We start from the raw sequence: 56506 nt of genomic DNA on the forward strand, positions 1-56506 counted from the left end.
CCCGCCGCCGCTCGTTATCGTCCTTCTCATGCTGCGCGATTCCGGGAGGCGTCTCCCAGGTCCCCGACGAGCCCGCCTGCCGCTGCTGGCGGGCTTCGTCGCGTTCATGGCCGCGCTGCCCCTGGCGGCCGCCTCCGCGGGCCCTTCCGGCTCCGCGGCGCCACTGATCGCGCGCACCTCCGACGGTGTCGTACGCGCCCTGGGCGCCGGTCCCGCGGACCGTGCGCCCGGCGCCCGCCGAGCGGCCGGCTCCCCGGACTCGGCGGGCGCGGCGGGCGCCGCGGGCGGGCGGGACTCGGCGAAAGCCGGATCCGCGGGCCTTGACGGTGCCGGGAGGAGCGCGGGACCGGCCGGGTCGGCGGGCGGGGCGGGACCGAGGAGCGGGGCGGACGCAGCCGGGGCCGCGGGAGCGTCGAGGGGCGCGGGAGCGTCGAGGGGCGCGGGAGCGGCCGGGTCGGGCTCCGCCGACGGCGCGTCGTCCGCGTCGCGGGGCCGGGACTCCTCGGGCGCTCCGGGATTCGTCCCGGGGCTCGCCGTCACGGCGGTGTGCGGCCCCGAGCTGACCGCGCCCGAGGGCGTCGAGGCCCAGACCTGTGTGCTGACGCGCGGGCGCGACACCTGGGCGCGCACGTACTACCGGAACGCGACCGGTGCTCCCCTCACGTCCGTGCTGACCCTCATGGGACCGGCCGACCGCACGGTCCTGATGCACTGCTCCACGGGTGCCGACGACGAGCCGGGGATGTGCGAGACATCGAGGGAGCGCACGGCCGGGGACGCGCGGGCGTACACGGCGGTCGCGGAGTTCGCGGAAGGCGCCGACGGGCCGCTGCTGCTTCGCTCAGGGAGCAACTCACCTGTGCGGTAAGGGCGTTGAGGCCGACTGCGCCGGCGGTCCCGGATTCGGGAATGAGAAGACCCGGTTGCTGGCGACGGGGGATGCACCAGCAACCGGGCTACTCGAACGGTAACAAGAGATCGGCGGTTCGCAAATTCGATCTCGGCTATTCAGACACCGACTCTGCTCTTCCGACCGGGAGTTGTGACAGGAGTCACCTGGTCCGGCGGCCTGTCGTCCTGCTGACCGGTCGGTCAGCAGGAGGCGGCGGACCGGCGGACGTCAGCTGAGAGTGACCTGGCGGTTGGTGAGACCGCCGCGCGCCCGGCGCTCGTCCGGCGTGAGCGGGGTGTCCGCGGCCAGCGCGTCCGCGAGGCGCTCGGCGAACTCGGCGGCCGGCTTCTCCACGTCCTCGGCGGTGACGCCGGTCGGCAGGTCCCAGACGGGCACGGTGAGGCCGTGGGCGCGGAACGAGCCGACCAGGCGGGTGCCCTCCCCGAGGCTCGACCGGCCCGCCGCGTGCAGCCGCGCGAGGGCGTCCAGAAGCTGCTCCTCCCCGTGGGGCATGACCCAGCGCAGGTGGTTCTTGTCCGGCGTCTCGCACCAGTAGGCCGCGTCGACACCGGAGAGCTTCACGGTCGGGATGGCGGCGGCGTTGGCCCGCTCCAGGGAGGCGGTCACCTCGGTGTTCGCGTTCTGCGCGTCCGGGACCCAGAACTCGAAGCCTTCGTGCACAACTGGCTCGAACGGGCCTTCGGGCGTGAGCAGGTCCTGGAGCCGCGGCCCGTCGGCCGGGGCGCGGCGGCCCTGGACCGGGTTGCCGGGCTCCGAGGTGAGCGCGCGCTGCAGGGTGTCCGCCAGGTCGCGGCTGATGTCGCCGGACGCCGTGTCGTTCTGCAGGCCGATCAGGACCGAGCCGTCCTCGCGGCGCAGCGCGGGCCACGCCATGGGCAGCACGGTCGCGAGGGTGACCGACGGGACGCCCTCCGGGAGCCCCTCCTTCAGGTGCAGCTCGACGGTGGCCGCGGGCACCAGCTCGCGCAGCGCGACCCAGTCGCACTCGCCGGCCAGTCCCTCGAAGGGGCGGTGGACCAGCTCGGTCACCGCGTGCGCGGCGGCGCGGCCGTGGCAGGCCTTGTAGCGGCGGCCGCTGCCGCACGGGCAGGGCTCACGTGCCCCGACGACCGGGATTTCTCCATCCTTCAGCTGCGGCTGCTTGGCCTTCGTCTGGGGTCGCTTCTTGGCCATCGTGGATGTCTCCCGGTTACGGCTCGACTCGTACAGGGCGCGAGCCTATCCGCTTGTACGGGGACCGACGGGACCCTGTGGACAACGTGCCGCGTCGCGGCGGGAGCGGAGCCGCGGGTTCGTCCCGCAAGCGGGTCGTGCGTGCCGGTGCGTCCCGTTGTGCGCGGAGCCTCCGCCGCCGAGCCGACGGGGTGGCCGGGAGTGCCCCGCATCCCTGCCGTCCCGTGCGGTCGCGGACGTCCGTCCCGAGCCGGTCCTGGTGGCTCGGGACGTCCGCGACCGTGCCCGTCGGGGTCGCCGGGGCGTCCACGGGTGGGCGGGCGCGTCCGGATGAAGAGGGCTTTCCGCCGCGCCGCCGGGGGCCGGGGCGTCCACCGGCGGGCGGGCCGTGCTCGTCGCGGTCAGCGGGGCGTCCACCGGCGGGTCTGTTCGGTCAACGCGGGCGGTCCGTCGTGCCCCGTCAGGTGACCGGGGCGTCCACCGGCGGGTCTGTTCGGGTGAGACGGGCGGTCCGCCGTGCCCCGTCAGGTGACCGGGGCACCGTGGCGCCCGCGGCGCTCCTCAGTCCAGGCCGTCGAAGGCGTCCCCGAAGTCCAGGTCGGGCATCGCGGACACCGACTGGGCCGGTACGCGGGGCGCGAAGTCCTCGCGGCGCGGCCCGGCGGCGTCCTTGTGCACCACGACCCACACCGTGACCTCGCCCAGGGTGTCGTCCCGGACGCCCCATTCGACGGCGAGCGCCGTGATGATGTTCAGCCCCCGACCGCCGCGCGCGGTGACCGAGGGCGTGGCCGGAACCGGTCGGGTCGGACCACCCCCGTCCGTGACCTCGACGGTGAGCCCGCCGGTCGGGTCGACGTGCCACGCGGCCCGGACGTCGCCGTCCCCGGCCAGGGCGTCACCCAGTGGCCTGCCGTGCCGGCAGGCGTTGCTCAGCAGTTCGGAAAGGATCAGCACGGCATCGTCGATGACCGATTCCGCCACACCGCCGGTGCGCAGCTGAGCCCGCATCCGGTGTCTTGCTTCCCCCACGCCCGCAGGGCCATGGGGTACGGCCATGCTCGACGACGTGGGCACCTCCTGTGCCACCACCAACGCCACCCCCGAGACCTCCTTCGCCCCACGCCACGGTGTGGATGCCCCTCCGGGCTGGACCGGAAACCGGCCAATGCACGTGCAGTGACGCACTCGTAACGATCGAATACGGAGCGAACGCGCCGGAGCACTCCCTGTGACCGCCCGGCGGGAACGCGCCGTCGTGGCCGGACGGGCGCGGTCCGCGCCCGTCGTGCGGGGAGGAGACCGCAGGTCAGCGGCCCAGTCGGTGCAGTACCGCGGACGGGCGGTTGGTGATGATCGCGTCGACGCCCAGTTCGACGCAGAGGTCGATGTCGTCCGGTTCGTTCACCGTCCACACATGGACCCGGTGCCCCGCGCGCTTCAGGCGCGCGATGTACGCAGGGTGACCGCGGACGATCCGCATCGAGGGCCCGGCGATCCCCACGCCGGCCGGCAGCCGTCCGTCGCGCAGCCGAGGCGAGACGAACTGCAGCAGGTAGACCGTCGGCAGGGCCGGCGAGGCGAGATGGACGCGGTGCAGCGAGCGCGCGGAGAAGCTCATGACGCGTACGGGGGATTCGGCGGCCGAGGGCGGGGAGTCGAGGCCGAACCGCTTCAGCAGGGTCAGCAGGCGCTCCTCGACCTGCCCCGCCCAGCGCGTCGGGTGCTTCGTCTCGATGGCGAGTTCCACACGGCGGCCGGCGTCGGCGACGAGTTCCAGCAGCCGCTCCAGAGTGAGGACGGACTGCTCCTCCCAGGACGGGGGGCGCCGCTGCTCCCAGTCGGGGGCCTCGTCACGGTTCTTCCAGGAGCCGAAGTCGAGGGCGGCGAGATCGGCGAGCTCCAGGGCGGAGACCGCGCCGCGGCCGTTGGAGGTGCGGTTCACGCGGCGGTCGTGGACGCAGACGAGATGTCCGTCCGCGGTCAGTCTCACATCGCACTCCAGGGCGTCGGCCCCGTCCTCGATGGCCTTCCGGTAAGCCGCCAGTGTGTGCTCGGGGGCTTCCTCCGAGGCTCCGCGGTGGGCGACGACCTGGATCTGGTGCTGTCGTGCGTGGGTCACCGCGTCATGGTGTCACCGTGAATGGGTAGGCGTGAGGCGGTGACCCAGGACATGCAATCGTTTTGTCGTACGTGTCCGATATAAATAGAGATCCCGGAGTCACAGGGACCGCTTATGGCGCCCTGACGTCCCGTGGGAAAAGCTGACGGCATACAAAAGCACATGCGTAACTGCATCGTGCCGGTTCCTGATCGTTCGCGCAGGGGGCGTATGACCCCGCACGACTGAACGTGACCGGAAGTGACCTGACTGAACAGCCGTGGATCGAGAGGAAGAGCTGTGAGCACCGAGAACGAGGGCACTGCGGTACCCCCGGCCCCGTCTGCACCCCCCGTGCCGGTGGACACCTCCGCTGCTTCCGTGCCTCCGGAGCAGGCGCCCGGGCCGGGTTCCCACGGGGCGGCGCCGGCCGGCCACGACTGGCCCGCCCCGACGCACGAGGCGCACTCCCCGCAGGGCGCGCCGACCGCCACGCTGCCCCATGTGCCCCCGGGCGCTCCCGAGGGCGCGGGTCCGGCACCCGAGGGGGGCGCGTGGCCGCCTCCCCCGCCGCCCACCCCCTCGTACTCGGGCGGTGGAGGCTCAGGGGACGGCTGGGGCTCGTCCTACCAGCAGCCCGCGCCGAAGTCCGGCGGCGGTCGCGGCGGCCTCGTCGCCGCGGTGCTGGTCGCCGCGCTGATCGCCGGCGGTGTCGGCGGCGGCATCGGCTACTGGGCCGCGGACCGCAACGACGACTCCTCCGGCTCGACGACGGTCTCCGCCCCCAGCGGCGGCGGCGACCTCAAGCGCGACCCCGGCACGGTCGCGGGTGTGGCCGCCACGGCCCTGCCGAGCACCGTGACCATCGAGGCCGAGGGCAGCAACGGCGAGGGCGGCACGGGCACGGGCTTCGTCTTCGACACCCAGGGCCACATCCTCACCAACAACCACGTCGTGGCGGAGGCCGTCGAGAACGGCAAGCTCTCGGCGACCTTCTCGAACGGCAAGAAGTACGACGCCGAGGTGGTCGGCCACGCCCAGGGCTACGACGTGGCGGTCATCAAGCTCAAGAAGGCGCCGGCCGGACTCAAGCCGCTGCCCCTCGGCAACTCGGACAAGGTGGCGGTCGGCGACTCGACGATCGCGATCGGCGCCCCCTTCGGCCTGTCGAACACGGTGACCACGGGCATCATCAGCGCGAAGAACCGCCCGGTGGCCTCCAGCGACGGCAGCTCCGGCAGCAAGGCGTCCTACATGAGCGCCCTGCAGACCGACGCCTCGATCAACCCGGGCAACTCCGGAGGTCCCCTCCTGGACGCCAAGGGCTCGGTGATCGGCATCAACTCCGCGATCCAGTCCACCAGCGGCGGCCTCGGCGGCACCAGCCAGTCCGGTTCCATCGGCCTGGGCTTCGCGATCCCGGTCAACCAGGCGAAGAACGTCGCCCAGGAGCTGATCAGGACCGGCGAGCCCGTCTACCCGGTGATCGGCGCCTCGGTCTTCCTGGAGGAGGGCACGGGCGGCGCGAAGATCACGGAGCAGGGTGCGAGCGGCTCCGACGCGGTCACTCCCGGCGGCCCCGCCGACAAGGCGGGCCTGAAGCCGGGCGACGTCATCACCAAGCTCGACGACCGGGTGATCGACAGCGGTCCCACCCTCATCGGTGAGATCTGGACCCACAAGCCGGGCGACACCGTCGAACTGACCTACACCCGCGACGGGAAGCAGCAGACCGCCGAACTGACCCTGGGGCAGCGCAAGGGCGACAGCTGACCCGTTACTCTTGACCCCGCGCCGATCTCCGGACGGCGCGGGGTGGGTTGCCCGAGCGGCCTAAGGGAACGGTCTTGAAAACCGTCGTGGCAGCGATGTCACCGTGGGTTCAAATCCCACACCCACCGCAGGTGAACGGCCCCCGACCGGATGGATCGGTCGGGGGCCGTTCCCATGCCCGCCGCGGAGAGGACTCGCGGCTTCCTCCAGCAGCACCCCTCCAGGAGCCTCCGGCCGGCGGACGCCCATCTCAACCACCCGAGATGCCGCAGTCCTTGGCAGGTACGCGGGCGAGTTCACACGCGGCCGCGTCCTCCTGGCCCACGGAGGGGTGCTGCTGGAGATGCGCCGCCGTCGCGCCGGACGTGCCGTTGCGCCGCGCCGCCGGCTCCGGGGCCTCCCCGCAGGCGGAGCCGTCCGGCCCGGTACGCCGGACGGGGTGCCTCTCATGTGAGAGGCACCCCGTCCGTTCGCGCCCTGCCTTGTCCTGTGTCCTGGTCCGGCCGTCTCCGTCCGCGGTCAGTGCGTGCGGCCGACCCGCAGTCGGGTCCACGAGCCCCTCGTCATCCTTCTCCCGTGGCTCCACGCGCTTCGTCGGCGGTGAGGGGGACCGCGTCCTTCGACGAGCCCCTGCGGGCGGCCGACCGGGTCAGGGCCCACGCCACCAGGGCGGTGACCAGGCTCGCCGCCGCGGCGACCAGGCCGGTCGTCGCGCTGACCGATTCGATGGTGGCGGTCACGGGTACGGCCTCGCCCTCCCCGTCCGAACCGATGGGGTGCACACCCCACTCGTCGAAGAAACTGAGCAGTTGGCTCATGCCGAACATGGCGAGCGACACTGCGAACAACTGACCTGCGACGCCCCAGAGGCGGCTGCTCTTCATCCGCAGGACGGTACAAGAGAGCCGCCCCCGAGGGCGATGGGGGTCGTTGATTTTCTCGGTGGGTCCGCGGCTCCGCCCCTGTCGGCGCCTCAGCTCTCCTCCGGTACGGAGCCGGGGCCCGCGTCCGGGTGGCGTGGTGTCATGCGGGACGCCGAGACGATCGTCGAGCGGGCCTCGCGTTCGGTGAGGCCCGTGCGGACGGCAGCGGCGACGAGGGCCTCGGTGAGTTCCGGGCCGAGTCCGTTCTCGTACGCGCGGCAAGCGGCCCAGAACAGCCGGGTGTTGCGCTGCCCCTCGTGCGCGGCGAGGACGAACTGGACCAGTCCCTGCCCGTGCCGGTCCGCCGCGAGGAGCGCGGGCTGCCGGTTGCGGGGCGGTGGCATGAGCAGGGGCAGCAGCGAGGCCGGACAGCGGGCGGGCGCGAGATGGGCGGTGCCCGGCGCCGTGCCGTAGACGCCGTGCCCGGTGCGGGACCCCGGTCCGACCAGGTAGCCGCCCGCGCCGCGGATGTCGATGCCGGGGGCCAGCCGGCTCGCGGAGTTGGGGACGACGATGCCGGGCGGGCCGCTCAGCCAGACGTGGCGACCGCCGCTGGGGGTCAGGACGACGACCGTCTCGGGGATCGTGAACAGGTGGCGCAGGGCCAGTTCGCGCAGGGCCGCCGACGAGTCCGTACCGGATTTGGTGTCGAGGTCGATGCCGATGAGGCGGTGCGGCTCCAGGCCGCAGGCGATGCCGTAGCCGGTGGCCCAAGGGGCGGCGGCGAAGAGTTCGCGGATACGTCGTGGGTCGGTCGAGGCGTCGTACACCCCGTGCCCGAAGCGCCCGCACTCCCCGTGGCAGAGGGGCGCCGCCGGGTCGTCGCGGTGGGGTGAGCGCAGGGCGGGGAGCTTGGTGCGGGACAGCGGGATGACCGCCAGCCCGCGTTCGGCGGCGGACAGGGCGTGTGCGAGGGCCAGCGTCGTGGCCTGCCGGTCGATGGTGGCCATGGCTCTATTTTCGTACGAGTGTTCGAGAAAGGGAAGAGGTCCGGGGTCCTGAAGCGGGAGTGGGCCGAGTCGCGTCGGGGTGCGCGCGGATGGGGCTCGGGGTGCGCGCCGAGAGGGTGCGGAGAGGGCTGGGGCGCATGCCGGGAGGAGCGCGGAAACCGGCCTCGCGGGGACGGCCGGGGAAGCCACCGGAACGCTTCGCCCCCACCGCGGCGCACGGGATCGAGGCGTCCGCGCCGCCCTGAACCCGCACGGGATCGACGCGTCCACGTCGCGCTGAACCGCGAGTTCGTGCCGGTTGAGGGGTTTATCGACATGTCATCACGCTTGCGAGCGAATCGCGGCTTCCGGGGTGGTTCACCGGGGTTCCGTGGGCAACTCTGATCTCGCGACGTCGAGACGGACGCCGGGGCGGTCGGCCGACCACCCGGGAGCAGGTCCTGCCCGGCCGGCCGGTCCACGGCCGGTGCGTACCACCGCTTCTGGAGGAGCAGACATGGCACGCATCCGTACGGGCCGCGCTCGCGCCGCCCTCGACCTCGTCGAACTGCGGTGAGCCGGCGGCCGTCGGGGACTGGAGACCCCCGGCGGTCCTGACCTCCCTGGTGGGGGTGCTTCAAGGGTCGTAACGCGTCCGCGCGGCGGTACTCCGGTACCGCCGCGCGGACGTTTGCGCTGTCCGGCGACCCGGTCGCGGCCGGTGCGGACCCGATGCCCCCGGGGCTCACGACCTTGACAGGGAAAGGTATCTGACGGACAGTCAGAAATCATCCGTCGTACGAGGTCCGGGAGGGCCGTCGTCGTGCATCTCGCCCCCACCGAGCGCCAGCGGCGGCTGCGCGCCGAACTCCGCGCCTACTTCAGGGACCTGATGCCGGACGGGCCTCCGTCCGCCGGTTCGGAACGCCATCGGGCGCTGCTCCGCAGGATCGGTTCCGACGGATGGCTGGGCCTCGGCTGGCCCGTCGCGTACGGGGGCCAAGGGCGCGGCGCGGACGAGCAGTTCGTCTTCTTCGACGAGGCGTACCGGGCGGGCGCCCCGGTCTCGATGGTCACGCTGAACACGGTCGGACCGACGCTCATGCGGTACGGGACCGAGGCGCAGAAGGACTTCTTCCTGCCGAGGATCCTGCGCGGGGAGGCCGTGTTCGCCATCGGCTACAGCGAACCGTCGGCCGGTACGGACCTGGCGGCACTGCGCACGCGGGCCGTGCGCGTACGCGACGGGGGCGACGGCGGAGAGGACGGGGGCGGGGGCGGGGGCGGAGAGGACGGGGGCGGAGAGGACGGAGAGCGGCAGTGGCTCGTCGACGGGCAGAAGGTCTTCACCTCCAACGCCCAGCACGCCGACTGGATCTGGCTCGCCTGCCGTACGGACCCCTCGGCGCCGAAGCACCGGGGCATCTCGATCCTGCTCGTACCCACCGACGCCGCCGGGTTCTCCTGGACGCCGATCGAGACCGTGGGCGGCCAGACCACGACGGCCACGTACTACGACGGCGTCCGGGTCCCGGCGGACAGCCTCGTCGGTGAGGAGAACGGCGGCTGGGAGCTGATCACCGGACAGCTCAACCACGAGCGGGTCGCTCTCGCGGCGATCGGTATGCAGGCCGAGGACTTCTACGCGGCGGCGCTCACCGCCGCCCGTACGCCCGATCGGGTGAATGGCAGACCCAGGACCGACGAGCCGTGGGTGCGTTCCAGACTGGCCGAAGTGCATGCGCGACTGGCGGCTACGCGCCTGCTCAGCTGGCGTCTGGTGGGTGATGTGGAGGCGGGCGGTCCGGCGCCGGGCGAGGCGAGCGGCGTGAAGTTCGTGGGAACCGAATCGGCAGTCGCGGTGTACCGGATGTGTCAGGAAGTCGTCGGATCGGACGCGCTGGTCCGGGCCGGTTCGCCGGGTGCGTTCGGGGACGGCGAGCTGGAGCGGATGAACAGGGCGGCGCAGATCAACACGTTCGGGGGCGGGGTGAGCGAGGTGCAGCGGGAGATCGTCGCGACCATGCGGCTCGGGATGACCAGGGGGCGGCGGTGAGCCGGGCGCCGGGCACGGGGGGCGGGAGCGAAGGCGGCGGCGCCAGCGCGCGGGGGGACGACCGGGAAGCCGGCCGCGGTGAGGGGGACCGGGGCACGCCCGAGGAGCTGTACGCGCGGCTGAAGGCGTTCGAGGGGCGTGCGGGGACCGTCGGGGGCGTGGGCAAGGACCTGGTCAACGAGCCGATGATCCGGCACTGGTGCGAGGCGATGGGCGACACGAACCCGGCCTACGCGGGGAAGGACGCCGTGGCGCCGCCCACCATGCTGCAGGCGTGGACGATGGGGGGCCTGTCCGGGCACGAGGGGCGTTCGCACGCGTACGACGAGCTGCTGCGACTGCTCGACGGCGCGGGGTGCACGTCGGTGGTCGCCACCGACTGCGAGCAGGAGTACCTGCGGCCCCTGCGGCCCGGGGACGAGGTCACCTTCGACGTGGTGATCGAGTCGGTCTCGGAGCGCAAGACGACCGGGCTCGGCACCGGGTACTTCATCACGACCCGGATGGACGTGCGCGCGGCGGGCGAGCCCGCGGGGACCCATCGCTTCCGGATCCTCAAGTACGCGCCGGCGGGGCGGAGCGCGCGGCGGGGGGAAGCGGGACCGGCGGCCGGCGCGGGGACCACGGACCGCTCGGAGGTCGGTGGTTCGGGGGGCGGCGGTTCGGGGGGCGGCGGTTCGGAGGGGAGTCGTTCGGAGGGTGCCGAGGGCGGCAAGGGTGCCAGGGGTGACCGGGGTGCCAGGGGTGACAGGGGTCCGTCCCCGGTGAGGCGGCCCCGGCCCGTCGTCAACCGGGACAACGCGGGCTTCTGGGAGGGCGTGTCCCGGCACCGGCTGCTCATCCAGCGCTGCGACGGATGCGGGACGCTGCGCTTCCCCTGGCTGCCGGGGTGCAACGCGTGCGGCTGCCCGGACTGGAGCACGGTCGAGGCGTGCGGCGAGGGGACCGTCCACTCGTACGTCGTGATGCACCATCCGCCGTTCCCCGCTTTCGCCGAGCCCGATCGGGCCACCGGTCGGCCGGGCCCGTACGCGGTGGCGCTGGTCGAACTCGCCGAGGGCGTACGGATGATCAGCAACGTGGTGGACGTGCCGTACGACCGTGTGCGGATCGGGATGCCCGTGCGGCTCCTGTTCCGGCGCATGGACGAGGAGCTGGAGCTGCCGGTCTTCCGGGCGGCCGGGGAGCGGGGGCGCTGACATGGACTTCACGCCCACGCAGGAGCAGTCCGCGGCCCGCGGGCTCGCGGCCCGGATCTTCGGCGACCTCTCCACGCACGAGCGGCTGACCGCCGTCGGCACCGGCAGCGACGCCGAACTGTGGAAGGCGCTGTGCGAGGCGGGTCTCGTCGCCGCGGTCCAGGACACGGGGCTGCTCGGACTGGTGCTGCTGCTGGAGGAGCAGGGGCGGACGACGGCACAGGTGCCGTTCGCCGCGAGCTGTGTGTACGGGCTGCTCGCCGTCTCGTCCCACGGGTCCCCGGAGCAGCGGGAGCGGCTGCTGCCCGGCATCGGTGACGGGACGGCGGTCGTGGCGGGTGCCGTGTCCGGAGCCCGTGTTCGGGAGTCGGCGCCGGGGCGGCTGAGCGGTGCCGTCCCGGTGGTGCCGTGGCTGCGTGACGCCACGCACGTCCTGGTCGCGGACGAGGGACGCGCCCTGTGGCTGGTGCGGACGGCCGACGCGCGGTGCGACCGCGTGGAGCTGACGGCACCCTGGTCCGCGGGGCGCCTGACGCTCGACGCGACACCGGCGGAGCGCCTCGGCGGTCCCCTGCCCCGGAGTGCGGCGGGAACCTTGCCCGGTCCTCGGTCCGACGGCCCGACCAGGGGATCGGGCGGCGAGTCCTGCGGCGACGCGGCCCTCACCCATTCGGCGGGCGGCGCGGGCGCGTACGACGACGTGCTGGCGAGCGCGCGCATCGCCTTCGCGGGGCTGCAGGCCGGGGTGTGTGCCGGAGCCGTGGCCAGGGCGGTCGCGCACACCACGACCCGCGAGCAGTTCGGCAGACCTCTCGCGGCGAAGCAGGGGGTCCAACTCCGGGCAGCCGACGCGCACATGGACACCGAGGCGATACGGGTCACGGCGTACGAGGCGGCCTGGCGGCGGGACGAGGGGCTGGACTTCGCCGGGCACGCGCTGACGGCCGCCTGGTGGGCCTCGGAGGCGGGGCACCGGGTCGTCCACGCCGGGCAGCATCTGCACGGCGGCACCGGCGCCGACCTCGACCATCCCGTGCACCGGCACTTCCTGTGGGGCCGGCAGCTGGAGTCGTACCTCGGATGCGGGAGCGAAGTGCTGCAGGAACTCGGGGAGTTGATCGTGCGGGGAGAGGTGGACGGATGAGCGCCGAGGCCGGACGGACGGTGCGGGCCGGGGACGAGCTGCCACCGCTGGAGATCGAGATCACCCGCACGCTCGTCGTCGCCGGGGCCATCGCCTCGCGCGACTACCAGGACGTGCACCATGACGCGGAGCTCGCCCGGCAGCGGGGTGCGCCGGACATCTTCATGAACATCCTCACGACCAACGGACTCGTCGGGCGCTACATCACCGACCACTTCGGGCCCGCCGCCGTGCTGCGCGGGGTGTCCATCAGGCTGGGGGCACCCAACCATCCCGGGGACACCATGGTGCTGACCGGCACGGTGGAGGACGTCCGCGGCGACACCGCGAGGGTCCGGGTCGTCGGGGCGAACGGGATCGGCCGGCACGTCACGGGCACGGTGACCGTCACCCTGCCCGGCGCCGGGGCGGCGCAGGAGCCGGTGGCCGGGGCGGAGGCGGGTCGCGCATGAGCGTCCGGGGGCGGGACACGCTGGGCGGGCGGGCCGCGGTCGCCGGCATCGGAGCCACCGAGTTCTCCAAGGACTCGGGCCGCAGCGAGCTGCGGCTGGCGGTCGAGGCGGTGCGGGCGGCGCTCGACGACGCCGGTCTGACTCCGGGGGACGTGGACGGGCTGGTGACGTTCACCATGGACACCAGCCCGGAGATCACGGTCGCCCAGGCAGCCGGCATGGGAGAACTGTCCTTCTTCTCGCGCATCCACTACGGCGGCGGGGCGGCCTGCGCCACCGTCCAGCAGGCGGCCCTGGCCGTGGCGGCGGGAGTCGCCGACGTGGTGGTCTGCTACCGGGCGTTCAACGAACGCTCGGGGCGGAGGTTCGGCTCCGGCGTGCAGCACCGCGAGCCGTCGGCCGAGGGCGCCGCGCTCGGCTGGGCGCTGCCCTTCGGGCTGCTCACGCCCGCGTCCTGGGTGGCGATGACGGCCCAGCGCTACCTGCACGCGTACGGGCTGACACCTGAGGCGTTCGGCCGGGTCGCCGTGGCCGGGCGGCGGTACGCGGCGACCAATCCGGCGGCGTACTTCCACGGCAGGCCGATCACCCTGGCCGACCACGCCGCCTCCCGGTGGATCGTCGAGCCGTTGCGGTTGCTGGACTGCTGCCAGGAGACGGACGGGGGGCAGGCGGTGGTCGTCACCTCCGTGGAGCGGGCCCGCGACCTGCCGCATCCGCCGGCCGTCATCACGGCGGCGGCCCAGGGCGCGGGCCGTTCCCAGGAGCAGATGACCAGCTTCTACCGGGACGACCTCACGGGGCTGCCGGAGATGGGCGTGGTGGCCCGCCAGTTGTGGCGCACCTCGGGCCTCACACCGGCCGGAATCGACGTGGGGATCCTCTACGACCACTTCACGCCGTTCGTGCTGATGCAGTTGGAGGAGTTCGGATTCTGCGGGCCCGGCGAGGCCGCGGACTTCGTCGCCTCGGAGCGGCTGCCGCTGAACACGCACGGAGGGCAGCTGGGCGAGGCGTACCTGCACGGGATGAACGGTGTGGCCGAGGGGGTGCGCCAGATCCGCGGCACGTCGGTGAACCAGATACCGGGCGCCCGCCGGGTGCTGGTCACGGCGGGGACGGGAGTGCCCACGTCGGGGCTGATCCTGGGTTCGGACGATCAGGGCTGACCCTCCGTTCGACGGCCGGGCCTGATGGCGGCGGGCTCGGGGGCTCGGGCGCCGGGGCCGACAGCCGGGGTCCGGGGTCCGAGAGCTGGGGCCAGGGGTCCGGGTTCCGACGATCGGGGCTGATTCCGGGACGGACGGATGAACGCGGCGCGTGTTGGGGACGGGACGCGCGGGCGGGCCCTTTCACTCGCCGTATGCGTTGGATGCGTCGTCACAGTGTGATCGTCGGACTCGGATTCGTACTGCTCCTGCTGGGGCAGACCGCGGCACCACCGGCGCAGGCCGGCCCTCGGGTGCCATCGGCCGCCGCCGACGGGGACGCCCGTGCGCCGGGCCTGAGCGCGGTCCCCGCGCCCCTCGTCTTCAAGGGCCGCGCATTCGACACCTGCCGGGCGCCGTCCGCGGACACGATGGGGCGGTGGCGGGCGTCGCGGTACCGGGCCGTGGGCGTCTACTTCGGCGGCCGCGGCAGGGCCTGCCGGAGCCAGCCGAATCTCAGCCACCGCTGGATGCGGAAGGTCCGGGCGCAGGGCTGGCGGGTGCTCCCGCTGTACGTGGGCTCGCAGGCGCCCTGTGTGTTCGCCCGGCACAAGCGGTCCGTGCGTATCGGGCGGCACCCCTGGCGGCAGGGGAGGTCGGAGGCGAGGGACGCGGTGCGCAGGGCCGGAGCGATCGGCATCGGCCGGGGGAGCGCGCTCTACCTGGACATGGAGGCCTACGCGTACCGGAGCAAGCGGTGCGCCCGCTCGACCCTCCGGTTCGTCCGCGGCTGGGACCGCGAGGTGCGGAAGCTCGGCTATCTCCCCGGGTTCTACAGCAGCGCCGAGTCCGGCATCCGGCACCTGGGGAACGCCCGGCGGGCGGGGGTGCGCGACCTGCCGTCCGTCATGTGGTTCGCCCGGTGGCGCGTGCGGGCCCGGGTGCTCGGGGAGCCCGCGCTGCTGCGGACCGGGTGGTCGTCGTCGCGGCGCATCCACCAGTACACGGGGAACGTGTGGGAACGGCACGGCGGCCGCACGCTCCTGATCGACCGCAACCTGGTGCACGCGCCGGTGGCCCGCATCCGCTGAGTCCTCCGCCGTCGAGGTGCGTATCCGCCGGGTCCGCCGCCGTCGGGGGTGCGTATCCGCCCGGTCCGCCGCTGTCGGGATGCGTATCCGCCGGGTTCCGCATCCGCCGGGTCCGGCCGCGCCGCAGTTCGTGCTGTGCCGTGCCGCTGTGCCGCCGTGCCGCCGTGCCGTGGCGCGGCTGCGGCCGTGGCATGCCCCGCCGTCCCCCGGTACTCCCCCGGGGCGCGGGCGCGCGGCGGTCGTGACGTGCCCGCGCCGCCGGGCGGCCCGGGCCCCCGCCCGGGGAGCCGTGTCTCAGGGGTGACCCTCAGGGGGGCGGGTCACCGCCTCCACCTTCAGTAGGTGGGGCCGGCCCCCCTCCTACAACCTGAGGCGGACACGGCTTCGGGACCTGCGGCCGATCCGCCGGAGTAGGGGTCGCTCCTAGCGTGGAGCCATGACCACACCCGTCTGCACCAGCGCTTCGAATGCCGCGACGCGGACCCACGCCTACCCGTCGTTCTCGTCGTACGTCAGGGCTCGCCAGCCGGTGCTGCTGCGTACCGCGCGCTCGCTGACCGCGAACCCGTGCGATGCCGAGGACCTGCTGCAGACCGCGCTCACCAAGACGTATGTCGCCTGGGAGCGGATCGAGGACCACCGGGCGCTCGACGGGTACGTACGCAGGGCGCTGCTGAACACGCGGACCTCGCAGTGGCGGAAGCGGAAGGTCGACGAGTTCGCGTGCGACGAGCTGCCGGAGCCGGAGGTTCCGTCGGCGGGGGACCCGGCGGAACAGCAGGCGCTCCACGACGCGATGTGGCGGGCGATCATGAAACTCCCCGCACGGCAGCGGGCGATGGTCGTCCTGCGGTACTACGAGGACCTGAGTGAGGCGCAGACCGCCGCGGTACTGGGTGTCTCCATCGGTACCGTGAAGTCGGCGGTGTCGCGTGCGCTGGGCAAGCTGCGGGAGGACCCCGAACTCGCCCCCGTCCGCTGACGCGACCGGCAGGCGCGGCCGCCTCCGGCGATCACCCCCGGCCCGGCACACTCCGCCCGGCACACCCCGCCAGGCACACCCCACCCGCGACGCCCCACCCGCACCACCCCGCCCGCACCACCCCGCCCGCCAGGCCCGACAGGTCAGCACAGGGGCGGGTCCGGGGGCAAGTGATCCCGCCCGTGACGTGATCGATCGCCCGGGACTAGTGACATACCGCGCGGTATGTGAGCAGAATCAGCGCAACCCTTACTACCGCGTAGGCAATGTCGCCCCGGGAGGACGCCGTGCTGAGCACGATGCAGGACGTACCGCTGCTGATCTCGAGGATTCTGACCCACGGGTCCACGATCCACGGTTCATCTCAGGTGATCACCTGGACCGGTGAGGGCGACCCGCAGCGGCGCTCGTTCGCCGAGATCGGGGCCCGGGCCGCCCGCCTGGCACACGCGCTGCGCGACGACCTCGGTGTCCGGGACGACGACCGCGTCGCGACGCTGATGTGGAACAACGCCGAGCACGTCGAGGCGTACTACGCGATCCCGGCCATGGGCGCGATCCTCCACACGCTCAACCTCCGGCTGCCCCCCGAGCAGCTCGTCTGGATCGTCAACCACGCCGCTGACCGTGTCGTGATCGCCAACGGTTCGCTGCTCCCGCTGCTCGCGCCGCTGCTGCCGCACCTGAAGTCGGTCGAGCACGTGGTCGTCTCCGGCCCCGGAGACCGCTCGCTGCTCGAAGGGGCGGCGGTCCAGGTGCACGAGTACGAGGACCTGATCGCGGACAAGCCGGAAAGCTACGACTGGCCGGAGCTGGACGAACGCCAGGCCGCGGCCATGTGCTACACCTCCGGCACGACGGGGGACCCCAAGGGCGTCATCTACTCGCACCGCTCCATCTACCTGCACTCCATGCAGGTCAACATGACCCAGTCCATGGGTCTCACGGACGGGGACACCTCCCTCGTGGTGGTCCCGCAGTTCCATGTGAACGCGTGGGGGCTGCCGCACGCGATGTTCATGACGGGCGTCAACGTGCTGATGCCCGACCGCTTCCTCCAGCCCGCTCCGCTCGCCGAGATGATCGAGAGCGAGCGGCCCACGCACGCGGCCGCCGTTCCCACGATCTGGCAGGGGCTCCTCGCGGAGCTCACGGCCAAGCCCCGTGACGTGAGTTCGCTGACGCAGGTCACCATCGGCGGCTCCGCCTGTCCGCCGGCCCTGATGAAGGCCTTCGACGCGCTCGGCATGCGCGTCTGTCACGCCTGGGGCATGACGGAGACCTCTCCGCTCGGCACGATCGCCCGGCCTCCGGCCCACGCGGTCGGTACGGACGAGGAGTTCGGCTACCGCCTGACGCAGGGCCGGTTCCCGGCCGGCGTCGAGGCCCGGCTGACCGGTCCCGGCGGCGAGCGCCTGCCGTGGGACGGCGAGTCGGCGGGCGAACTCGAAGTGCGCGGTCCGTGGATCGCGGGTGCGTACTACGGCGGTCAGGGCGCCGAAGTCCTGCGTCCCGCCGACAAGTTCAGCGAGGACGGCTGGCTGAAGACCGGTGACGTCGGCACGATCAGCGCCGACGGCTTCCTGACCCTCACCGACCGTGCCAAGGACGTCATCAAGTCGGGCGGAGAGTGGATCTCCTCGGTCGACCTGGAGAACGCCCTGATGGCGCACCCCGAGGTCGCCGAAGCCGCGGTCGTCGCCGTCCCGGACGACAAGTGGGGCGAGCGTCCGCTGGCCACCGTGGTGCTCAAGGAGGGGTCGGGCGCCGACTTCGCGTCCCTGCGCGCCTTCCTCGCCGAGGAGGGGAAGATCGCCAAGTGGCAGCTTCCGGAGCGCTGGACGATCATCGAGTCGGTCCCGAAGACGAGCGTCGGCAAGTTCGACAAGAAGGTCCTGCGTCGGCAGTACGCGGCCGGAGAGCTGGACATCACCCAGCTCTGACGGTGATCTGACGGCCTGTGGCCGGCAGACGAACGGGGCACTGTTTCACGTGAAACAGTGCCCCGCCCCATGCGCGCCCGCACTCGGCACGCCCGCCTGCTTGCAGCCCGACTGCCCGACTGCCCGCCGGCATCGCGGGCCCGCGCACCGGGGGGACGGGCGCGGAAACGGTCACAGGACCGGGACCGGGACCGGGACCGCTGAGCCGACCCGCGAAGTCCGAGCCCGAGTGCGGAGCCCGGAGCCCGGAGCCCGAGTACCGGAGGCCGTCTCCCAGGCGCCGCGCGGTCGCATACGCGCGCCCGGTGTCCGAGTGCCCAGTGACCGCGTGTCCTGATCTCCGAGCCTCCCGGTATCCGACCGCGCGGCCGAGGAGCCCGAGCACCGGAGCCCGAGCACCGGAGCCCGACGTCCAATCGGCCGAGGAGCCCGGCTGCCGAGCGTTCCGGCGGCCAAGCGGCCAAGCGGCCGAGAAGCCCCGTGCCGGTCTTCGGGCGCGTCAGTTTCCGACGCGGGCCAGCAGGTCGACGATCCGGCTCTGCACCTCGGCGCTCGTCGAGCGCTCCGCGAGGAAGAGCACGGTCTCCCCCGCCGCCAGGCGCGGCAGTTCGGCCGGATCGACGGCGGCCGTGTAGACGACGAGCGGCGTGCGGCTGAGCTGGCCGTTCGCGCGCAGCCAGTCGACGATGCCGGCGCGCCGACGGCGTACCTGCATCAGATCCATGACCACGAGGTTCGGCCGCATCTGCGCGGCCAGGGTGACCGCATCCTCGTCGGAGGAGGCCCGGGCGACCTGCATTCCCCGCCGCTCCAGGGTCGAGGTGAGCGCGAGCGCGATCTCCGCGTGCTCCTCGATGAGCAGGACCCGCGGCGGGTGCTGCTCGCTGTCGCGCGGGGCGAGTGCCTTGAGGAGTACGGCGGGATCGGCACCGTACGCGGCCTCGCGGGTCGCCTGGCCGAGACCGGCGGTGACCAGGACCGGGACCTCGGCGGCCACGGCGGCCGTGCGCAGCGACTGGAGCGCCGTGCGGGTGATGGGCCCGGTGAGCGGGTCGACGAAGAGCGCGGCCGGGAAGGCGGCGATCTGGGCGTCGACCTCCTCGCGCGAGTGGACGATCACGGGACGGTAGCCGCGGTCGCTCAGTGCCTGCTGTGTCGTGACGTCGGGCGCGGGCCACACGAGCAGCCTGCGCGGGTTGTCCAGCGGCTCCGGGGGCAGTTCGTCGTCCATCGGCCGCGGGTGCGGCTGATTCGCGACCTCGACCGCTCCGCCGGGGCCGTCCAGCGGCTCGGGGCCCTCGTCCGCGTTCTTGTCGGGTGCTCCTATGGCGTACGAGCGTCCGGTGCCCTCGGTGGTGGCGGCGAGCCGGGACTGCTGTGCCCCGGCCTGGGCCAGAGGACGGCCGCCCGTCTCGGCCTGCTCGGCGGCCGGATCGGGGCGGGTGCCGAGCTTGCGGCGCCGCCCGGATCCGTTGGTCGCGTGCGGGGGCGGCGTGGGGGCCTGCGCCTGCGTGCCGGCCGGCGCCGGCTGGGCCTGCTGCGCGGGCTGCGGACGGCTCTGCGCCGGGGGCAGCGGAGCCGGAGCCGCCGCGCGGGCGGCCCTCGGCTGCTGGGCGTCGGTCATGCGCCGCCCGAACGGCACACCCTGCCCGAGCGTGCGGACGCTTATGGCACGGCCCTGCGTCGAGTTGGGGTCGAGCGGCGGTGCCGTCGCCTCGGCGGGCAGCGGCTGGGCGGCCCGGGGCTGATCCGGGGCGGGGCTCGGGCCCGGGACCGGGGTGTGCTCCGGTTCGGCGGAGGACTCGGCGGCACCGGGCCACGGCTGCTGGAGCTGCGCCGCCGGAGGAGTGTCCTGCTGCTGTGCCGGGACTCCGGCGCCGGAGGAACCGCCCCCACCGGGCCAGGCCTGCACGGCCGCGGCGATCCTGGGCAGGCCGGCGGCAGGGTCCGCGGAACCGGGGACGGCCTGCGGAGGCAGCGCCGGGCCCGGCACGTCCCGCTGCGACACGCCCTGCCCGGACGTCGTGGCGCCGGTGGGAGGCACGGCCTGGCCGTGCGTTGTCTGGTTTGCCTGGGCGGCCACGGGCTGCGCGGGCGTGCTCTCCTCGGGCAGGGCCTGAGGGGGAAGAGCCTGCGCGGGCGGCAGCTCGCCGGGCAGTGCCTGTCCGTGAGCCGACTGCGCCGCGACCGGACCGGGCGCCGCGGGAGCCGGAACCGCCTGGCCGGCGACCCCGGGCGCGGCGACGGCCGCATCGCCCTCGCCCGCCGCCTGCCTGGCCCGCCGGCGACCGGTGGGCGCCTGCACGGGATGCGGCTGCGGAGGCGTGTGGTCGTCGGCGGGGTCGTGCAGCGCCACGTCATGGCGTCCGCCGAGCGCCTGGGCCTGTGCTTGTGCCTGCGCCTGGATCTGAGCCTGCGCCTGGACGTGGGCCTGGGCCTGCGCCTGGGCCTCCGCGTCCTGGGCGGCGTACTCGGGCGAACGGTCCGCCTCGGCCGGGGGCAGGGCGAACACCGCGCGCGGGCCCGCCTCCTGCGCCGCCGCGCGTTCCGCCGCCGCGGCCAGCGCCCGTCGGCGCCGCCCGGTCGGCTGCGCCGCGTCGTCGTTCTCAGTACCCGTACTCGTACCCGCACCCGGGTCGGGAGCCGCGGAGGCCGCCGGAGGGGCAGCCGCGGGCAGTGCGGCCGGAAGAGCCTGCTGTTCCCCGTCGCGTCGCGCACGACGGCCGCCACCGGGCGCCGGAACACCCTGCGGGGGCACGGTCTCGCCGAGTCCCGTGGCCGCGGAACCGGCAGCGTGCTCGGCCGCGGTGACGACCGCGCCCTCGGAGACCCCGCCGTCGTCGGCCGTGCTCGGCCGTCCGCGACGGCGTCCGGTCCCGCCGGACCCCTCGGCGCCGTCCTCGTCGCCGGAGACCTGCGCGGGCAGGGCGGGCTGTGCCCCTTCGCCGGCGGCGCGCCTGCGCCGTCCGGTCGGCACGGCCGCCTCCGTCGAGGGGGCGGTCCCGCTCTCAAGGAAGGCGTCGACGGAGGCCCGCCGGGCCCGCCGCCGTCCGCCGCTCTGCGGGGCGGCCTGCTCGGGCAGCGCGACCGCGGAACCGACGGCGCCGTCCGCGGCCGGGACCGCGCCCGGGCCCGCTTCGAGAGCCAGGCCCGGGTGGGGGCCGGGAGCCGGTACCGAGCCGGCGCCGCCGCCGATGGGCACCTCCAGGACGAAGGCGCTGCCGCTCATCCCGGGGACCTCGTGCGTCTGCAGCACCCCGCCGTGGGCGCGCACGATCCCGCGCACGATCGGCTCGTGCACCGGGTCGCCGCCGGGGTACGGCCCGCGGACCTCGATGCGTACGACCTCGCCGCGCTGCGCGGCCGCCACGACGACCGTGTTGTCCATGTAGCCGCCGGCCGTGACCGGGGGCGCGTTGCCCGTGGAGTCGACACCGGCTACGTCGGCGACCAGGTGCGCGAGAGCGGACGCGAGCCGCTGCGGGTCGACCTCGGCCTCGATGGGCGGCGCGTGCACGGCGAACTGGACCCGTCCGGGGCCGATGAGTTCCACGGCGCCGTCGACACCGGCCGCGACGACCGCGTCCAGCATCACGTTCGTGCGGGTGATCTGCTCGGCCCCCGAGTCCAGGCGCTGGTAGGCGAGCACGTTGTCGACGAGCGTGGTGATCCGCGAGTAGCCGGCCGAGAGGTGGTGCAGGACCTGGTTGGCCTCGGGCCACAACTGCCCGGCGTCGTCCGCGGCGAGGGTCGCGAGTTCGCCCCGCAGCTGGTCGAGCGGTCCGCGCAGCGAGCGTCCCAGGACCGAGAGGAGCTGATCGTGGCGTGCGGCCAGCGCCTCGTACCGGTCCTTCTCCCGCTCGGCGAGTGCCGCGTACCGGTCGTCGCCGGCGGCCAGCTCCTCCTCGTGCTCCTCGCGCAGACCGGCGAGCTCCTCGCCGTGCTTCTCCCGGAGCGCGGCCAGCTCGGCGGCGTGCTCCTCGTCGGCGAGGGCGAGCTCCTCCTGGTGGCGCTTGGCCTCGGCGTCCTTCTCCTCGGCGAGGGTGTCGTACGGCCGCCGGTCGGTGAAGGTCATCACGGCGCCGACGAGCTGGTCGCCGTCCCGCACGGGCGCGGTCGTCAGGTCGACCGGGACCTTGTCGCCGCTCTTGGACCACAGGACCTGCCCGCGCACCCGGTGCTTGCGCCCGGAGCGCAGGGTGTCGGCGAGCGGGGACTCCTCGTACGGGAACGGCTCGCCGTCCGCGCGCGAGTGCAGCATGAGCGGGTGCAGTTCCTGCCCGCCGAGGTCGCTGGCCCGGAAGCCGAGTATCTGGGCGGCGGCGGGATTGACGAGGACGACCCGGCCCTCGGTGTCCGTCCCGACGACACCCTCCGCGGCGGCCCGCAGGATCATCTCCGTCTGCCGCTGCGAACGCGCCAGCTCGGCCTCCGTGTCGACGGTGCCGGAGAGGTCGCGCACGACCAGCATCAGCAGCTCGTCGCCGGTGTAGCCGGAACCGTCGTAGGCCTGCTGGGCGTTCTCCAGGTTCGCGCTCGTGACCTCGACCGGGAACTCGCTGCCGTCGGTGCGGCGGGCGACCATCCGGGTCGGCCTCGTACGGCCGCTGTCGTCGACGGCCTCGGGGCGCCGCATGCTGCCGGGGATGAGCCGGGAGTCGAACTGGGGCAGGAGGTCGAGAAGGCCCCGCCCGACGAGTGCCGTGCCCGGTGCCTCGAAGGCCTCCAGGGCGATGGTGTTGGCGTTGACGACCGTGCCATTGGCGTTCACCAGCACCAACGCGTCGGGAAGCGCGTCGAGTATGGCTGCGAGGCGAGCAGCGCCTCGGGATGGCCTGCTGCTCACGAGACGCTTCCTCCCTGTTACCGCACCTTGCCGACCGCGGGGGCCATCTTGCCAACCGGTCCGCGACGTGTCACGCGAGGGAGTCTACGGGCAGTGCCTGTGCTCGCGGCGCCGGATGAGAGGGAGGTCGCACGCAGAGGGGGCGCAGAACGGACGCAGAACCGGCGGAGGACCTGTGACCGTGCGCTTCTTTGTCCGGGAACCCGGCGGCCGCCGCGGGATTCCTACCGGCCGAGTTCCGGGAGTACGGGCACGAGGTCGTTCCATCGCGCGATCTCGCACCCGTCGCCGCGCCCGTACGCCGCGTCGACCGGCCGCCCCGCCCAGGTGCCCGTGACCCGGGCGGTCGCCGGACCTCCGTACTGCATCGTGCACAGCCCGTCCCGGGACGCCGGCGCGAAGGGATCGCGGCCCCACGAGGTCCGCCGGTCCAACTGCTCGCAGGCGGCGCGGGCGTCGGGGTGGCTGCCGCCGGCGGGATGGCAGTCCAGTTCGTACCGCCCGTCCGCGGCGCCCGCCCCGCTGACGGTCACGGTGAGGTGGTCGGCGTCGTCCGCGTCGCTCACCGGCGGCGGTACGAAGGACGCCGGAGCGGCGTACGAGGCCGGGGGCATCGCGCAGATCGCGGCGAGGGACGCGGCGGCGGACGTGACGGCGGTGACGGCGAGGCGGCGCAGCATGGCGGGCTCCACGGGGTGCGGGCGAATGGATGAGGGGGGCGAACTCCTTCTCCTCCGGCTCCCGGTCGGCCCTCCGGCGGGGCGGGCGCCCCTCTCCTCTAACGCCGTGCGCCGCGCGACGTTGCGCCGCGGGGCGTGCTTTGCCCTGGAGGCTTTCCGCCTAGTACCGTGGGGGGCGATTGGTGACAGCCCGCTCGGCTGTGTCATCATCTGCACGCACCATTCGCGCTCGCGCGGGTGGTTGTGCTGGAGGCGTCGCCTAGTCCGGTCTATGGCGCCGCACTGCTAATGCGGTTTGGGCCTTAAAGCCCATCGAGGGTTCAAATCCCTCCGCCTCCGCCGTAGGACCCGAAGCCCCGGTCGCCACGACCGGGGCTTCGGTCGTTCCTTGATCGTTCCAGGGACTCCCGCGGGCGGCCGCAGGCTCGTCGTCGAGGTCACTTCCACGTCGTTTCCGCAGGTCAGACCGGGTTCGACAAACGGATTTCGCCTCACGGCGCCAGTCATGTAATGTTGTTCCCGCAACGCCGACCAGGCAGAAAAGCCCGGAAGGAAGAGCGAAGACAACAGAACACACAAGCACTCGTAGCTTAACGGATAGAGCATCTGACTACGGATCAGAAGGTTGCAGGTTCGAATCCTGCCGAGTGCACACGGACAAGAGGCCCCGGAGAGATCCGGGGCCTCTTGCGTTTCCGGAGTGTGCGGCGGTGAAGCCGGGCGGCCGGTCGTGGCCCGCCCGTGCCGCCCCGGGTGCCGGAGAGTTGGCCGGAGCGCCCGCCCGTCGCCCGTCCGCCGCCGGTGCCGTCCGGTCCGGGCCGCCGCGGTCGCGTCCCGGCCGCCGGAAGCTGGGCCGGCGTCAGAGGCGGTCCCGGCACTGCCCGTACGGCGGCTCGGGCCCACCGCCGTTCCGTACGTGCACGCTCGCCCGTCGGCCGGGGTGGGTCCGCGCGCCGGAACTCCCGCGCGGGCACGGTGCCGTACGGCGCGGGACGCCCCACACGGTTGCCGTTCCCGGGCTGCGCGGCGGCACGGTGCGTGTGAACCTGCCTGTGTGGAAGCCCAGGCAGGTGGAGCGCTACCGGGGGACGCCGTCCGGTCGGCCCCGGTCGCCGTACTGATCGCGACCTGCGTCTCGACCCTCGTCGTCAACGCGAACACCTCGGCGGTGAGCATCCTGCTCCCGGCGATCAGCGCGGACACCGGCACCTCGCTCGACGTCCTGCAGTGGGCCGTCACCGGGTACTCGCTGGTGGGGGCCGCGGTGATCGTCACCTCGGGGGCGCTCGGCGACGTGTTCGGGCGGCGGCTCGTCTTCCTGGGCGGCCTCGCCCTGTTCATCGCCTCCTGCGTGCTGATCGCGCTGTCCGGCAGCGGCGCCGGTGTGATCGCGGGCCGGGCGATCCAGGGCGCGGCGGGGGCGACGATCCTGGCGTGCGGGATGAGTCTGCTGTCCGTGTCCACCTCGGGAGCGGGCCAGGTGAGGGCGGTGACCCTGTGGGGCGGCGCCTCGGCGGTCGGCGCCGCGGCCGGGCCGCTGGTCGGCGGTGTGCTCGTGGACGGCACGGGATGGCAGGGCCTCTTCTGGATCGACGCGGGGATCGCGCTGGCCTGCGTCCCGATCACCCTCAAGGGCGTCGCCGAGTCCCGTGACCCCGCGCGCAGCCGCTCCATCGACTTCGCCGGAACCCTGCTGATCGCCGCCGTGCTCGCGCCGGCGCTGCTCGCGCTGAGCGAGGGCGCGTCCTGGGGCTGGGCGTCGGCAGCGGTGCTCGGATGCTTCGCGGTGGCGCTGGTGTCCGCCGTCGCGTTCGTCGCGGTGGAGCGGCGGGTCGAGGCACCGCTCGTGGACCTGCGGCTGCTGAAGGACCGCGTGCTGATCGGAGCGACGGTCGCGATCCTGCTGAGCGCGGGTGTCATCAACGGTCTGATGTACCTCGTCAGCCTCTACTTCCAGAACCCCGCCACGCTCGGGCTGAGCCCGTTCGAGGCGGGCCTCGCCACGCTGCCCGCGACGGTGGGGCTGATCGCGGTGACACCGCTCATCCCCCGGATGGTCCAACGGCTGGGCATCGGCCCCGTGCTCGCCGCCGGCTTCGCGGCTGCCACGGCCGGTTGCGCGCTGCTCGTGTTCGTCCAGGGCGACTGGCGGTACGGGGCGTTCGTCCTGCCGCTCGTGCTCCTGGCCGCGGGCCTGGGACTCGTCAACGGTCCCGCGAGTTCGGCGTCCACCTCGTCCGTGTCCGCCGACGACGTCGGGGCGGCCTCCGGCATCTCCAACATGGCCCGGTACATCGGCGCGGCCGCGTTCACGGCGGCCGTGGCGACGGTCAACGCGACGCTGGGGGAGTCGCGGCGCTCGGACGGGGACGGGGCCGCGGACGCGCTCGCGGCGGGCCTGTCCGGAGCCTGCCTGCTGCTCGCGGTGGCGTCCGGGACGGGCATGCTGCTGTCCGTCCTAGCGGTACGCGCCCGGCGGCGCAGGGCCGCGCCCGGCGCCTACGGGGCGGCGGCGGCCTCGCACGCGCACACCGTCCCCGTCGGACGCCGGTGAGGCACCGGGTGTGAGGGCGCCGGGTGGTCCGGCGCACCGGGATCACGCGTGCTGGGACCACGCGCCCCGGGCGCGCAGTCGCGGTGCCCACGGGGCCCGCCGTCCCGGTGCCGGACGTACGGGCGGCCGTTCGGGTGCGCGAGGGCGGTCGCGGGCGTACGGACGGTCCTTCAGCACGCCGTGCCCCGGCGGATCCCGTCGAGGTGGTCGCTCATCAGCTCCCGGGTCCGGGTGAACCAGTCGTGCAGGACGGCGACCTCCTCGGGGGAGTAGTCGTCGAACTGCGCGTTCAGACGGGCGTAGTACGGGCCGTAGAGGGCCGTGACGCGGGCGACGGCGTCCGGTACGGGGGCGATGCGCACGCGGCGGCGGTCGGCGGGGTCGGGGCGGCGGGTGACGTACCCGGCGCGTTCCAGACGGTTGAGGATGCCGGTGACCGCGCCGGTGGTGACGTGGGCGCGGGCGGCCAGGTCGCCCGCGGTGACGAGGTTCTCGCCGGCTTCCAGGACGTATCCGAAGCAGGTCAGGTCGGTGACGTTCAGCCCCAGCCGCTGGGCCATCTCCTGCTGGCCGAACATGCTCGTGGCGATGAGGCCGTCCATCGCGTGGAGGGCCTGCGCGGGAGTCGCACCCGGGCGGCCCGCCCGGGCGGGGGCTGTGCCCGTCCCGGGGGAGTCGCCGGCCCGGGCGGGGCTGCTCCCGGACTCCGTCGGGCCGCCGCTCCCCGGAGCCGTCGGGTCGCCGCTCTCCGACTCCGTCCGGCCACCGCTCTCCGGGGCCGCGGGCCCGCTCCCCCGTGGCCGGTCCCGGCCCTCCGCGTACCCGCCGCCCGTGGCTGCCATTGAATTCCCTTAGCGCGTGAGATAAATTCCTTACTTGCTAAGGCATTCTATCGCCGGACAGGCCGGAGGGTCGCATCATGAGCGGGCATCAGCATGACGAGGGGCACACCGTCGCAGGGTGGACCGGGTGTGCCGTCGCCGTGGCCGGGTCCACGGTCGCCGGAGTGGGCATGTGCCTGTCGTCCGCGGCGGGGCTCTGGCTGGGGCTGGGCGTCGTGGCTCTCTCCGTGCTCGTGACCTGGGGACTCCATCTGACGGGCTGGGGGAAGCCGCCCGGTATCAGGCCGCCCGCCGAGCGGGGCTGGCGGGTGAGGGACCGCGGCGCGCGCGAGGGGCACCCCGGGTGCGTCGGGTGCCGGCTGGCCGGCCGGGGGCGTCCCGCGGAGGCTGTCGAAGCTGCCGCGGCAGGTGCTGCCGCTGCGGCCGTCGATGGCGGTGCGGTCGGTGCGGGTGTCGTGTCGGCCGGACGCACGACGGCGGCGTCCTGAGGAACGGCGGACTCCCGCGTGGGCCCGCTGAAAGCCCCGCACCGTCACTGTGAGGAACCGCTCGGCTCCGCCGATGTCAGTGCCGCCCTCTACGCTCGCGAGTGATGGCACAGGTCTGGAAGTGCGCGGGACTCCGTTGGGTCGACGGGGCTCCCGTGCTGACGTGGGACGGGGGGCGCCGCAGTGAGCTGCCATGGGGGAAGAGGATCGCGTTCACCGTGGTCGACGGGGGTGTGCGGCGCTGCGTCGGGGCGCGCGGGCACGGCTGCCCCCACGCGGCCGAGGTGCCCGCGCGCACCGTCGGTGCCCGCTGCGAGGAGTGCGCCCGGCTGGACCGGGCGCACTCGGTGGCGGCGGACGCCGTCCCCGACGACCCCCGGCCGTACTCCGTCTACCTCGCGTGGTTCGGACCCGGGATGGTCAAGGTGGGGATCACCGCGGTCGCACGCGGGTCGGCCCGGCTCCTGGAGCAGGGAGCCGTCGTCTTCAGCATGCTCGGGCAGGGGCCGCTGATGGCCGCCAGGCGCAGCGAGGAGCTGCTGCGCACGGCCCTCGGGGTGCCGGACCGGATCGCTTACGACGCCAAGCGTGCCGTGCGCGGCGCCCTGCCCGGGGCTGAGGCGCGCGCGGCGGAGGTGCGCGAACTGCACGGGAGGGCCGTCGGGCTGAGCGCCTGGCCGGAGGCGCTGGAGCGGATGCCGTTCGAGGCCGTCGACCACGCGGCCGCCTTCGGGCTTGACGGGCTGCCACCGGCCGTGGGAGTGATCGGCGGGCTCGCGGCGGGTGGGGGCGTCGGCGGTGAGCTGGTCGCCGCGGCCGGCCCCGACCTGCATCTGAGGACCGGCCGGGGGGTCGTCGTCCTCGACACGCGGCTGATGGCGGGGTGGGAGCTGAGCGCCGGCGGTGCCGACGTCGCGGGAGGGGCCGTGGTCGGCCTGCCCGTCCGGGAGTTCGGAGGCGTGCAGGACGGGCTGTTCTGAGGAGGCGACCGGATGGTCAAGAGATCGATCCCTCCTGGACCCCCTTTGGCAAACGTGCTGGACGCCGTGAGCGTGCCGACCCGAGAGTGGACGCCATGAGCGATCAGCCCGCAGCACCAGTCACCGCGTACGAACCGCCGTACTACGCCGTCGTCTTCACGTCGGTGAAGACGACGGCCACGAGCGCCCCGGGAGAGTACGGAGCGACCGCCGAGCGCATGGAGGAACTGGTGAGCCGGATTCCCGGGTACCTCGGGATGGACCACGCGGACTCCCCCGGCGGGCTGTCCATCACCGTCGGATACTTCCGTGACGCCGACGCCCTGCACCTGTGGCGGAGCGACATCGAGCACCGCGCGGCGCAGAAGCGCGGCCGGGCGGAGTGGTACGAGAGCTACACCCTGCACGTCGCCAAGGTCGAGCGCAGCCACGCCTTCGTGCGGGAGCCGGCCCGGTGAGCGGGACCGGCGGAGGGGAAGCGGGTGCGGGAACCGGAACCGGCTTCCCCCGCGGAGTGGCCGACTCCTCCGGGGGAGGGGGAGTCGCGCCCCGCGCCGCCGCCGGAGATCCCGCGTCCCGCGGACCGGGCTCGGCCGCGGACCCGTCCGGAACCGACGCCGCAGCCGGAGTCGACGCCACGGCCGCCGCGGATGCCGGAGCCGACGCGGATGCCGCCGCCGACCCCGCAACCGCAGCCCACGCCGCAGCCGACGCGGATGCCGGAGCGGCGGATCGAGCCGCGACTCACGACGTGCGGCGGTTCTGGGAGGAGCTGGGGCTTCCCGGCCTCGTCGACGTGCACACGCACTTCATGCCGGAGCGCGTCCTGGAGAAGGTCTGGGCGTACTTCGACGCGCTCGGGCCGCTCACCGGCGGTCTCGCGTGGCCCATCACCTACCGGGCCGAGGAACTCGAACGGATCGGAACGCTCCGGCGGTTCGGCGTGCGGGCCTTCACCGCCATGCTCTACCCGCACAAGCCGGGCATGGCCGAGTGGCTCAACGAGTGGGCCGTCGACTTCGCGCGCAGGACCCCGGACTGCCTGCACACCTCGACCCTGTTCCCGGAGCCGGGCGCCGCGGCCTACGTGGGACGGGCGTTGGAGGACGGGGCGCGGGTCCTCAAGGCGCACGTCCAGGTCGGGGCGTACGACCCGGCCGACGAACTGCTCGACGAGGCATGGGGGTTGCTCGCCGACGCCGGCGTTCCCGTCGTGATCCACTGCGGCTCCGGGCCCTCGCCCGGCAAGCACACCGGACCGGAGCCGATCGGCCGGGTGCTCGCCCGGCATCCTCGACTGCGGCTGGTCGTCGCCCACATGGGGATGCCGGAGTACGAGGACTTCCTCGGTCTCGCGGAGCGGTACGGGGAGCTGCGGCTGGACACGACGATGGCGTTCACGGACTTCAGCGAGCGGTTCGCCCCCTTCCCGCGGCGGGCGCTGCCCCGGCTGGCCGATCTGGGCGACCGGATTCTGCTGGGGACCGATTTCCCCAACATCCCCTATCCGTACGGGCACCAACTGCGCGCGCTGGAGCGGCTGGACCTCGGCGACGACTGGCTGCGGGCGGTCTGCCACGACAACGGGGCGCGGTTGTTCGGGCTGTGACGGCCGGCGCGGCCGACGGGAGAGCGGTCCGGCCCGGCAGGCGGCAGCCAGGCACGCCGAGCGGGACCGGAGCCGCCGGCCGGGTCAGCCGGTGGCGACCAGCAGGTCTCCGTTGCCCTCCTCCCACTGGACGGCCACCGCCCCGCCGACGACGTCACGGACGTCGAGTGTCACGCCCTGGTCGTCCCAGTACTCGTCCGGCACGGCCATGACCGGCAACCTCAGGGTGTGGAGCACGTCTCCGGTGCCGGTGTCGAGGACGAGCAGTTCGCCGCGGACGCGGCGGCCCTTCTCGGACCCGGTGACGAACGGCTGGCGTACGACATAGGCCCGTCCGTCGGCGATCACCGCCTTCCCGTACTCCTGGCCGGCCGGTGCCTCCAGTCTCCAGACGGTGCGGCTCCTCCCGGTGTCGTAGCCGCGCAGGGCGGTGGCGCGTCGGTCGTCGAGGCCCTCCTCCGGGGTGCCGTCGACGAGCAGGACCGTGCCGCTCTCCGAACCGACCCGGTCCCAGCTTCGGGGCAGGGACACGGCGCGCGGGGTCGTCCCCCCGCGGTCGACGTCGAGCAGTCGGTCCTCCTCCGCCCCGTCGTGGAGCGTCGGGACGGACAGAGTCCGGTCGCCGGCCCGGGTGATGAGCTTCGGGTCCCCGATGGGCTGCTGCCAGAGGGCCTCGCCACTGCGGTTGTCGACGCCGATCAGGAGGTTGTACTCCTCGACCTTCGACCTGGTGGCGAACCTGTGCCGGTCGCAGATGACCCCCAGCACGGTCAGGTGGTCCGGCAGGGCGTACGCGGCGGGGACGACCAGGTCCTTGCACGAGGCGGGTGCCCGCATCGTCCACAGGCTGTGGCCGTCCCGCTCGTCGTAGGCGCGCACGGCACCCGTCGTCTGGGTGAGGGCCTGGCCGCCGACGAGGTCCACCGCCTGGAAGATCCCGTCGTCGCGTACCGTCTCGCGCCACAGCCGCCTGCCCGTGCGCAGGTCGACGCCGACCAGTTCGCCGTCCCAGTACGCGTTCACCACCGTGCGGTCCGACACGTCGAAGAGCGCTGCCGCGGAGTCGACGTCCCCGCGCTCGTAGTGCCAGAACTCCTCGCCGGTGCGCGCGTCGGCGGCCTTGAGGCCGGCGTCCGTGGAATGGACGGCCAGCCCGCCCACCAGGACCTCGTCGAGGTGGGTCTTCCGGCGTACGACGTGGTCGGGTGCCACGGGCGCCTCCGTGCCGAGGGCGGCCGGCAGCGAACCCTGAGCCCCGGTGACGAGGTCGTCCCGGTCCTGCTGGAGGAGGACCAGCGGGATCATGGCGAGTACGATCGCCATCGCCGCGTACAACAGGTGCCTCTCCCACGGTGGAGGCGCCGGGTCCCCCAGCAGCAGCTTCGGCAGTTCCCCACGCGCCACGGCAGCCCCCCACGGACCCGATTCCCCGCCGTGCACCGGCGGTTGACGGATCGTCCCCCATCGCCGACCGCGGATCAAGGAGTTGCCGGGCGGGTTCCCCGAGAGGCTCCTGTGCGTTTCTCAGGGAAAACACAGGTTCCCGAAAGCGTGCTCTCAGAGCCGCGGAGCAACCTGTCGGGCATGACCACGACCTCGCCCCAGGGGCGCACCGAACTGCTGAGGCCGGACGGGAGCCCCGTCCGCGTGCTGGTGGTGGACGACGAGTTGTCGATCACCGAGTTGCTGTCGATGGCCCTGCGCTACGAGGGCTGGCAGATTCGCAGCGCGGGTGACGGGACGGGCGCGGTGCAGACCGCGCGCGAGTTCCGGCCCGACGCCGTGGTGCTCGACATGATGCTGCCCGACATGGACGGCCTGGCCGTCCTCGGCCGGCTGCGCCGGGAGCTGCCGGACGTGCCCGTCCTGTTCCTGACCGCGAAGGACGCGGTGGAGGACCGGATCGCCGGGCTCACCGCGGGCGGCGACGACTACGTGACCAAGCCGTTCAGCCTCGAGGAGGTCGTGGCGCGGCTGCGCGGGCTCATCCGCCGCGCCGGTGCCGCCGACCGCCGCTCGGAGTCCGTCCTCGTCGTGGGCGACCTCGCCCTGGACGAGGACAGCCACGAGGTGTCGCGCGGCGGCGACAGCATCCACCTCACGGCGACCGAGTTCGAGCTGCTGCGGTTCCTGATGCGCAACCCGCGCCGGGTGCTCAGCAAGGCGCAGATACTCGACCGCGTGTGGTCGTACGACTTCGGCGGCCAGGCCAACGTCGTCGAGCTGTACATCTCCTACCTGCGGCGCAAGATCGACGCGGGACGCGAGCCGATGATCCACACCCGGCGCGGCGCCGGCTACCTGATCAAGCCCGCGGTGTCGTGAGCGGGCGGCGACGGCCGCGTGCGCGGCGGCGCGGGCAGCCGCGGACCCTGCGGACCCGGCTCGTCGTCTCCGCCGTCGCGCTGATCGCGGTGGTGTGCGCGGTGATCGGCACGGTGACGACGATCGCGCTGGAGCAGCACCTCTACAAGCAGCTCGACACCTCGCTGACCGAGGTCGGCAAGCGTGCCGCCGACCCTCCGCGGAACAGCACGGCCCCCGACGGCGTACAGCCGGGCGGCGGCCCCGAGGGCCCGCTCGGCGACACGTCGCAGAACGACCCGCTCGGCTTCGTGACGAAGGGCCAGACGCAGGAGGACACCATCGCCGCCCGGGTGGGCGCGAACGGCGGGGTGTCCGAGGCGGTGATCGCCAAGGAGGACCCGTCCGACAACACCGTCCTCGTCCCGAAGGGGATCAGGGAGTCGGCCACCGCCGCGATCGCCTCCGTGTCGAAGACCGGCATACACACCGTGGACATCCCCGGATACGGCGAGTACCACGTCATGTACGTGTCGGGCGACCGCGGCGACTTCTACGTGGCCCTGCCCACCGAGGCCGTCGTCGCCACCATCCACACGCTGATCCTGGTCGAGGTGAGCGTCACCGCGGCCGGCCTCGTGGCCGCCGGCATCGCCGGATCGGTCCTCGTGACGGTGGCCCTGCGGCCGCTGCGCAAGGTCGCAGCCACCGCCACCCGGGTGTCCGAACTCCCCCTGCACAGCGGCGAGGTGACGCTCGACGAGCGGGTCCGGGAGTCCGAGACCGACCCCCACACGGAGGTCGGCCAGGTCGGCGCCGCGCTGAACCGGATGCTGGACCACGTCCACGGAGCCCTGCACGCCCGCCAGGAGAGCGAGACCCGCGTACGGCAGTTCGTGGCCGACGCGAGCCATGAGCTGCGCACCCCGCTCGCCTCGATCCGCGGGTACGCCGAACTCACGCGCCGCGGAAGGGAGGAGACCGGCCCCGACACCCGGCACGCGCTCGGCCGCATCGAATCCGAGGCCGGGCGGATGACGGGTCTCGTCGAGGACCTGCTGCTGCTCGCCCGGCTCGACGCCGGGCGGCCCCTCTCCTACGAGCCCACCGACCTGTCCCCGCTGGTCGTGGACGCAGTGAGCGACGCCCGCGCCGCCGGGCGCGAACACAACTGGCGGCTCGAACTGCCCGACGAACCCGCGCTCGTGCCGGCCGACGCCGCCAGGGTGCAGCAGGTCATGGTGAACCTGTTCGCCAACGCGCGCACGCACACGCCACCCGGCACGACCGTGACCGCGCGCGTGCACCGCCGGGACGGCCGGGTCTGCGTCGACGTCCGGGACGACGGCCCCGGCATCCCGCCGGACCTGCTCCCGCACGTCTTCGAACGGTTCGCGCGGGGCGACTCCTCGCGCTCGCGCGCCTCCGGGTCGACGGGGCTCGGGCTCGCCATCGTGCAGGCCGTCGCGGTCGCGCACGGCGGCGAGGTGACCGTCGACAGCGTGCCGGGTCGCACCGTCTTCACGGTGCACCTGCCCGCGCTCGCGTCCCACGGGCACGGCTCCGACGAGCCCCCCGTGCCGGAAGTCCCGTACGCGCGACGGTACTCACAGGCGCAGCACAGCACGACCACATGGGCGCGACAGGGCGCCTGACGACAGTCGTCGTCATGCGAACCGAACCCTCTTCCGGCACGCTGCCGGCGCGGGAGCACCTCCCGGCCGGACATGCCCGCACGCCCGTCCTGGACGTGGTGATCCCCGTCCACAACGAGGAGAAGGACCTCCAGCCGTGCGTGCGCAGACTGCGCGAGCACCTGGCGCGCACCTTCCCGTACGCCTTCCGCATCACCGTCGCGGACAACGCATCCACGGACAGCACACCGCTGGTGGCCGCGCGGCTGGCGGCGGAGATGCCCGAGGTCGTCTCGACCCGGCTGGAGCGGAAGGGCCGCGGCAGGGCGCTGCGCACCGTCTGGTCGGCGTCGGACGCCCCGGTCCTCGCCTACATGGACGTCGACCTCTCCACCGACCTCAACGCCCTGCTGCCGCTGGTCGCCCCGCTCATCTCCGGCCACTCCGACCTCGCGATCGGCTCACGGCTCGCCCGGTCCTCCCGGGTGGTGCGGGGCGCGAAGCGGGAGCTCGTCTCGCGCTCGTACAACCTGATCCTGCGGGGCTCCCTCCAGGCCCGGTTCTCCGACGCGCAGTGCGGCTTCAAGGCCATCCGGCGCGATGTGGCGCAGGTGCTGCTGCCCCTCGTGGAGGACAGCGGCTGGTTCTTCGACACCGAGCTGCTGGTCCTCGCCGAGCGGGCGGGTCTGCGCATCCACGAGGTGCCGGTCGACTGGGTCGACGACCCGGACTCGACCGTGCACATCGTGAGCACCGCGGCCGACGACCTCAAGGGCGTGTGGCGGGTGGGGCGCGCGCTCGCCACCGGCTCGCTCGCGCTCGACCGGCTCGCGCGGCCGTTCGGCGACGACCCGCGCGACCGTGAGATCGGGGGCGTACCGACGGGGCTCGCCCGCCAGCTCGTCGGGTTCTGCGTGGTCGGCGTCCTGTCCACGCTGTTCTACCTGCTCCTCTACAGCGGCTTCCGTACGTTCGCGGGGCCGCAGACCGCCAACGCCCTCGCCCTGCTGGTCTCGGCGGTCGCCAACACGGCGGCCAACCGGCGCCTCACCTTCGGTGTGCGGGGCCGCGACCGGGCGATGCGGCACCAGGCGCAGGGCCTGGTGGTCTTCGGCATCGGACTCGCCCTCACCAGCGGCTCGCTCGCCGCCCTGAGCGCGGCGACGGACGATCCCGCGCACTCCACCGAACTGGTGGTGCTCGTCGCCGCCAACCTCGCAGCGACGGTGCTGCGCTTCCTGCTCCTCCGGGCCTGGGTGTTCCCCGACCGGTCCGGCGCGCAGGCGTCGGCCGTCGTCGCCGCGCAGACCCCGGGCCCGCCCGCGCACACCCCCGGCCCGCCCGCGCGGACGCCGGTGCCGCTCGTCCCGCCGTACGGCGGGACGCGGCCGTACGGCTCGCAGCGGCCGTACGAGTCCGACCGGCACCGCGCCGCCGAGGACGCGGACCGCACCTGGGGGGACGCCACCGCGCACGCGCGGCCGGTGCGCCCGAACACTCACGATTCGAGGGACGCACGATGACGACGACCCGGTCCGGTACGACCCGTCAGGGAGGCAACGCTCCCGCCGGGGACGCGCGACCCGTCTGGGGCCCGCCCGATCCGCCCGGCGCGGGCGCGGTGCGTGAGCCCGGGGCCACCACCGCGGGCACCCCCGGCGGTGACGGCCCGAAGGAGCCCTTCGTACGCCGCCTCCTGCGCGGTCGGCCCGAGGACCACCGCGGGGTGCGTCCCGCGTTCCTCGTCGCGCTGCTGCTCATCGGCGCGCTCTACACCTGGAACCTCACGGCCTCCGGTTACGCCAACTCCTTCTACTCCGCGGCGGTCCAGGCCGGCAGCCAGAGCTGGAAGGCCTTCTTCTTCGGCTCCCTGGACCCGGCCAACGCCATCACGGTCGACAAGCCGCCCGCCTCGCTGTGGCCGATGGCCCTGTCGGTGCGGCTGCTGGGCCTGAACTCCTTCGCGGTCCTGTTCCCGCAGGTACTGATGGCCGTCGCCACGGCGGGAGTGCTGTACGCGTCCGTGCGCCGGCGGTTCGGCGCGGCGGCGGGCTTCCTGACCATGGCGGTGTTCGCGCTGACCCCGGTCGCCGCGCTGATGTTCCGCTTCAACAACCCGGACGCGGCCCTCGCGCTCCTGATGGCCGTCACCGTCCACTGCGTGCTGCGCGCCCTGGAGGGGGCGCGGACGAAGTGGCTGGTCCTGGCGGGGGCGGCCGTCGGCCTCGCCTTCCTGGTGAAGACGCTCCAGGCCTTCCTGATCCTCCCGCCGCTGGCTCTCGTCTACGTGCGGCTCGCGCCGACGACCCTGCGCCGGCGGATCGGGCAGATCCTCCTCGCGGGGCTGTCGCTGATCGTCGCGGGCGGCTGGTGGGTGGCCCTCGTCGAGCTGTGGCCCGCCTCCTCGCGCCCGTACGTCGGCGGCTCGCAGAACAACTCCTTCCTCGAACTGACCTTCGGCTACAACGGGCTCGGCCGCATCAACGGCGAGGAGACCGGCAGTGTCGGAGGCGGCCAGGGCGGCGGCTGGGGGGAGACCGGCTGGGACCGGATGTTCGGCTCGTCCACCGGCGGCCAGATCTCCTGGCTGATCCCGGCGGCTCTGATCCTCCTCGTCGCGTGCCTCTTCCTCACCCGACGGGCCGGGCGGACGGACACGGTCCGGGCCGCGTTCCTCGCATGGGGCGGCTCGCTGCTGATCACCCTGGTGGTCTTCAGCTACATGCAGGGCATCTTCCACGAGTACTACACGGTGGCCCTCGCCCCGTACGTCGCCGCCGTCATCGGCATGGGCGCCGGCACCCTCTGGAAGGAGCGCTCGCGGACCTGGGTCCCGTTCGCGACGGCGACCGCCGTGACGGCCACCGCGGCGTGGGGGTACGTCCTCCTCGACCGTTCCCCCGACTACCTGCCCTGGCTGAAGTGGCTGGTGCTGGTCGGCGGACTGGCCGCCGCGCTCGGCCTCGTCCTCCTCGTCCTCCTCGCACGGATCGGACGCCGGCTCGCGGCGGCCGTGGCCGGCCTGAGCGTCGCCGCGGCCCTCGCGGGGCCGACGGCGTACAGCCTCACCACCCTCGGCGAGGGCCACACCGGCTCGATCGTGACGGCCGGCCCGGCCGTCTCCGGCGGCCGCGGCGGACCGGGCGGTGGCGGCATGGGCGGCGGACCGGGCGGTGGCGGCATGCCGGGGCAGAACCAGCAGGGCGGCGGTACGGGCGGCCCGCCGACCGGCGGGTTCCCCGGCGGCGGCCAGAACCAGAACGGCCAGAACGGCAACAGTGCCCAGGGGCGCGGCGGGAACCGGCCGGGCGGCATGCCCGGCGGGGCGAACGGCGAGGGCGGGGGCATGGGCGCAGGCGGCATGGGCGGCCTGCTCAACGGCGCGAGCGTCGACTCCGAGGCCAGGGAACTGCTGAAGAAGGACTCCGGCGACTACACCTGGGTCGCGGCGGCGATAGGCGCGCAGAACGCGGCAGGCCACCAACTCTCCACCGGCGAACCGGTCATGGCGATCGGCGGGTTCAACGGCAGCGACCCGTCGCCGACCCTGGCCGAGTTCAAGCAGTACGTGGAGGACGGGAGGATCCACTACTTCATCGCCACGGGCTCCATGGGCGGCGGCGGAGGCGACTCCGGCTCCGGCTCGCGGATCAGCACGTGGGTGCAGGAGAACTTCAAGGAGGTGACGGCGGGTTCGTCCACGTTCTACGACCTGACGCAGCCGGTGAGCGGCTGACGGAGGCGGCTCCCGGGCCTCCGCCCCGTCCGCCTCCGGAGGGCCGCACGGCACCTGTTCTGCACCGCAGGAGTTCGGCAGTGGGCTGGGGCCGCGGTCCTCGGCGCCGTGCTCCCCGGCGGGCTGCCGGCCGCGGCGTTGCTCCGGCGGGCCGAGCGGGCACACTCCGCGGTGGCGGTGCCGGTCGGAGGCCCGCCCGGGTCGTGTCCGGCGGCCCCCGCCCGACGGGAGCCGGCGTGCGCGGCGCGCCGACGGGGAGGTCGCGCCCAGCGGGTACGGGGCGCCTCCTCCGCAGGAGTTCCGAGGAAGGTGCGCGATGGTGAGGGCAGCCGACCGGGCCGGGCGTCCGGCACGGAGCAGCGTCTGGCTGGAGGACAGGGCACCGCGGGGCGGGGGCGCCCGGGGCGGCCGGCCGTCGTCGCTCGACCGGGACCGGATCACCGGGGCGGCGGTACGGCTGCTGGACGCGGAGGGGCTCGCGGGCTTCTCCATGCGCCGGCTGGCCGCCGAGCTGAACGTGACGGCCATGTCCGTCTACTGGTACGTGGACACCAAGGACGACCTGCTCGAACTCGCCCTGGACGCGGCGTACGGCGAACTGGAACCGCCGGATGCGGGCGAGGGGTCCGTCCGGCACCCGGTCGGGGACGCGGCCGGGGACGGCGACCCGGCCGGGGACGGCGGGGACTGGCGTGACCGGCTGCGGGCGCTCGCCGCCGGCTACCGGGCCCTGCTCGTGCGGCACCCGTGGGTGTCGCCGCTGGCCGGCACGTTCCTCAACATCGGACCGCACTCCGTGGCCTTCTCGCAGCGCGTGCAGCAGGTGGTGCGCGACACGGGCCTGCCGCTGCGCGACCAGACCGGCGCCATCGCCGCCGTCCTCCAGTTCGTGTACGGATTCGGCACGATCGAGGGGCACTTCGTGCTGCGGTGCGCCTCGGCCGGGACGACGCAGGACGAGTACTTCCACCAGGCCATGACCGCCTTGGCCGACCACCCGCGGTTCGCCGAGGACCACGGGAGCGTCGCGGACCTCATGAAGGCCCGCGGCGGCGACACCGTCGAGGAGATGCGGGAGCGCGACTTCACGTTCGCGCTGGAACTGCTGGTGGCCGGTGTCGAGGCGATGGTCGCCCGGTCCGGGCCGCGCCCGGCGCACGGCGGTCCGGGGCGGGGCGGTCCGGGGCGGGACGGTCCGGCGGCGGACGGCTGACGGCGGGCGCCGGCGCCCCCGGAGGACGCCGACCGGAGCCGTACCGGGGGCCCCGCCGGCCGTCCGCCCGCCGGCCACCAGCCCGCCGACCGCGCCGACCGCCCCGTGAGCCGACGCGCCACGACGACCGCGCCGACCGCCCCGCGGGCCGACGCGCCACGACGCCAGGCGGGCCGGAACGGCTACGGCGCCAGGCGGGCGGGGAAGCCGCCCGTGGCCACCGGGCCCCACTCGGCCGGGGTGATCCTGATGATGGACTTGCCCTGCTGGACCATCGCCCGGCGGTACTCGTCCCAGTCCGGGTGCTCCCCCGCGATGTTCCGGTAGTACTCGACGAGCGGCTCCACCGAGTCCGGGGCGTCGATGACCTCGGCGGTCCCGTCGATCCGGACCCAGGGCCCGTTCCAGTCGTCGCTCAGCACGATGAGGCTGACCCGCTCGTCCCGCTGGGCGTTGCGGGTCTTCGCGCGCTCCGGGTAGGTCGACACGACGATGCGCCCGGAGTCGTCGACCCCGCAGGTCAGGGGCGAACCCTGAGGGCCGCCGTCGGCCCGGCGGGTGAGCAGGACGGCGCGGTGGCGGGGGCGTACGAAGTCCAGCAACTCGTCCAGGGAGACAACGGTGTTCGTTGCGATGTTCGGTGCCATGGCGTCAGCCTAGGACGCGGCCGGCTCCGCCCGGCGCTACGCGGCCACGGCCTCCGCCAGGCAGTCGTACACCGGGACGTCCCGGCGCAGTCCGGTCAGTTCCAGGACCCGGACCGCCGCCCCGTCGGGCCGTGCCGCCACCCGCAGTTCGGAGCTCCGGGGCAGCCTGCCGCGGACGTCGGAGATCACCCGGACGCCCTGGGAGTCCATGAAGTCCGTACCGGTCAGGTCCAGGACGAGCCGCCGCAGCCGTCCCCGGCGGGCGTCCACCACGTCCATGGTGCCGAGGAAGAGGAATTCGGCGTTGAGAAGGTCGATTTCCCGGGGGAACGCCAGCAGCGTGCATCCCGGCAGATCGCGGGGGCTGGGGAACAAGGGCACACCACTCACCTGGCAGACATTCGTCCGGATTCAGATGAGGCCGCTTCCTGACCTGTATGAGCCATTTCACCACGCGCGGGGGTGAGATCGGTAGTGCGTTCGAAGAGCTGCGCCCTCACCCCATCGGAGCAGCTAAAGTGCTGTTCATCCTGTGCTCGCAGTCGGGAATGTGCTGCGGAGCTCTCCTGCGCATGGCCGCCGGGGTCTGTCGTCCCACGGACGACGGGGTCCGGGGTCGTGCATGCCGAAGAGGTTCGTGGTGGCTGCGACTGATTTTTCTGAATTGCCCCCTTTTTCCGAGGGGTTCGGGCTGGCCGAGACGTTGACGGTGGTGGCTCGGGAACTGCACGAGACATCCGGTCCGCGCAACACCCTGCGGACCGCCGTCCGGCTCGCCGTGCACATCCTTCCGGGGGCCGAGCACGCGGGCATCTCCGTCATCGAACGCACGGCCCGTCACCAGACGCTTGCCTGGACGGACGAGGTTGTCCGCTCCGCCGACGCGCTGAACGGGGGCCGCGACCAGCACCCGCACTGGACCCGGCTGTGGACCACCCCGATCGCCCGGATCGAGGACAGCGCGTCCGGCGACGACGAGGGCGAGCCCGCCCTGTCCGACCTGGGGCTGAGATCGGTGCTCTCGCTGCGGGTGCGCGCCGACCGGCGGAAGATCACCGTCCTGACCGCGTACGCGCGCAAACCCAGGGCGTTCGACGAGTCCGCGACCCGTATCGGCAGGATGTTCACCACCCAGGTCGGCATCGCCCTCGAATCGGCGACGGTGCGCGAGCAGCTCACCGAGGCCATGCGCACCAGGGACCTGATCGGGCAGGCCACCGGCATCCTCATGGAACGCCTCGACATCGACGCGGCGGAGGCCTTCGACAGCCTCGTACGGACCTCCCAGCGGGAGAACGTCAAGTTGCGCGACCTGGCCCGGCGGATCGTCGACGCCACGAGCCGCGACTGAGGCGTGCCGGTCCGGGGTGCCGGGCGCCGGGGAGGAAGCCGGGCGGACGCGGCCGGTCCGGCGGGCGTGGGCGGCCCGCCCCCGGACACGCGCACGGCCCCGGACACGCGCACGGTCCTGGGCGGGCGCTGGAAGGTGGGGCGGCGGGTCAGGCCGCCGGTGCCGCCGGCAGGTCCGTACCCCGGACCGCCTGGACGTCCAGCTCCACCCGCAGCGTCGCGCCGACGGCCGAGATGCCGGCCCGGACCACCTGGTTGTAGTGCATCGCGAAATCCTCCCGGCGCAGCTCCGCCGTGGCCCGGAACGCGGCACGGGTGCCGCCCCACGGGTCCGGACCGGTGCCGAGGTACGCGAGGTCCAGGTCCACCGGGCGCACGACGCCGCGCATGCCGAGTTCGCCGCGCACCGTCCAGCGGTCGGGTCCGGCCGCCGCCAGGCCCGAGGAGCGGTAGGTGATCTCCGGGTGGGCCGCCGCGTCCAGGAAGTCGGGCGATCTGAGGTGCTCGTCGCGCAGGGCGTTGCCCGTGTCGATCGAGGCCGCCGAGATCACGGCCTCCACCCGGGAGGCTGTCACGTCCCCCGCCGCGATCCCGATGCGGGCCGTGAACTCCGTGAACCGCCCGTGCACGCTGGAGATCCCCAGATGCCGGGCGACCGCGCCCACCGACGAGTGCGCCGGGTCGACGGTCCATGCCCCGGGCGGCGGCAGTTCCGTCCCGCCCCGCCGTGCCAGCGTCACCGTGCCGACCTCGGCGCGCCCGCTCGCCGTGACGATCGCGCTCGACGCGACGGGGGCGTACCCGACCGCTGTCACGATCACGGTGTGCGCCCCCGGCGCCAGCGCGGTCCCGTCCCGGACGACCCCCTCGGGGTCGGCCTCGGCCCGGACCACCTGGGCGCCCGTCATGTCCGTCACCGTCACGACCGCGTGCGAGACGGCCCATCCGTCCTTCGTACGGATCCGCGCGGTCAGTCCCATGTCTCGCAACTCCTCGCAGTGGACCGGCCCGCGGGGCGTGCCTCCGCCAGGAGCACGCCCCACGGGCCGGGGTCCCGACTACTCGCCGGGGTGGGCGAGTTCGATGTCGTGGCCGTCCGCCCCGCCGCCGGTGACGGTCAGCGCGGTCGCCACCGGCGGGTAGCCGGTCGCGATGACGGTGTACTCGCCGCCGTCCAGATCGGTGAAGGCGTACGCCCCGTCCGTGCCGGTCCTGGCCGAGCCGACCACGTTGCCCGCCGCGTCGACGAGCGTGACCCGCGCGTCGGCGAGCGGACCGCCGGGCGCACGGACGACCCCCTGGAGCCGCGCGCCGGCGCTGAGTTCGACCTCGACCCGGGTGACCCCGGTGCCTCCGACGTCGACGGGCAGCGCGACCGGCCGGTGCCCGGCGGCGTTGACCGCGACGGTCACGGTGCCGGGAACCAGCTCCGCGACCGCGAACTCGCCCTGCTCACCGGTGGATCCGGTGGCCAGCACGTCACCGCGCACATCGGTCACCACGACCATGGCGTCCTTGACGGGACCCCCGTCCGCGGCGGCCCGCACGACACCGCTCAGCCCGCTCGTGCCGCTCAGCAGCACGTCGTACGCGACCGGCCCGTCGTGCACCACGATCGTCGAGGCCTGCGGCTGGAAGCCGTCGGCGGAGGCGATCAGGACGTACGAGCCCGTGCCGGGCGCGTCCAGCGCGTAGGCGCCGTCGGCCTGCGCGACCGAGCGGCCGAGCTGGCGTCCGCCGAGGGAGATCAGCGTGACGGCGGCCCGGGGGACGGGCGCGTTCTCGGCGCCGCGCACGAAGCCGTGCACCGCGATCCCGCCCGGTCCGGCGCCGCCGGGCCCGTCGAGGGCGGTGGCGGTGGCGGTGGCGACGGCCGCGGGCCGAGGGGAGCCCTGGGCGCCGGCAGCCGTGCCGGAGTCCGCGACGGATGCGCCGGGGAGGCCCTCCGCCGCCGGCGCGCCCGCGACGGCCTCCGTGGCCGCGACGGCCTCCGACGGGACCGTCGCGCCGCCGGCGACCTGGGCCTCGGCGCCGGCCGGCCCGTCGGACGCGGCCTGGGCGAGCGCGCCCGAGGTGCGCAGCGGCACCTCCTTGATGAACAGCGTGACGACGAGGGCGAGCAGGGCCGTGCAGGCGGCGATCAGGAACACGTCCGCGATGCCGTGCCCGTACGCGCTCTCCACGACCGCGCGCAGCGGAGCCGGCAGCGCGTCCATGTCCGGGATGCTGCCGTTGCCCGAGCCCGCCGCGGCGGCGTACTTCGGGTCGATGCCGGACAGGCCGTCCTTGACGTAGTCCGTGATCCGGTGGGCCATCACCGCGCCCAGCGCTGAGACGCCCATCGCGCCGCCGAGGGAGCGGAAGAAGGTGACCGTGGAGCTGGCGGCGCCGAGGTCCCGCGGTGCCACCTGGTTCTGCGTGCAGAGCACCAGGTTCTGCATCATCATGCCGATGCCGAGGCCCAGCAGCGCCATGAAGACGGCGGTCTTCCAGTAGTCCGTGTCGTACCGGATGGTGCCCAGCAGGCCCAGGCCCGCGGTGATCAGCACGCCGCCCGCGACCAGCCAGGCCTTCCACCGGCCCGTCCTGGTGATGATCTGGCCGGAGACGGTGGAGGAGACGAACAGGCCGCCGATCATCGGGATGGTCAGCACACCGGACATGGTGGGCGACTCGTTCCTGGCGAGCTGGAAGTACTGGCTGAAGAAGACCGTGCCGGAGAACATCGCGATGCCGACGAAGAGCGAGGCGATCGACGACAGGGCGATGGTGCGGTTGCGGAAGAGGCGCAGCGGGATGATCGGTTCCGCGGCCCTCGACTCGACGAGCACGAAGAGCAGGCCCAGCAGGACGGAGCCGCCGACCATCGCGCCGCTCTGCCAGGACAGCCAGTCGTACTTGTCACCCGCGAAGGTGACCCAGAGCAGCAGCAGCGAGACGGCGGCGGAGACAAGGAACGCGCCGTTCCAGTCGACCTTGACGTCCCGCTTCACGACGGGCAGGTGCAGGGTCTTCTGGAGCACGATCAGCGCGATGACCGCGAAGGGCACGCCGACGTAGAAGCACCAGCGCCAGCCGAGCCAACTCGTGTCGGTGATGACGCCGCCGAGCAGCGGACCGCCCACGGTCGCGACGGCGAAGGTGGCACCGAGGTAGCCGGAGTAACGGCCGCGCTCGCGCGGGGAGATCATGGCCGCCATGACGATCTGCGCCAGCGCGGAGAGGCCGCCGACGCCGATGCCCTGCACGACGCGGCAGGCGATGAGCATGCCGGCGTTCTGCGACAGGCCGGCGGCGGCCGATCCGAGGACGTAGACCACCAGCGCGATCTGGACGAGCGCCTTCTTGCTGTAGAGGTCGGCCAGCTTGCCCCACAGGGGTGTGGCCGCGGTCATCGACAGCAGGGCGGCGGTGACGACCCAGGTGTAGGCCGACTGGCCGCCTCCGAGGTCGCCGATGATCTCCGGAAGGGCGTTGGAGACGATCGTCGACGACAGGATCGCGACGAACATGCCGAGCAGCAGCCCGGAGAGGGCCTCCATGATCTGCCGGTGGGTCATCGGAGTGCCCTCGGGGGCGCCTCCGTGCTTGGCGTGAGAGCCCCGCACACCTGCTGGTGTGGTCGTTGCCATGGGCTTCCTTTTCTTGTGGTGCTTCATACGGGTGTACGGGTGGTCCGCTCGGCCGGCACCGGATCGGGCACCGGGAGCGGTGCCGGCGCGGGCGCGTCCGCCGTCCTGGGGGCGGGCGGCGGGGACGGGTCGAGCACGGGCGGCGGGGGCGGCCGGAGCGCGGCGGCCGGTACGGGCCGGCAGTCGCCGAAGCTGCCGCGCAGCCGTCCCAGCAGGGCGTTGAGCCGGTCGACCTCGTCGTCGGTCCAGTCCGCCAAGTAGTGGGCGAGCGCGTTCATGTAGCGCTCGGAGAGGTCGGCGAGCATGTCCCGGCCCGCCGGGGTGAGCCGCAGGATGCGCGACCGCTTGTCGGCGGGGTCGGGGGACCGGTCGATCCAGCCGCGCTCCGCCACGTGCGCCACGTGCCGGCTCGTCACCGACATGTCGATGGCGAGCAGTTCCGCGAGCCGGCTCATGCGCATCTCGCCGTGCCGGTCCAGCAGGTTGAGCACCGCGGCCGAACCGGCCGGGCACTCGTGCGGGAGGACTCTGCCCAGGCCTCGCTTCACCGCGCCGATGGCACTGAGCTGCCTGGCCAGCTCCTCGTACTGACCCCGAGCGGCCATGGCACCTCCCTATTTTGTTGCTTGAGGCAACCATAGAAACAGTTGGTTGCTGCAGGCAAACTAAAACGGGCGGAGCGGGCTAAAACCTTGGTAAAGCGAAGTCTGGGCGGGTGTAAAGCCGCTGGTGGGGGCAGGTGCGGACCGTATCCGCGGAACGGCCGCCCGGCTCCGCGGCCGGCGTCCTTCGGGGGCCCCGGCACTTGGGCGGCCTGCGGACATTCGCTAAGGTCCGGTCCATGGCAAACACCCAGGGCCCCGAGGGCAACTACGACCCCGCGGGTAGCACCCAGATGTTCCGAGCGTTCGTCGACGACCCGCAGGGCCGTCAGCAGCAGGCGGCCCCGGCCGGCCCCCGCGTCGGCCTCATCGCCGGCGTGATCGCGGTGGTCGTCGTCGTGGCCGTCGTCGCCTGGCTCGCGCTGGCGTAACAGGGGCGGGGCGCGGCCCTACTCCCACCGGACGGACACGTCCCGCGTCTCGACGTGCATGCCCAGCGGAACCCGCCAGGCGTCGACGCACACCGTCCAGGTCCTCTCCGTGTGCCCGCCCGCGGCGATCGGCACCGGCAGCTCCTCGGTCGACTCCACGGTCGCCCAGTCGGTGCCGAGCGCCCCGATGATGTGCGTCCCGAACGTGACCGTGCCCGAACGCACCGCGGTGCCCCCGGTGTTGCGGAAGCCGACGGTGACCTTCTCGCACCAGCGACGGTCCGCGGGTTCGCGCTCGGGCGTACCCGTGCTCAGTGCCGCCGGGCGGGGCGCGGTCGTCGCCGAGGGGGCGCCGGACGGTCCCCCCGGGGCCGAACTCCCGCTCGGGCGAACGGAATCGCCGCCGCGCGCCGGTGCCGTACGGGCTCCGTCCCGGTCCGGTCCCGTGTCCGCCCCGGACGCGGACGGGCCCCCGCCGGTGTCCGGGGCGGCCGGCCCCCGCGAACTCCCGTCACCGGCAGGCCCGTCGGCGGCCGACGGGCCGTCGAGCGGCGTCAACTCCACCTCGCCGGTGGGCGCCACCGCTCCGCCCGGCGCGGGGGGCCGCTGCACGGCGACCCGGCCCGGACCGCCGCCCCCGGCTCCGCAGGCGACGAGGACCATGCCCAGGCAGACGACGGTCGCCGCGGCACCCCCAAGGGCACCACGGCGACCGCTCATCGAATCGCGCACCACCTGACGACGCATCGCGGCAGTATGGCTGACGGTCCGTCAATTCTGAACCCCCGGGATGGTTCCCGCCCCGATCGCGGCGGGGCCCGGTGGCGACTCAGTCGGAGATGAGTCCCTCCCGCAGCTGCGACAGGGTCCGCGTGAGCAGCCGGGAGACGTGCATCTGCGAGATCCCGACCTCCTCGCCGATCTGCGACTGCGTCATGTTGGCGAAGAAGCGCAGCATGATGATCCGCCGCTCCCTGGGCGGAAGCTTGGCCAGCAGGGGCTTCAGGGACTCGCGGTACTCGACGCCCTCCAGGGCAGTGTCCTCGTAGCCGAGGCGGTCCGCGAGGGAGCCCTCGCCGCCGTCGTCCTCGGGCGCCGGGGAGTCGAGCGAGGAGGCCGTGTACGCGTTGCCGACCGCGAGGCCGTCGACCACGTCCTCCTCGGACACCCCGAGAGCGACGGCCAGTTCGGCGACGGTCGGGGAGCGGTCCAGCTTCTGGGAGAGCTCGTCACTGGCCTTGGTGAGGGCCAGCCGCAGCTCCTGGAGCCGGCGCGGCACCCGCACCGACCACGACGTGTCCCGGAAGAACCTCTTGATCTCGCCCACGACCGTCGGCATCGCGAACGTGGGGAACTCGACGCCCCGTTCGCAGTCGAAGCGGTCGATCGCCTTGATCAGGCCGATCGTGCCGACCTGGACGATGTCCTCCATGGGCTCGTTGCGCGACCGGAACCGGGCGGCGGCGTAACGCACCAGCGGGAGGTTGAGCTCGATCAGTGTGTCCCGTACGTAGGCGCGCTCGGGGCTGTTCTCGTCGAGTGCGGCGAGCCGCAGGAACAGGGAGCGGGACAGCGTGCGGGTGTCGATGACTTCCGGGGTCGGGGGGAAGGCCGGGGCTTCCGGGGCCGGGACGGCCGGGACATCGACACTCTGAAGCGCGTCGGGCGCGGATTCGCTCTTCGTGAGCGTGAGCACCTTCGAGCTGCCCTGGTCTGCGGACATGCCACCCCCTTTGGGTCGCGGACGGTCGCGGCGGACGCTCCCGTCGAAGGAACGCAGCCTCCACCTGAATACCGGAGGCGGGGCTGCGGCAAACGCGTCAGCGGAAGAATGTCACATGTCGGCAACACGCTGTAGTGACATGTCGACACTGAAGGGGTGAATAGGCCCTGGAAAAAGGGGGTCTGACGGTTTATCACCGCAGAAACGTCGTGAAAAGGCCTTGAGAGCGATTCGCTCTCCCGAGCTACGCCTCGATCCTGTTTGCGGATCGGAGCCGGGCGAAGCTGCGGGCGAGGAGTCTTGACACGTGCATCTGCGACACGCCCAGTTCCGCGCTGATCTGGGACTGCGTCAGATTGCTGTAGTAGCGCAGCAGGAGGATGCGCTGCTCGCGCTCCGGAAGCTGCACGAGCAGGTGCCGTACGAGGTCGCGGTGCTCCACGCCGTCCAGGGCCGGGTCCTCGTAGCCGAGCCGGTCGAGGAGCCCCGGCAGCCCGTCGCCCTCCTGGGCGGCCTCCAGGGAGGTCGCGTGGTAGGAGCGTCCGGCCTCGATGCAGGCCAGGACCTCCTCCTCGGTGATCCGCAGCCGCTCGGCGACCTCGGCGGTGGTCGGCACGCGCCCGAAGGCCGTCGTGAGGTCCTCCGTCGCGCTGTTCACCTGCACCCACAGCTCGTGCAGCCGGCGCGGCACGTGGACCGTGCGCACGTTGTCGCGGAAGTACCGCTTGATCTCGCCCACCACGGTCGGCATCGCGAAGGTCGGGAACTGCACGCCCCGTTCGGGGTCGAAGCGGTCGATGGCGTTGATCAGGCCGATCGTGCCGACCTGGACAACGTCCTCCATGGGCTCGTTGCGCGAGCGGAAGCGGGCGGCGGCGTAGCGCACCAGCGGCAGGTTCGCCTCGATCAGGGCGGTCCGCACCCGGCCGTGCTCGGGGCTGCCCGGTTCGAGGTCCTTGAGCTCGCCGAACAGCAGCTGGGTGAGGGCCCGGGTGTCGGCGCCGCGGCGCCGTTGCGGCCCCTGTGACCCGTCGGGCTCGTCGATCCGCTCCAGCGCCTGTGGCTTCTGCTGGGGCGGTGCTTGAGGCGCAGTACTGGCCGGCACGGTCAACTCCACCTCTGGTCCGTCAGAACGCAGTCCGTCACCACGCGGTCCGTCGCAGCGCGGACCGTCACAACGCAGACCGTCAGACAAATGCGTCAACTCATCGGTCAAAAGCGGTCATAGCATCACAAGACATGTGCACTGTGTGCAAGCACCGTTCGACACCGTGTTGAGCGGGGACCGGCGTCCCGGAACGGGTCCGGGACAGGTCCCGGACGGGTCCGGGACGGGGAACGGCCCCCCGCCGTTCGGGCGGGGGGCCGGGACCGGGCGCGGGGCGCGGCTCAGAACTCGTAGTCGGCGATCACCCACGTGGCGAACTCCCGCCACAGGCCGACGCCCGCCGTGTGCGCGGGGTGCTCCAGGTACCGCTTGAGGGCGTCCGCGTCCTCGACCGCCGAGTTGATCGCGAAGTCGTGGGCGACGGGGCGGTCGGAGATGTTCCAGCCGCACTCCCAGAACGCCAGCTCCGGGATCAGGCCGCCGAGCGCGCGGAAGGCGGCGACACCCTCGACGACGCGCGGATCGTCCCGCACCACGCCGTCGTTGAGCTTGAAGAGGACCAGGTGGCGGATCACGTGCACTCCCAGGGCGACGGGGGGACGGCGGATGCCGCCCGGCCCCCGGTCGCGGTGACGGCTCCCGGCCCCGGGCCCGTCAGTCCGGCGCCCCGTCCGCGATCCACGTCATGAAGTCGCCGACGGCCTGAGCGGCGTTCGATATGCCCTCGAAGCCTATCTGCACGTAGTCGGCGGCCTTGGCGGGGTCGGTGATGATCACGTACAGCGCGAAGACCACGACCACGTAGACGGCGATCTTCTTCGAATTCACCGCCATCGCGGCCTCCCCCTGTGACTGCTGCGCCTGTCGGGACCCCTGTTGCCGGCGGCGAGTCTAACCCGGTCCGACGATCTGACGATCTTTCATGAACGGCCGGTCTGTCCAGGCCCGTGACGGGTGCGTCGGTCGGCCGGGAACGCAAGAAGGGCCCCGTCCTCGGACGGGGCCCTCCAGAAGCGGTAGCGGAGGGATTTGAACCCTCGGTGACTTGCGCCACACTCGCTTTCGAGGCGAGCTCCTTCGGCCGCTCGGACACGCTACCGAGAGAGATCCTAGCCCACGATGGGCCGTGCTCCGAAATCGGTATCCGTCCGCCCGTCCGGCAGGGGCTCAGCGGCCCCGGAAGAAGTCGGTGAGCAGCCGGGCGCACTCCTCGTCGAGGACGCCGGCGATCACTTCGGGCCGGTGGTTGAGGCGCCGGTCGCGCACGACGTCCCACACGGAACCCGCGGCGCCGGCCTTGTCGTCGCGGGCGCCGTAGACGACCCGGTCCACCCGGGACTGCACGAGGGCGCCCGCGCACATGGTGCAGGGTTCCAGCGTCACGACGAGCGTGCAGCCGGTGAGCCGCCACGCGCCGAGCCGCGCGGCAGCCCTGCGGAGCGCGAGCACCTCGGCGTGGGCGGTCGGATCACCGGCCGCCTCACGTTCGTTGTGCCCGGCGGCGAGCACCGTCGAGCCGTCCGGGGACAGCACGACGGCGCCCACGGGGACGTCCCCGCCCCGGACGGCCAGCTCGGCCTCGTCCAGGGCCAGGCGCATCGCCGCCCGCCAGGGGTCACGTACGGGATCGTGTCCGTTCCGGTCGTCCACAGGGCTCAGCGGACGGTCTCCAGGACGTCGGCCGCCCCGAGGACCTCGGCGATCTCGCCGAGTGCGTCGGTGCTGTCCAGGGCCAGCAGCCCCTTCACGTCCACGCCGAGGTCGGCGAGGACCTCGCGGTCCCCGATGGGTCCTGACGGCACGGTCTCCCCCTTGGCGACGGGGGCCTCCTCTTCGTCGGCCTCGTCCTCGTCGGGTTCACCGTCCTCGGTGCCGTCGAGGTCGAGGGAGTCCAGATCGGCGACGTCGTCGTCGGGATCCCTTCCGAGCAGTTCGTCCGTGAGCAGGATCTCGCCGTACGAACTGCGGGCAGCGGCTGCGGCGTCCGAGACGTAGATACGAGGGTCCTCCTCGCCGTCCACGCGGACGACGCCGAACCACGCGTCCTCCTGCTCGATGAGAACGAGCACCGTGTCGTCGTCCACCGAGGCCTCACGGGCCAGGTCGGTCAGATCCGACAGGGTCTCCACATCGTCGAGCTCTGTGTCGCTCGCTTCCCACCCGTCTTCGGTGCGCGCGAGCAGTGCGGCGAAGTACACCGTGACTCTCCCACTGGTCCTAGGCGTGCCGGTTGGGGGTCCCCCCGGCGGAGGTCGTGGACGGGGAGTGCGTACACCGAGCCCCGCCCACTCGGAATCGTGGCAGAAACGGAGCGCTCAGGAGAGGTCTTCGGCTCGCTGTGTCCCGGTCGCGTCCCCGCGTCCCGCACAGACGGCACCCGCCGGGTGCCGCCGCATGGCCTCGCCCGGGTGCCCAGCACCCGCCGACAGCGGGATCGTACGCCGCCGGGGTGTCCGCCCCGAACACGGCGGTCCGGGTTCCGCACGGACAGGGCGGCCGGGCGTGGCGCGCGGCGGGCGCAGCCACCCGCGTGGACGCGGCTACCAGCGGAAGGTGCGCATGCGCATGGCGTGGCGCAGCCGGGCGGCCTTCGCCCGCCGGGGCTGGACCCGGTCGCGCAGCTCGCGCGCCTCGGTGAGGTCCCGCAGGAACTGGGCCCGGCGCCTGCGGCGCTCCGCCTCGCTCTCCGGGCTCTCGGGGATTCCGGGGCTTCCCGGGACCCCGGGGCCCGCCGGGCGCTCGGGGCCCCTCGGGGCCGCCCGGTCCTGCTCGCCCGGGCCGCTCGGAACTCCCGGGCCCTTCGGGTTCTTCCGGTTCCGCTGTGCCGGGTCCGGCATCGGCAACACCCCCAGTCGGTCCCTCCCACTTTCCCTCCGACGGGCGGTTTGATGCCAGTGGTGGTTTGCGGGACGCAAGCGACGCGACAGCCGGGGCCGGGACGGGCCGGCGACGCGCCCGGGGACCCCGCGGCGCCGGAGGCGCGCCGCCGCCCGACGGAAAGCGGAACCCGGACGGGGGAAGCGGGCCCCGCGAGGGGGTGGGACGCGGGCCCCCGCGAGGGGCGGGCCGGAGGGCCGGGACGGGTCGGACCCGCGGACGGGCCGACGGGTCGCACCCGGAGCGGGGGCGGGGCCGGCCGGCGGCCGGGGGACGGGCGCCGTCACCGACGGGCGAGGTGACTGGGTGAGGCGGCGGGTGAGGCGGCGGGCGGGGGACGGTCCGGACGGGCCCGGATACCCTTGTCGGCATGCGTCTCCACGTCGTCGACCACCCCTTGGTCGCCCATAAGCTCACCACGCTGCGCGACCGCCGCACCGACTCCCCGACCTTCCGGCGGCTCGCCGACGAACTGGTCACCCTGCTCGCCTACGAGGCCACCAGGGACGTGCGCACCGAGCAGGTCGACATCGTGACCCCGGTGTCCCCCACCACGGGCGTAAAGCTGTCGTACCCGCGCCCCCTCGTCGTGCCGATCCTGCGGGCAGGACTCGGCATGCTCGACGGCATGGTGCGCCTGCTGCCGACCGCCGAGGTGGGCTTCCTGGGCATGATCCGCGACGAGGAGACGCTCGAGGCGTCCACGTACGCGACCCGGATGCCGGAGGACCTGTCCGGCCGTCAGGTGTACGTCCTCGACCCGATGCTCGCCACCGGCGGCACCCTGGTCGCCGCGATCAGGGAACTGATCAAGCGCGGCGCCGACGACGTGACGGCCGTGGTGCTGCTCGCCGCCCCCGAGGGCGTCGAGGTGATGGAGCGCGACCTCGCGGGCACCCCGGTCACGGTCGTGACGGCCTCGATCGACGAGCGCCTGAACGAGCACGGCTACATCGTGCCAGGCCTGGGCGACGCCGGGGACCGGATGTACGGGACGGCCGAGTAGGCGTTCTCCGTACATCCCGTCCGCGTGCGCGGGGGACGGTCCGGCGGGCGGCTCAGTGCCCCCGCCGGCAGCTCCCCTTGCTCGCCGAGGGCTCGGGAGCGGGTTCGGCGAGCGTGGTCAGCGCCTTCTGGGCGTCCACCGCGCTCGTCAGCTTCTTGAAGGCCGTCCCGAGGATCAGGTCGACCTCCGCCGGCTTCGTGCGGGTGTCGGTCTTCAGCTCGGCGCCGGCGAGCTGCGTGGCGAGGACGGGAAGCGCCGCCTCGGCCGCCGTCGTGGCGCCGAGCACCATCCCGGGGCCCGGGACCTTCTTGTCGTAGGCCTTCGTCGCGTTGCCCACCTCGCCGATCTTGAAGCCGCGCTTCTCCAGCTCGGCGGCGGTGTCCTTGGCGAGGCCGGCGCGCGGCGTGGCGTTGAGGACGTTCACGGTGATCTGGCCGGGCCTGGGCGGGGCCTTCACCGGCTTCGCGCGGGGGGAGGGGGAGGCCCCGCAGTCCGCCGCGGGACCCGCCGCCGTCGCCCGGTCGCCGCCACCCGTGAAGACGTCGATGAGCTGCAGTGTTCCCCAGCCGATCAGTCCCAGTGCGGCGGCGGAGGAGACGACTGCGAGCGCGACCTTGCGGCGCCCTCGGGTTCGGCGCATCCGCGGGTACTTGTCCCCCGTGATCCGGTACTGGCCGCCCATGCCAGGGGGAGTCAGCATGCTCATGGGCGCAGCGTAGTGCGCCGGGGCGGTGATTCCTACTAGATGATCATTGCACCGCGCCCAGTCCAACCCGAAAGGGCCAATCCGGGTGGTTAGGTCCCGGTGGGGAGAACCTGGCGGGCGGGGCCCGGGGCCGGGTCAGTCCATTTCGAGGACGCGTGCGTGCAGGACCTGCCGCTGCTGGAGTGCGGCGCGGACCGCTCGGTGCAGCCCGTCCTCCAGGTACAGGTCGCCCTGCCACTTCACGACGTGCGCGAAGAGGTCGCCGTAGAAGGTGGAGTCCTCGGCGAGCAGTGTTTCCAGGTCGAGCTGGCCCTTGGTCGTCACGAGCTGATCGAGGCGGACCGGGCGCGGCGCGACGTCCGCCCACTGCCGGGTGCTTTCCCGGCCGTGGTCGGGGTACGGCCGGCCGTTTCCGATGCGCTTGAAGATCACACGGAAAGCCTACCGGTCAAGAGCTTCCGGGCGCAGCCATGGCGGCGGAGTGCGACGCTGGAAATGAGGTCGTAAACCCGGGCGAAACGGTGGTTCTCCGAGATCACCCGCCTGCGACCGGCCGCGATTCCGTGTCGGGCCGACCCCTGAAGAAGACCCGAAATGGGCAACGGCGGCCCCGTGCGCGGGGCGGTCCGGCGGCCTGACGGCCGACTCGGGGGCCGGCCGGGGCGCCGCCCTCCCCGGGGAAGCGATGGGGCGACCGTCCTGGACGGCCGCCCCTGACGGCGCCTCCCGCCGCCGACGGGTCGGCGGCGGGTCGGAGCGGCCCGAGCGCTCCGACCGGGCGGGCGGGACCGACCAGCCCGGCGGACCGACCAGCCCGGCGGGACCGGCGGGACCGGCGGGACCGAGCGGGCCGATTGGACTGAGCGGGCCGATTGGACTGGCAGGACTGAAGGGACTGACAGGACCAGCCGGGCCGATCGGGCGACCAGACCGACGGGACGACCGGACAGACCGCACCAACCGGGGCGACGGACCGACGGACCGACGGGACGACCGGACAGACCGCACCGACCGGGGCGACGGACCGACGGGACCGGCCCGGCCGGGCGGGTCGGCCGGCCCGGGACCGCCGGGAGGGGCCCGGCAGCCCGCAGCGGCCAGAAATCAGCAACCGGTGGCGACACGGACGAGGAGCGGACATGAGCGACCCAGAGGCACCGCCCGCCGAGGCGGCCGGAGCCGCCCGCGGCACCGGCTCGGGCGTGTCCCCGGACCCGCCCGAGGAGGTGGCGAGGATCGCCGCCGGGTACGCGTTCACCGGTCCCGCGCTCGATCTGGGCGCCCTCCTGTGGGAGGGCCGGTGCCTGCCGGACGCCCAGGTGCGCATCCCGCTGCCGATGCTCAACCGGCACGGGCTGGTCGCCGGAGCCACCGGTACGGGCAAGACGAAGACGCTGCAACTCGTCGCCGAACAGCTCTCCGCGCAGGGCGTGCCGGTGTTCCTCGCCGACGTCAAGGGCGACGTCTCCGGAATCTCGGCGCCCGGCCAGGAGAACGACAGGGTGCGGTCACGGGCCGCGGAGGTACGGCAGGAGTGGACTCCGAACGGCTTCCCCTGCGAGTTCTACGCCCTGGGCGGGCTGGGGCACGGCATCCCCGTACGGGCCACGGTCACCGGCTTCGGGCCGGTCCTGCTGGCCAAGGTGCTGGAGCTCAACAGGACCCAGGAGCAGTCGCTCGCCCTGATCTTCCACTACGCGGACCAGAAGGGCCTGGAGCTGCTCGACCTGAAGGACCTGCGGGCAGTGGTCGCCTTCCTGACCTCGGACGAGGGCAGGCCCGAGCTGAAGGGGATCGGCGGGCTGTCCACCGCGACGGCCGGTGTGATCCTGCGCTCGCTGACGGCCTTCGAGGCGCAGGGGGCGAGCCCGTTCTTCGGCGAGCCGGAGTTCGACACCGGCGAGCTGCTGAGGACGGCCGGTGACGGCCGAGGTGTCGTCTCGGTGCTGGAACTGCCCGCCGTGCAGGACAAGCCGCAGCTCTTCTCCACCTTCCTCATGTGGCTGCTCGCCGACCTCTTCCACGACCTGCCGGAGGTCGGCGACGCGGACCGGCCGAAGCTGGTCTTCTTCTTCGACGAGGCGCACCTGCTGTTCAAGGACGCGTCGAAGGCGTTCCTCGACGCCATCACTCAGACGGTCCGGCTGATTCGCTCGAAGGGCGTCGGGGTCTTCTTCGTCACGCAGACCCCGAAGGACGTACCGGCCGACGTGCTCGCCCAGTTGGGCAACCGGGTGCAGCACGCGCTGCGGGCCTTCACCCCGGACGACCAGAAGGCGCTCAAGGCCACCGTGAAGACCTTCCCGGACTCCGCGTACGACCTGGAGGAGGTGCTCACCGGGCTCGGCACCGGCGAGGCCGTCGTCACGGTCCTCAGTGAGAAGGGCGCGCCGACACCGGTCGCCGCCACGCGCCTGCGGGCGCCGGAGTCCCTGATGGGGCCCGTCGACGCGGCCGCCCTCGACCGGGCGGTCGAGCAGTCGCCGCTGCACGCCCGCTACGCCGAGGCCGTCGACCGGGAGTCGGCCCACGAGAAGCTGACGGCCCGGGAGGCGGCGCGGGCGGCGCCGGAAGCGGGGGAAGCGGGGGGAGCGGCGGAAGCGGGTGAGGAGGGGGTCGAGCCCTCCGCCTCGAAGCGGTCCGGGAGCGGGGAACGGGCCCGCAAGGGCGACGACGACCGCTCGATGGTCGAACAGGTCGTCGGCAGCGCCGTGTTCAAGTCGCTCGCCCGCAGTGTGGGTACGCAGATCGGCCGCGAGATCACCCGGTCGATCTTCGGTACGGCCCGGCGGGGGCGCTGACCCCGCCCGCCTCCCATGGCGTTCCCTCGCGGCGGAGGCGGACGGTTCCGCCTCCGCCGGGTGCTCAGCCGCGTTCGGGGTCCTGCGGCGGGGCCTGTCGCTCCGGGTCCGGCTCCGGTACGCCCTGGCGGGGGTCGGGCGGCGGCTTCGGCGCGTTGCGGAGGGATTCGGCGCGTACGAGGGCGTGCAGGATCGCGTACGGGTCCTTCGTCATGGGGTGTCCTCTCGTGCTGCTCGTGCTGCTGGGGTCGAACGGTCCGGAGCGGGGACCGTCAGCAGCGCAGGACCATGCAGCGCAGGGTGCGCGGGCCGGGCGCGTACGAGGACGGGGCCGGGGCCGGGCGCGAGGGTGCCCGAAACCGTGCCGGCCGGGGGACGACGGGCCGCCCGGGGTGTCCGTGCGCCAGGAGGCGGTGGCCCTGGCGGCCGGACGGGCGCGGAGCGGTGTCCGGCAGGTCGTGCGGGTGCTCCAGGCCGGACTCCGTGGAGACGGCGGCGGGCGGAGCCGTACCGGTCGTGAGGTGTCCGCCCGCGGAGGCCGCCGCGCACACCGCGCACAGCACCGCGGCGAGGGCCACGAGGAACCGTGGCCAGACGGGTCGGCGCGGAGTGCGCGGGAGCGACCGGACGGACCTCATGCGAGGTCATCTCCCCGGCCGGTGGGCGGCCCACCGGCCGGACCGCGAGAACCGCCCTCTTGGCGTACGCCCGACCGCCTCCGACGTGCGGCTCGCCGCGCCGCCACGGGGCCGCAGCGCTGCCCCCAGCCTGCGGCGCCGCCTCGGGTCCGCCGCGCCGCTCCCGGTCCGCCGCGCCTCTCCCGGTCCGCCGACCGTGCTCGGGGTCCGCCGGCTCCAGGCGGTACGGCCGCCGTTCTCCGGCCCGTCAGGGCCCCGGCCTCCGTGTCGCC

50 protein-coding genes and 4 tRNA genes are annotated in these 56506 nt (G+C 73.5%); 27 read left to right on the forward strand and 27 right to left on the reverse strand.

Annotated features, from left to right (window positions below):
• Positions 1-28 precede the first annotated feature (28 nt).
• Positions 29-868, forward strand: a complete 840-nt coding sequence (locus IE265_RS38570; RefSeq protein ID WP_229916533.1) for a hypothetical protein — start codon at positions 29-31, stop codon at positions 866-868.
• A 252-nt stretch (positions 869-1120) separates the two neighbouring features.
• On the opposite strand, the gene IE265_RS26195 is transcribed toward IE265_RS38570, so the two are convergent.
• From IE265_RS26195 to IE265_RS26205, 3 genes are all read right to left on the reverse strand, one after another.
• Positions 1121-2086 (reverse strand): DUF5926 family protein, encoded by a 966-nt coding sequence (locus tag IE265_RS26195; protein WP_190038142.1) that lies wholly within the window; start codon positions 2084-2086, stop codon positions 1121-1123.
• 561 nt (positions 2087-2647) lie between these two features.
• The gene (locus tag IE265_RS26200) at positions 2648-3274 is read right to left on the reverse strand and encodes an ATP-binding protein (protein ID WP_190038143.1); all 627 of its coding nucleotides are present in this window, start codon (positions 3272-3274) and stop codon (positions 2648-2650) included.
• 121 nt (positions 3275-3395) lie between these two features.
• The gene (locus IE265_RS26205) at positions 3396-4208 is read right to left on the reverse strand and encodes a glycerophosphodiester phosphodiesterase (protein WP_190038144.1); all 813 of its coding nucleotides are present in this window, start codon (positions 4206-4208) and stop codon (positions 3396-3398) included.
• 279 nt (positions 4209-4487) lie between these two features.
• Here IE265_RS26205 and IE265_RS26210 point away from each other — a divergent pair, with 279 nt between their 5' ends.
• The gene (locus IE265_RS26210; protein WP_190038145.1) at positions 4488-5960 is read left to right on the forward strand and encodes a S1C family serine protease; all 1473 of its coding nucleotides are present in this window, start codon (positions 4488-4490) and stop codon (positions 5958-5960) included.
• Between the two features lie 41 nt (positions 5961-6001).
• Positions 6002-6088: transfer RNA gene (locus IE265_RS26215), tRNA-Ser, on the forward strand.
• A 435-nt stretch (positions 6089-6523) separates the two neighbouring features.
• Here IE265_RS26215 and IE265_RS26220 read toward each other — a convergent pair.
• Together IE265_RS26220 and IE265_RS26225 are read right to left on the reverse strand one after the other, a co-directional pair.
• Positions 6524-6844: a hypothetical protein gene (locus IE265_RS26220; RefSeq protein ID WP_190038146.1), complete on the reverse strand. Its 321-nt coding sequence runs from the start codon at positions 6842-6844 to the stop codon at positions 6524-6526.
• An 89-nt stretch (positions 6845-6933) separates the two neighbouring features.
• Positions 6934-7833, reverse strand: coding sequence for a bifunctional DNA primase/polymerase (locus tag IE265_RS26225; protein WP_190038147.1), 900 nt, complete (start codon positions 7831-7833; stop codon positions 6934-6936).
• Between the two features lie 802 nt (positions 7834-8635).
• Here IE265_RS26225 and IE265_RS26230 point away from each other — a divergent pair.
• The 8 genes from IE265_RS26230 (at position 8636) to IE265_RS26265 (ending at position 17827) form a co-directional block, all read left to right on the forward strand.
• Positions 8636-9868 (forward strand): acyl-CoA dehydrogenase family protein, encoded by a 1233-nt coding sequence (locus IE265_RS26230; RefSeq protein ID WP_190038148.1) that lies wholly within the window; start codon positions 8636-8638, stop codon positions 9866-9868.
• 107 nt (positions 9869-9975) lie between these two features.
• Positions 9976-11067, forward strand: a complete 1092-nt coding sequence (locus IE265_RS26235; protein WP_229916544.1) for a bifunctional MaoC family dehydratase N-terminal/OB-fold nucleic acid binding domain-containing protein — start codon at positions 9976-9978, stop codon at positions 11065-11067.
• 1 nt (position 11068) lies between these two features.
• Positions 11069-12211 carry an acyl-CoA dehydrogenase family protein gene (locus IE265_RS26240; RefSeq protein ID WP_190038150.1) on the forward strand — a complete coding sequence of 381 codons (1143 nt, stop codon included), beginning with the start codon at positions 11069-11071 and terminating at the stop codon, positions 12209-12211.
• A gap of 20 nt (positions 12212-12231) precedes the next feature.
• Entirely contained in the window at positions 12232-12663 is a 432-nt protein-coding gene (locus IE265_RS26245) for a MaoC/PaaZ C-terminal domain-containing protein (protein ID WP_190038204.1), read from the forward strand.
• Positions 12660-13832: a lipid-transfer protein gene (locus tag IE265_RS26250; RefSeq protein WP_190038151.1), complete on the forward strand. Its 1173-nt coding sequence runs from the start codon at positions 12660-12662 to the stop codon at positions 13830-13832. The genes IE265_RS26245 and IE265_RS26250 overlap by 4 nt, the downstream gene beginning before the upstream one ends.
• A 203-nt stretch (positions 13833-14035) precedes the next feature.
• On the forward strand, positions 14036-14902 hold the full coding sequence (locus IE265_RS26255; RefSeq protein ID WP_229916535.1) for a DUF1906 domain-containing protein: 867 nt from the start codon (positions 14036-14038) through the stop codon (positions 14900-14902).
• Between the two features lie 436 nt (positions 14903-15338).
• Positions 15339-15884, forward strand: a complete 546-nt coding sequence (locus tag IE265_RS26260; protein WP_190038153.1) for a SigE family RNA polymerase sigma factor — start codon at positions 15339-15341, stop codon at positions 15882-15884.
• Between the two features lie 266 nt (positions 15885-16150).
• Positions 16151-17827, forward strand: coding sequence for a long-chain fatty acid--CoA ligase (locus tag IE265_RS26265; protein ID WP_190038154.1), 1677 nt, complete (start codon positions 16151-16153; stop codon positions 17825-17827).
• 499 nt (positions 17828-18326) lie between these two features.
• On the opposite strand, the gene IE265_RS26270 is transcribed toward IE265_RS26265, so the two are convergent.
• Together IE265_RS26270 and IE265_RS26275 are read right to left on the reverse strand one after the other, a co-directional pair.
• On the reverse strand, positions 18327-22673 hold the full coding sequence (locus tag IE265_RS26270) for a hybrid sensor histidine kinase/response regulator (protein WP_190038155.1): 4347 nt from the start codon (positions 22671-22673) through the stop codon (positions 18327-18329).
• Between the two features lie 224 nt (positions 22674-22897).
• Positions 22898-23353: an SSI family serine proteinase inhibitor gene (locus tag IE265_RS26275; RefSeq protein WP_190038156.1), complete on the reverse strand. Its 456-nt coding sequence runs from the start codon at positions 23351-23353 to the stop codon at positions 22898-22900.
• A gap of 248 nt (positions 23354-23601) precedes the next feature.
• On the opposite strand from IE265_RS26275, the gene IE265_RS26280 reads away from it, so the two are divergent.
• The 3 genes from IE265_RS26280 (at position 23602) to IE265_RS26290 (ending at position 25907) form a co-directional block, all read left to right on the forward strand.
• Positions 23602-23692, forward strand: a tRNA-Ser gene (locus tag IE265_RS26280).
• A gap of 240 nt (positions 23693-23932) precedes the next feature.
• A tRNA-Arg gene (locus IE265_RS26285) sits at positions 23933-24005 on the forward strand.
• A gap of 402 nt (positions 24006-24407) precedes the next feature.
• A complete protein-coding gene (locus IE265_RS26290; protein ID WP_190038157.1) occupies positions 24408-25907 on the forward strand; it encodes an MFS transporter in 1500 nt (499 codons plus the stop codon).
• 170 nt (positions 25908-26077) lie between these two features.
• Here the strand turns inward: IE265_RS26290 and IE265_RS26295 are convergent, their stop codons facing one another.
• Positions 26078-26509, reverse strand: coding sequence for a MarR family winged helix-turn-helix transcriptional regulator (locus IE265_RS26295; protein WP_190038205.1), 432 nt, complete (start codon positions 26507-26509; stop codon positions 26078-26080).
• A gap of 317 nt (positions 26510-26826) precedes the next feature.
• Between IE265_RS26295 and IE265_RS26300 the strand changes: the two genes are divergently transcribed.
• The 4 genes from IE265_RS26300 to IE265_RS26315 all read left to right on the forward strand — a co-directional run bounded on the left by IE265_RS26300 (position 26827) and on the right by IE265_RS26315 (position 29826).
• Entirely contained in the window at positions 26827-27237 is a 411-nt protein-coding gene (locus tag IE265_RS26300; RefSeq protein WP_190038158.1) for an HGxxPAAW family protein, read from the forward strand.
• A 104-nt stretch (positions 27238-27341) separates the two neighbouring features.
• On the forward strand, positions 27342-28217 hold the full coding sequence (locus IE265_RS26305; protein WP_190038159.1) for a DUF2797 domain-containing protein: 876 nt from the start codon (positions 27342-27344) through the stop codon (positions 28215-28217).
• A 95-nt stretch (positions 28218-28312) separates the two neighbouring features.
• A complete protein-coding gene (locus IE265_RS26310; RefSeq protein WP_190038160.1) occupies positions 28313-28675 on the forward strand; it encodes an antibiotic biosynthesis monooxygenase family protein in 363 nt (120 codons plus the stop codon).
• A gap of 293 nt (positions 28676-28968) precedes the next feature.
• The gene (locus tag IE265_RS26315) at positions 28969-29826 is read left to right on the forward strand and encodes an amidohydrolase family protein (protein ID WP_190038161.1); all 858 of its coding nucleotides are present in this window, start codon (positions 28969-28971) and stop codon (positions 29824-29826) included.
• Between the two features lie 84 nt (positions 29827-29910).
• On the opposite strand, the gene IE265_RS26320 is transcribed toward IE265_RS26315, so the two are convergent.
• Entirely contained in the window at positions 29911-31230 is a 1320-nt protein-coding gene (locus tag IE265_RS26320) for an outer membrane protein assembly factor BamB family protein (RefSeq protein ID WP_190038162.1), read from the reverse strand.
• Positions 31231-31410: 180 nt separating this feature from the next.
• On the opposite strand from IE265_RS26320, the gene IE265_RS26325 reads away from it, so the two are divergent.
• From IE265_RS26325 to IE265_RS26345, 5 genes are all read left to right on the forward strand, one after another.
• Complete coding sequence (locus tag IE265_RS26325) at positions 31411-32151, forward strand: response regulator transcription factor (RefSeq protein ID WP_190038163.1); 741 nt, start codon at positions 31411-31413, stop codon at positions 32149-32151.
• Positions 32148-33785, forward strand: coding sequence for a sensor histidine kinase (locus IE265_RS26330; protein WP_190038164.1), 1638 nt, complete (start codon positions 32148-32150; stop codon positions 33783-33785). Before IE265_RS26325 ends, IE265_RS26330 begins: the two co-directional genes overlap by 4 nt.
• 14 nt (positions 33786-33799) lie before the next feature.
• Positions 33800-35287, forward strand: coding sequence for a bifunctional glycosyltransferase family 2/GtrA family protein (locus IE265_RS26335; RefSeq protein WP_190038165.1), 1488 nt, complete (start codon positions 33800-33802; stop codon positions 35285-35287).
• The gene (locus IE265_RS26340; RefSeq protein WP_190038166.1) at positions 35284-37500 is read left to right on the forward strand and encodes an ArnT family glycosyltransferase; all 2217 of its coding nucleotides are present in this window, start codon (positions 35284-35286) and stop codon (positions 37498-37500) included. Before IE265_RS26335 ends, IE265_RS26340 begins: the two co-directional genes overlap by 4 nt.
• 316 nt (positions 37501-37816) lie before the next feature.
• Entirely contained in the window at positions 37817-38713 is an 897-nt protein-coding gene (locus IE265_RS26345; protein ID WP_190038167.1) for a TetR/AcrR family transcriptional regulator, read from the forward strand.
• Between the two features lie 182 nt (positions 38714-38895).
• Here the strand turns inward: IE265_RS26345 and IE265_RS26350 are convergent, their stop codons facing one another.
• Both IE265_RS26350 and IE265_RS26355 read right to left on the reverse strand, forming a co-directional pair.
• Positions 38896-39360 (reverse strand): PPOX class F420-dependent oxidoreductase, encoded by a 465-nt coding sequence (locus IE265_RS26350; RefSeq protein ID WP_190038168.1) that lies wholly within the window; start codon positions 39358-39360, stop codon positions 38896-38898.
• Between the two features lie 36 nt (positions 39361-39396).
• Positions 39397-39741, reverse strand: coding sequence for an STAS domain-containing protein (locus IE265_RS26355; protein ID WP_190038169.1), 345 nt, complete (start codon positions 39739-39741; stop codon positions 39397-39399).
• 241 nt (positions 39742-39982) lie between these two features.
• Here IE265_RS26355 and IE265_RS26360 point away from each other — a divergent pair, with 241 nt between their 5' ends.
• On the forward strand, positions 39983-40711 hold the full coding sequence (locus tag IE265_RS26360) for a GAF and ANTAR domain-containing protein (RefSeq protein WP_190038170.1): 729 nt from the start codon (positions 39983-39985) through the stop codon (positions 40709-40711).
• A gap of 148 nt (positions 40712-40859) precedes the next feature.
• Here the strand turns inward: IE265_RS26360 and IE265_RS26365 are convergent, their stop codons facing one another.
• The 3 genes from IE265_RS26365 to IE265_RS26375 form a co-directional block, all read right to left on the reverse strand.
• Positions 40860-41690 carry a YceI family protein gene (locus IE265_RS26365; RefSeq protein ID WP_190038171.1) on the reverse strand — a complete coding sequence of 277 codons (831 nt, stop codon included), beginning with the start codon at positions 41688-41690 and terminating at the stop codon, positions 40860-40862.
• A 78-nt stretch (positions 41691-41768) separates the two neighbouring features.
• Positions 41769-44270, reverse strand: coding sequence for an MFS transporter (locus IE265_RS26370; RefSeq protein WP_466474558.1), 2502 nt, complete (start codon positions 44268-44270; stop codon positions 41769-41771).
• Positions 44271-44365: 95 nt separating this feature from the next.
• A complete protein-coding gene (locus tag IE265_RS26375; protein WP_190038173.1) occupies positions 44366-44947 on the reverse strand; it encodes a MarR family winged helix-turn-helix transcriptional regulator in 582 nt (193 codons plus the stop codon).
• A 236-nt stretch (positions 44948-45183) separates the two neighbouring features.
• Between IE265_RS26375 and IE265_RS26380 the strand changes: the two genes are divergently transcribed.
• Positions 45184-45375 (forward strand): hypothetical protein, encoded by a 192-nt coding sequence (locus tag IE265_RS26380; RefSeq protein ID WP_190038174.1) that lies wholly within the window; start codon positions 45184-45186, stop codon positions 45373-45375.
• Positions 45376-45393: 18 nt separating this feature from the next.
• Here the strand turns inward: IE265_RS26380 and IE265_RS26385 are convergent, their stop codons facing one another.
• From IE265_RS26385 to IE265_RS26425, 9 genes are all read right to left on the reverse strand, one after another.
• Positions 45394-46122, reverse strand: coding sequence for a hypothetical protein (locus tag IE265_RS26385; RefSeq protein ID WP_190038175.1), 729 nt, complete (start codon positions 46120-46122; stop codon positions 45394-45396).
• A gap of 82 nt (positions 46123-46204) precedes the next feature.
• Positions 46205-47098 carry an RNA polymerase sigma factor SigF gene (locus IE265_RS26390; protein ID WP_190038176.1) on the reverse strand — a complete coding sequence of 298 codons (894 nt, stop codon included), beginning with the start codon at positions 47096-47098 and terminating at the stop codon, positions 46205-46207.
• Positions 47099-47342: 244 nt separating this feature from the next.
• On the reverse strand, positions 47343-48203 hold the full coding sequence (locus tag IE265_RS26395; protein WP_190038177.1) for an RNA polymerase sigma factor SigF: 861 nt from the start codon (positions 48201-48203) through the stop codon (positions 47343-47345).
• Between the two features lie 284 nt (positions 48204-48487).
• Positions 48488-48781: a Dabb family protein gene (locus tag IE265_RS26400; protein ID WP_190038178.1), complete on the reverse strand. Its 294-nt coding sequence runs from the start codon at positions 48779-48781 to the stop codon at positions 48488-48490.
• 79 nt (positions 48782-48860) lie between these two features.
• Complete coding sequence (locus IE265_RS26405) at positions 48861-49040, reverse strand: hypothetical protein (protein WP_190038179.1); 180 nt, start codon at positions 49038-49040, stop codon at positions 48861-48863.
• 180 nt (positions 49041-49220) lie between these two features.
• A tRNA-Ser gene (locus IE265_RS26410) sits at positions 49221-49305 on the reverse strand.
• Between the two features lie 68 nt (positions 49306-49373).
• Positions 49374-49805: a tRNA adenosine(34) deaminase TadA gene (gene tadA, locus IE265_RS26415; RefSeq protein WP_229916546.1), complete on the reverse strand. Its 432-nt coding sequence runs from the start codon at positions 49803-49805 to the stop codon at positions 49374-49376.
• Positions 49806-49861: 56 nt separating this feature from the next.
• Positions 49862-50404, reverse strand: a complete 543-nt coding sequence (locus tag IE265_RS26420; RefSeq protein ID WP_190038180.1) for a tRNA adenosine deaminase-associated protein — start codon at positions 50402-50404, stop codon at positions 49862-49864.
• Positions 50405-50746: 342 nt separating this feature from the next.
• Positions 50747-51043, reverse strand: a complete 297-nt coding sequence (locus tag IE265_RS26425) for a hypothetical protein (protein WP_190038209.1) — start codon at positions 51041-51043, stop codon at positions 50747-50749.
• A gap of 410 nt (positions 51044-51453) precedes the next feature.
• Between IE265_RS26425 and upp the strand changes: the two genes are divergently transcribed.
• Positions 51454-52089 (forward strand): uracil phosphoribosyltransferase, encoded by a 636-nt coding sequence (gene upp / locus IE265_RS26430; protein ID WP_190038181.1) that lies wholly within the window; start codon positions 51454-51456, stop codon positions 52087-52089.
• 52 nt (positions 52090-52141) lie between these two features.
• Here upp and IE265_RS26435 read toward each other — a convergent pair whose 3' ends face one another.
• On the reverse strand, positions 52142-52795 hold the full coding sequence (locus IE265_RS26435) for a LytR C-terminal domain-containing protein (RefSeq protein ID WP_229916537.1): 654 nt from the start codon (positions 52793-52795) through the stop codon (positions 52142-52144).
• 135 nt (positions 52796-52930) lie between these two features.
• Complete coding sequence (locus IE265_RS26440) at positions 52931-53227, reverse strand: type II toxin-antitoxin system VapB family antitoxin (RefSeq protein ID WP_006377352.1); 297 nt, start codon at positions 53225-53227, stop codon at positions 52931-52933.
• A 707-nt stretch (positions 53228-53934) separates the two neighbouring features.
• On the opposite strand from IE265_RS26440, the gene IE265_RS26445 reads away from it, so the two are divergent.
• Positions 53935-55596, forward strand: a complete 1662-nt coding sequence (locus IE265_RS26445) for a helicase HerA-like domain-containing protein (RefSeq protein WP_190038182.1) — start codon at positions 53935-53937, stop codon at positions 55594-55596.
• A 64-nt stretch (positions 55597-55660) separates the two neighbouring features.
• Here IE265_RS26445 and IE265_RS26450 read toward each other — a convergent pair whose 3' ends face one another.
• Both IE265_RS26450 and IE265_RS26455 read right to left on the reverse strand, forming a co-directional pair.
• Positions 55661-55810: a hypothetical protein gene (locus IE265_RS26450; protein WP_190038183.1), complete on the reverse strand. Its 150-nt coding sequence runs from the start codon at positions 55808-55810 to the stop codon at positions 55661-55663.
• A gap of 58 nt (positions 55811-55868) precedes the next feature.
• The gene (locus IE265_RS26455) at positions 55869-56234 is read right to left on the reverse strand and encodes a hypothetical protein (protein ID WP_190038184.1); all 366 of its coding nucleotides are present in this window, start codon (positions 56232-56234) and stop codon (positions 55869-55871) included.
• Positions 56235-56506: the final 272 nt, after the last annotated feature.

Source organism: Streptomyces fructofermentans, from assembly GCF_014651055.1.
Taxonomy (GTDB): Bacteria; Actinomycetota; Actinomycetes; order Streptomycetales; family Streptomycetaceae; genus Streptomyces; species Streptomyces fructofermentans.

What these genes read in the sequence shown, in the direction of transcription:
- IE265_RS26340 (WP_190038166.1), top strand. Translation starts at nt 35,284, where the DNA reads ATGACGACGACCCGGTCCGGTACGACCCGTCAGGGAGGCAACGCTCCC.
- IE265_RS26405 (WP_190038179.1), bottom strand. Translation starts at nt 49,040, where the DNA reads ATGGCGGTGAATTCGAAGAAGATCGCCGTCTACGTGGTCGTGGTCTTC.
- IE265_RS26425 (WP_190038209.1), bottom strand. Translation starts at nt 51,043, where the DNA reads ATGCCGGACCCGGCACAGCGGAACCGGAAGAACCCGAAGGGCCCGGGA.
- IE265_RS26260 (WP_190038153.1), top strand. Translation starts at nt 15,339, where the DNA reads ATGACCACACCCGTCTGCACCAGCGCTTCGAATGCCGCGACGCGGACC.
- IE265_RS26240 (WP_190038150.1), top strand. Translation starts at nt 11,069, where the DNA reads ATGGACTTCACGCCCACGCAGGAGCAGTCCGCGGCCCGCGGGCTCGCG.
- IE265_RS26445 (WP_190038182.1), top strand. Translation starts at nt 53,935, where the DNA reads ATGAGCGACCCAGAGGCACCGCCCGCCGAGGCGGCCGGAGCCGCCCGC.
- IE265_RS26295 (WP_190038205.1), bottom strand. Translation starts at nt 26,509, where the DNA reads ATGGACGGCCTCATCGCCACGAGCATGTTCGGCCAGCAGGAGATGGCC.
- IE265_RS26310 (WP_190038160.1), top strand. Translation starts at nt 28,313, where the DNA reads ATGAGCGATCAGCCCGCAGCACCAGTCACCGCGTACGAACCGCCGTAC.
- IE265_RS26380 (WP_190038174.1), top strand. Translation starts at nt 45,184, where the DNA reads ATGGCAAACACCCAGGGCCCCGAGGGCAACTACGACCCCGCGGGTAGC.
- IE265_RS26195 (WP_190038142.1), bottom strand. Translation starts at nt 2,086, where the DNA reads ATGGCCAAGAAGCGACCCCAGACGAAGGCCAAGCAGCCGCAGCTGAAG.
- IE265_RS26305 (WP_190038159.1), top strand. Translation starts at nt 27,342, where the DNA reads ATGGCACAGGTCTGGAAGTGCGCGGGACTCCGTTGGGTCGACGGGGCT.
- IE265_RS26255 (WP_229916535.1), top strand. Translation starts at nt 14,036, where the DNA reads ATGCGTCGTCACAGTGTGATCGTCGGACTCGGATTCGTACTGCTCCTG.
- IE265_RS26345 (WP_190038167.1), top strand. Translation starts at nt 37,817, where the DNA reads ATGGTGAGGGCAGCCGACCGGGCCGGGCGTCCGGCACGGAGCAGCGTC.
- IE265_RS26365 (WP_190038171.1), bottom strand. Translation starts at nt 41,690, where the DNA reads ATGGGACTGACCGCGCGGATCCGTACGAAGGACGGATGGGCCGTCTCG.
- IE265_RS26455 (WP_190038184.1), bottom strand. Translation starts at nt 56,234, where the DNA reads ATGAGGTCCGTCCGGTCGCTCCCGCGCACTCCGCGCCGACCCGTCTGG.
- IE265_RS26275 (WP_190038156.1), bottom strand. Translation starts at nt 23,353, where the DNA reads ATGCTGCGCCGCCTCGCCGTCACCGCCGTCACGTCCGCCGCCGCGTCC.
- IE265_RS26335 (WP_190038165.1), top strand. Translation starts at nt 33,800, where the DNA reads ATGCGAACCGAACCCTCTTCCGGCACGCTGCCGGCGCGGGAGCACCTC.
- upp (WP_190038181.1), top strand. Translation starts at nt 51,454, where the DNA reads ATGCGTCTCCACGTCGTCGACCACCCCTTGGTCGCCCATAAGCTCACC.
- IE265_RS26350 (WP_190038168.1), bottom strand. Translation starts at nt 39,360, where the DNA reads ATGGCACCGAACATCGCAACGAACACCGTTGTCTCCCTGGACGAGTTG.
- IE265_RS26435 (WP_229916537.1), bottom strand. Translation starts at nt 52,795, where the DNA reads ATGAGCATGCTGACTCCCCCTGGCATGGGCGGCCAGTACCGGATCACG.
- IE265_RS26300 (WP_190038158.1), top strand. Translation starts at nt 26,827, where the DNA reads ATGAGCGGGCATCAGCATGACGAGGGGCACACCGTCGCAGGGTGGACC.
- tadA (WP_229916546.1), bottom strand. Translation starts at nt 49,805, where the DNA reads ATGCGCCTGGCCCTGGACGAGGCCGAGCTGGCCGTCCGGGGCGGGGAC.
- IE265_RS26450 (WP_190038183.1), bottom strand. Translation starts at nt 55,810, where the DNA reads ATGACGAAGGACCCGTACGCGATCCTGCACGCCCTCGTACGCGCCGAA.
- IE265_RS26385 (WP_190038175.1), bottom strand. Translation starts at nt 46,122, where the DNA reads ATGCGTCGTCAGGTGGTGCGCGATTCGATGAGCGGTCGCCGTGGTGCC.
- IE265_RS26325 (WP_190038163.1), top strand. Translation starts at nt 31,411, where the DNA reads ATGACCACGACCTCGCCCCAGGGGCGCACCGAACTGCTGAGGCCGGAC.
- IE265_RS26390 (WP_190038176.1), bottom strand. Translation starts at nt 47,098, where the DNA reads ATGTCCGCAGACCAGGGCAGCTCGAAGGTGCTCACGCTCACGAAGAGC.
- IE265_RS26250 (WP_190038151.1), top strand. Translation starts at nt 12,660, where the DNA reads ATGAGCGTCCGGGGGCGGGACACGCTGGGCGGGCGGGCCGCGGTCGCC.
- IE265_RS26370 (WP_466474558.1), bottom strand. Translation starts at nt 44,270, where the DNA reads ATGACCCACCGGCAGATCATGGAGGCCCTCTCCGGGCTGCTGCTCGGC.
- IE265_RS26360 (WP_190038170.1), top strand. Translation starts at nt 39,983, where the DNA reads ATGCCGAAGAGGTTCGTGGTGGCTGCGACTGATTTTTCTGAATTGCCC.
- IE265_RS26220 (WP_190038146.1), bottom strand. Translation starts at nt 6,844, where the DNA reads ATGAAGAGCAGCCGCCTCTGGGGCGTCGCAGGTCAGTTGTTCGCAGTG.
- IE265_RS26225 (WP_190038147.1), bottom strand. Translation starts at nt 7,833, where the DNA reads ATGGCCACCATCGACCGGCAGGCCACGACGCTGGCCCTCGCACACGCC.
- IE265_RS26375 (WP_190038173.1), bottom strand. Translation starts at nt 44,947, where the DNA reads ATGGCCGCTCGGGGTCAGTACGAGGAGCTGGCCAGGCAGCTCAGTGCC.
- IE265_RS26265 (WP_190038154.1), top strand. Translation starts at nt 16,151, where the DNA reads ATGTCGCCCCGGGAGGACGCCGTGCTGAGCACGATGCAGGACGTACCG.
- IE265_RS38570 (WP_229916533.1), top strand. Translation starts at nt 29, where the DNA reads ATGCTGCGCGATTCCGGGAGGCGTCTCCCAGGTCCCCGACGAGCCCGC.